The organism is Mycobacteriales bacterium (assembly GCA_035995165.1).
GTDB lineage: Bacteria > Actinomycetota > Actinomycetes > Mycobacteriales > CADCTP01 > CADCTP01.
The window spans coordinates 1-47,925 of record DASYKU010000089.1 but is presented as its reverse complement, the minus strand read 5'-3'; the positions used below and the strand labels follow the sequence as shown (position 1 = coordinate 47,925).

Here is a 47,925-nt window from a genome sequence, read left to right as displayed (position 1 = left end):
ACACCGCCAGCGACGCGGCCCGCGTCATCACCCTCGCACCGTAGCCATCACTGAACCCGTCGACGCCGGGGGGCACAACCGCCCCCTGGCGTCTCGGCTCGTCGCCCGAGCCGGAACGCGAGACCGTGACCGATCATCCCGTGGCGATGTCCAAGCTGAGGCATCAATCGGTCGGACGAGCACGCCGACGGGTGAACTGAGACCAGCAGCTGCGGGCGACGGCTGGCTGCGCGCATCGGTGCTGGTGGGACCGAGCCGCCTGTCGGGATCGAACCGACGACCTGCCGCTTACAAGGCGGCTGCTCTTCCGACTGAGCTAAGGCGGCGTCGGTGGCGATGGTACGGGGGTTCACGCGGTCGGGGGATCGGGGCTTGAAGGCGGCCGCGGAGCGGGTAGGACATCGGTGCACGGGGACGGCGGTGGAGGGCGTACGTGCGTCGGATGGTGGGGATCGTCGCGATCGCGGTGGCGCTGGGGACGGCGACCGGCTGCGAGGGCTTCGAGCTGCCCGCGGGCGGCGCGACGGCGGGTGCCGGTGGGCCGACCGCGACGGGAAGTGCGCCGGTGGCGAAGGTGCCGGCCCGGGACGTCGCCTCGGCCAAGGTCCAGCTGGCCCGCCTCGGCGTCGCGAACCCGAGGGAGGGCGGCTACGAGCGGACCCGCGACTTCGGCCCGGCCTGGTCGGTCGACGTGAACCACAACGGCTGCGGCACCAGGGACGACATCCTGCGGCGGGACCTGGCGAAGGTGCAGCTTCGCGGGCGGTGCACGGTCGTCGCCGGCGTGCTCGCCGACCCGTACACCGGGACGACGGTGAGCTTCACGAAGGCCAAGGCGACCGCGGTGCAGATCGACCACGTGGTGCCGCTGGGCGCGGCGTGGACCCGCGGGGCCCGGGACTGGCCGCAGGACGAGCGCGAGCGCTTCGCCAACGACCCGCTGAACCTGCTCGCCACCTCGGCCAGCGCCAACGAGAGCAAGAGCGACCGGGGGCCGGCGGAGTGGCTGCCCCGCACGGCCTACCGCTGTGCGTACGCGGTCCAGTGGATCCGAGTGTCCACAAGCTACAAGCTCGCGCTCACCCCACCGGACAAGTCCAGCCTGACGACCCTGCTGGGACGGTGTTGAGTCGGGCGTCCACAGTGGACGCCCGACCCGAACAGCTCAGCGGATGATCGTGCCGGCCGTACTGATCCTCGCCTTGATCGCGTTGGAGAACGCCTGCACCTCGCCGTAGACGCCGGGGAAACCGGGCCGGGCGCAGCCGTTGCCGTAGGAGACGATGCCGACCTCGCGGATCGCCCCGGTGGACAGCGTCTTGATCATCGGACCACCGGAGTCGCCCTGGCAGGTGTCGACGCCGCCCTGGGCCAGGCCGGCGCAGATCTCCGTCGCCGGCGCCAGCTCACCCGGGTACGAGGTCGCGCAGGAGGCGTCGGTGACGAACGGCACCGTGGCTTTCCGCAGCGTCGCCGACTGCGGACCGCCCTCGCGCGTCGCACCCCAGCCCATGACCGTGAAGTTGCCGGTGTTGAGGGAGGTGTCGCCCTGGGTGGCGAGCGTCAGCGGCGCCGTGGCCGGCGCGGAGGCGAGCTCGATGAGGGCCCAGTCGAACGTCCCGGTCGTCGCGTACTGCGGGCTGCGGAAGACGTACGTCGAGCGGATGGTCTGACCGACGGCCGTGTTGTTCAGGTTGGCCCGGCCGATCGTGGCCGTGATGCTCGTGTTGACGCCGGTCCGGGTCACGCAGTGGGCCGCGGTGAGCACGATCCGCGCGGCGACGACCGCGCCGCCGCAGCCCATCGAGAGCCGCGCCATCCAGGGGAACTCGCCCTGCGCCGCGTTCGTGCCGCCGACCACCGAGGGACTCGGTCCGATCGGCGCCGCGTCCGCCGCCGGTGCCGTGGCCACCGCCACCGAGACCGCCAGGGCGGCGCCGACCAGCGCGGCACCCCACCTCCGAGCGTTCATCCCGTACCTCCCCTTGAGGGCCTGATTGGTTCCGCTTGACCGGAACCGTACGGGCATTCGGCTGATCGAAATCAGAGCCGTTTGGGTGAGGTGTAGTCGGTCGATCACTGACGGGGGGAGCCGGTGCTGTTCCGCACGACCAGCTCGGTCGGCAGCAGCACGTGCCGGGCCGCGGGCCGCGCGCTCTCGTCCAGCAGCAGCCGCCCGGCGACGCGGCCCTTCTCCAGCATCGGCTGGCGGACCGTGGTCAGCGAGCTCGCCGACGCCGCGGGGACGTCGTCGAAGCCCGTCACCGACAGCTCCCGCGGCACCCGCATCCCACGCCGGCCGGCCACCGCCAGCGTCGCCAGCGCGAACACGTCGGTGGTGCACGCGAGCGCGGTGAGATCCGGGTGCCGGTCCAGCAGCGCGGCCGCGCCGTCCTCGCCGGCCCAGGAGGTGTTGTCGAACCGCTCCTCGACCGGCACCGTCGCCCAGTCCACTCCGGACTCGGCGAGCCCGGCGGCCAGCCCGGCCAGCCGGGCCTTGACCACCGCGTACGGACAGCGGCTCTGCCGGTCGGCGTCGGCCGGGCCGTCGCTGCGGTCGGTGCCGAGGCGGTTCGCGACCACGCCGACCCGGCGGTGGCCGAGCGCGCCCAGGTGCCGCCCGAGCTGGGCCGCGGCCGCGTGGTCGTCCAGCCCGACGAAGTCCACTCCGGACAGTCCCACCGGCTGGTCGACGACGACGCTGGCGATGGGCCGCTCCAGCACCGCCGTGACGTACGGGTCGCCGGCCGGCATCGAGTAGACGACGAAACCGTCGACCGCGGCGCCGTAGACGAGCTTGGGGTCGGCGGTGTCGGCGGGCGCGGCCGGCACCAGCAGCAGGCCGGTGCCCTTCTCCTCGCAGGCGAGCCCGAGTCCCTCCAGGAACGCGACCGCGGCCGGGTCCCGGAACGCATAGGACAGACCCTCGGTGAAGATCAGTCCGATCGCGCCGGCCTTGCGGGTGCGCAGGCTGCGCGCCACCGGGTCCGGCCCGGGGTAGCCGAGCCGCCGCGCCGCCTCGAGGATCCGCTGCCGCAGCTGGGGGGAGAGCTGGTCGGGTCGGTTGTAGGCGTTGGAGACGGTGGTCCGGGAGATGCCGAGCTCCGCGGCCAGGGAGGCGAGCGTCGCGGGACGGCGGGCCCGCCCACGTCGTATAGATGCCGCCACCGGCACACCGTATCCGCCGGATCTGCCGAGGTGGGCGGGCGTGCCGATACCGTTATGCAGGCAAGTCTGCCGTTGCGGGGAGCGATCGCGTGCACCGGCTCGCACCGGGACGGGGACGCGTCGGGTACGTTCCCGATCGGGGCGTTCCGGGCATCGCTGTGACGTTGTTTGACACCGGCGTCCGCGGACCGCAAGCTGACCGACGACAACCGAATCATGCACGTCCGTGGGGGAAGTCCGGTCCGAATCCGGCGCTGACCCGCAACGGTGGGCCGATCCTCGCGGATCGGCGAGCCCGATCACCCATGGCCGTGCCGTCTCCCCCATCCCGTCGAGGTCTGCGGGACGGAGCCCGGGACGTCGGCGCACGGTGAGCTGACGAGCTCGCGGGCGCGGGGCGGACCAGGCGCCGCCGCGCGGACCGCCCCGAAAGGCGGCCCGAAGAGTGGCCCGGTCCCGACTGCTCGCTGTGCTCGCCTTCCTCTGCTCGTTCCTCGTGATCGCCGCCCCGGCCGCGCAGGCGGCGCCGACGACCGACCCGGCCGACGCGGCCGCGGGCTGGCTGGCCGGGCGGCTGACCGACGGCAGCCACTTCGTCCAGGACTTCGGCGACGCGGGCGTGTTCCCCGACCAGGGCCTGACGCTGGACGCGGTCCTCGCCTTCGCGGCCGCCGGATCGGGCGGGACCAACGCCACCGCCGGCATGGCCTGGCTGGCCCAGGGGACGACCCTGGTCGACTACGTCGGCGACGGGACCACGTTCTCCGACATCGGCGCGCTGGCCAAGGTCGCGTACGCGGCCGAGGTCACCGGTGGCGACGGGCACTCCGTGGCCGGGATCGACGTGCTCGGCCGGTTGTCCGCGCAGCTGACCGCGAGCGGCCGGTTCTCCAACGTGCCCGCGGAGGCGGACAACAGCAACGCGTTCGGGCAGGCCCTCGCGCAGCTGGCGCTGGCCCGGACGCCGGACGGGGTGCCGGCCGCCGCGGTGACGTTCCTGGCCGGCTCGCAGTGCCCGGGCGGCGGCTTCCCGCTCGACTACGGCCAGGCGACCTGCGTACCGGACCCTGACGCGACCGCGATGGTCGTGCAGGCGCTGGCGTTGCCGGGCGGGAACGCGGCCGCGGCCGGGCGCGGGCTGGACTGGCTCGTGTCGCGGCAGGCCGCGGACGGGTCGCTCGACGGCAGCGGTCCGACCGAGGGGGTCCAGAACGCCAACTCCACCGGGCTCGCGGCCGAGGCGTTCCGGGCCGGCGGCCGTACGGGCCCGGCCGACGCGGCTGTCGGCTGGTTGCGGTCCCAGCAGCTGGGCTGCACCGGGCCGGTCGCCCAGCAGGGCGCGATCGCGTACGACGGGACCGGCTTCGACCCCGGCAACGCCGACCGCGCGACCGCGCAGGCGATCCTGGGCCTGTCCGGGATCGGGCTGGCCGACCTGAGCCTGGACGGGGCGACGCCGGACGCGCCCACGCTGGACTGTGCGGGATCCCCGCCGCCCACCGCCACTCCGACAGCGATCCCGACGTCCTCGGCACCCTCGACGCCGGCACCGTCCACCGTGGCCCCGACCCACCGTCCCACGGCCGCGCCGACGACCCCGGTGGCCCCGGTGCTGCCGGTGACGCCGCCGCCGACCGAGCCGGCCGCCGCGGTCGGCTCGCTGCCGAACACCGGCGCGCCCGTGCTGCCGGTGGTGTGGACCGGCGTGGGGCTGGTGCTCGTGGGCGTGCTCGCCGTGGTCGCCGGCCGCCGCCGTCGCGAGGCGCCGTGAGCCGCCGTGCCCTCGGCGCCGTCCTCGCCCTCGGCGCCGCGCTGGTCCTCACCGGGCCCGCACCCCCGGCCGCCGCCGCCGCCTGCTCCGGATCGTCCGGGGTGACCGTCGTGGTCGACTTCGGCTCGCAGGGCGGGATCCAGGTCGGCTGCGCCGCCGGCGACCCGAGCTCGGGCCTGTCCGCCCTGCACAGCGCCGGCTTCAGCGCCACCGGGACGCAGAAGGACGGGCCGGCGTTCGTCTGCCGCATCAACGGGGCCCCGGCGGCGGACAGGTGCATCGTGACGTCGCCGGCCAACGCGTACTGGTCGTACTGGCACGGGAGCCGGGGCGGCTCGTGGACGTACAGCACGCTCGGGGCGGCGAGATACAACCCGCCGTCCGGGTCGGTCGAGGGGTGGTCCTTCGGGGCCGGGGCGCGGCCGGGGATCGCTCCGCCCGCGGCGCCGGCACCGCCGGCGCCGAAGCCGGCGCCGAAGCCGACGGTGGCCCCGCCGGTGGCGCCACGGCCGTCGACTCCGGGTGGCGCCCCCGGGCCGACCCGGACGTCCGGCGCGCCGGCTCCCGGACCGGGCGCGCCGGCTGCCGGCAGCACGCGATCGTCGACGGGCGCGACCGCGTCCCGGTCCGGTGCGGCACCGTCCACATCGGACAGTTCGTCCGCGGGCGCCACGTCGTCGGGACCGTCGGCCGTCGCGGGGGTGGCGACCGAGGATCCGGGTCCGCCCGGCAGCGTCGCCTCCGATCCCGCGCCGGCCCCGTCGTCGCGCAGGACGGTCGGCGCGCTCGCCCTCGGCGGCGCGCTGGTGCTCGGCCTCGGCACGGCCGGCATCCTCGTCGCCCGCCGCCGCCGAACCTTCGGCTAGCCCGGACGCTCGGCTAGATCAGGAAGTCGAGTAGGGCGCGGTTCACGTCCGCGGCCGGGTCGAGCGGCAGCGAGTGGTGGCTGGCGCCGTCGATCACCGCGGTCCGGACGCTCGGCAGCAGCGTCCGGGCCCGCTCGGCGACGGTGCCGACGTCGTGCACCCGGCTCTGCCCGGCCAGCAGCACCAGCGTCGGCACGTCGAGCCCGCGCAGCCGGTCCGCCTCCGGTCGCGGCCGGACCACCAGCTTCCCGGTCGAGGGCAGCTCGGTGCCGAGCCCGTAGAGCGTGGTCCAGGCCGGGTCGAGCTCGCGGCCGCCGGTCTCCCAGCGCAGCAGGGATGCCGCGTGCGTGCGGTTGGGCCGGACCAGCACCGGCAGCGCGTGCCGGAGGTAGCCCGGCCGGAAGCCGGCGAAGCACTGGGTCGGATCGAGCAGCGCCAGCCGGTGCACCCGGCCCGGCGACGACAGCGCGTAGGTGAGCGCGACCCAGCCGCCGTACGAGTGCCCGACGAGCCCGACCGGACCGCCGCCGAGGCCCGCGAGCACGCCGTCCAGCCAGTCGCAGAGCGTCGCGGCGTCCCGGGTGGACACCACGGTGTAGCCGGGGTTGCCGGGCAGATCGAGCGCGTGTACCCGGAAGTCGGCGGCCAGCGCGCCGGCGTTCGCGAACCAGACCGTCGCGGTCGCGCCGCCGCCGGGCAGCAGCACCACCGGCGGCGCCCCGGCCGGGCCGCAGGACACCACCCGCGTCGTCCCGTACGGCGAGGAGAGGTTCGTCACCTCCGCCGCCGGCCACTGCCCGAGCACGGACTCGTACGCGGCGGCGAAGTCCTCGACGATCGTCACCCGGCCACGGTATCGGCGTGGGACGGGGAAGCGGGGACGAAGTCCACGGGAGCGTCGAACGCGGCCCGCCGCGCGGCCCGCCGCAGCGCCAGCAGCACGGCCGGCCCGAGCAGCAGGATCGCGGCCAGGTTGGTCAGCGCCCGGCCGGTGTCCCAGCCCAGTGTCGAGGTGACGATCGTGAACCCCAGGAACCGCCGCAGGTTCTCCGCCACCGGCCCACCGGCCACATAGGACAGATCCGTTCCCGAGCCGGTCGCGTACGGCCAGAAGGACAGGTTCATCAGCAGCCCGAACGCGTACGCGGCCAGCACCCCGTACGCGCCGAGCATCGCGATCTCCCACCTGCCGCGGACCCGGCGGGGCAGCAGCCCGGCGCCGAGGCCGACCCAGGACGCGGCCAGCATCTGGAACGGCAGCCAGGGCCCGACGCCCGCGGTGAGCAACGCCGACGCGAACAGCGAGGTGGACCCGAGCAGGAACCCGAACCCCGGCCCGAACACCCGCCCGGCCAGCACCAGCAGGAAGAACACGGTCTCGATCCCGGCGGTGCCGGCGCCGAGCGGCCGCAGCGCCGCGTTCACCGCGGACAGCACCCCGAGCAGCGCCAGCGCCTTGGCGTCGATGCCGCCGGAGGACACCTCGGCCAGCACGACGACGACCAGCACCGGCAGGGTCAGCAGGAAGACCAGCGGGGCGTCGGCGCTCTGCCCGCCGACCCCGGCGCCGGGCTTGATGACCAGCGGCCAGCAGAAGACAGCCAGCCCGGCCAGCGACGCCAGCGCGAGCACCAGCCGGGACCGGGCCCGGACCGGCAGCGCGGTCGTCACGACGCCCCCGCCAGCGCCGCCGCGACCTGCCCGACGGTCAGCCACGGCTGCGGAGCCAGGATCTTGGCCACCTGCGGCGCGAACGCGGGCGACGCGACGACCACCTCGGCCGTACGGCCGTCCGCGATCACCTCGCCCTCGGCCATGACCACCACCCGATCCGCCGCCGCCGCGACGAACTCGACGTCGTGCGTGGCCAGCACCACCGATCGTCCCTCCTCCGCCAGCGACCGCACCACCCCGCGCAGCTGGGCCTTGCCCGGGTAGTCCAGCCCCCGGGTCGGCTCGTCGAGCAGCACCACGGCCGGGGCGGCGGCGAGCTGGATCGCCAGCACCAGCGCGAGCCGCTGCCCCTCGGACAGGTCGCGCGGGTGCCGCTCGCCCGGGATCCCCGGGACGAGCCGGTCCAGCAGCGCGCGGCAGGCGCCGGCCGCCGCCGCGGACTCCGCGTCGGCCTGGGCACACTCGGCGTCCACGGTGTCCAGGTAGAGCAGGTCGGCCGGGGTCTGCGGGACCAGCCCGACGTGCCGGCGGGCCTGGTGCGCGGGCAGCGCGCCCGGGTCGACCCCGCCGACCGAGACCGTGCCGCCGTCGCGGGGGCCGGCGCCCTGCAGCGCCCACAACAACGAGGACTTGCCCGAGCCGTTGCGGCCCATCAGCGCGACGACCTCGCCCGCGGTCAGCTCCAGGTCGACCTGGCGGACGGCGATCACCTGTCCGTACCGGACCACGACGGCCTTGGCCGTAAGCGCGGACGGGCCCGCCACCGGAGGGGGGACAGAAGGGACCACCGGCTCGAGGGCGGTCCGCAGCGGGCCGGCCCGCCGACGGGCGTCGCGGACCGACAGTGGCAGCGGGTCCCAGCCGGCCAGCCGACCCAGCTCCACCACCGGGGGCGCGACCGGCGAGTCGGCCAGCACGAGCGCCGGCGACCCGGACACGGCCGCACCGGAGCCGGTCAGCAGCACCAGCCGGTCCGCGTACTGCGCGACCCGCTCCAGCCGGTGCTCGGCGACCACGACGGTGGTGCCGAGATCGTGCACGAGCCGGGTGATCGCGGCCAGCACGTCCTCGGCCGCGGTCGGGTCCAGGGCCGAGGTCGGCTCGTCCAGCACCAGGACGGCCGGGTGCGCGGTCAGCGCCGCCCCGATCGCCACCCGCTGCTGCTGCCCGCCGGACAGTGTCCGCAGTGGACGGCGGCGCAGCTCGGCGATGCCGAGCAGGTCGAGCGTCTCCTCGACCCGCTTGCGCATCGCGGCCGGCGGCACGGCCAGCTGCTCCATCGTGTAGGCGAGCTCGTCCTCGACGGTGTCGGTGACGAACCCGGCCAGCGGGTCCTGCCCGACCACGCCGACCAGGTGGGCCAGCTCCCGCGGCGGCGCGGTCCGGGTGTCCAGGCCGGCCACCGTGACCCGGCCGGCCAGCCGGCCGCCGGTGAAGTGCGGCACCAGCCCGTTGATCGCGCCGAGCACGGTGGACTTGCCGGCCCCGGTCCGCCCGGCGACCAGGCAGAGCTCGCCCTCCTCGACCCGCAGGACGAAGTCCCGCAGGACCGGCTCGGAGGCCCCGTCGTACGTCACGGTCACCGTGTCGAAGTCGATCACGCCGGCACCGCCCGGGCAACGGTGACCACCGAGACCGGCGGCGGCGCCAGCCAGGCCGGCAGCACCGCGACCAGCACCCCGGCGGTGCCGGCCAGCGGCAGCCCGGGCCAGCTCAGCGGATCCAGTGAGGGAAAGAGGTTCGCGGCGTCCACAGTGGACGTCAGCACCAGTACGGCCGCGGCCACCAGCCCGCTGCCGGCGACCAGCGTCTCCGGCAGCCGCCACGGGTCGGGCCGGTAGACGCTGCGCCGGACGCGCCGGCCGGCCAGCGGCAGCCCGACCCCGGCCACGATCAGCCCGAGCAGCAGCATCGGCAGCCCGAGCCAGCCGGGGCTGGTCCCGTCGAGCAGGCCGTACACGCCGACGCAGATGCCGAGCAGGCCGGCCACGACCAGGGCGCCGGTGAGCCGGCGCGGACCGCTGCCGCCGCGGCCGTACCCGCGGGAGTCCATCGCGGCGGCCAGCGCCAGCGACCGGTCCAGCGCGTCGACGAGCACCGGCATCGCGATACCGCGCAGCGCCCGCAGCCCGCGTTGCCGGCCGCCGCGCAGCCGCCGGGCTCGCCGCACCCGCAGCACGCTCTCGACCAGCTGCGGCGCGACCGAGAGCGCGACCACGACGGCGGTGCCGACCTCGTAGAGGGCGCCGGGGACGGCCTTGAGCATCCGCTTCGGGTCGGCCAGCGCGTTCGCCGCGCCGAGGCAGATCAGCATGGTCGCCAGCCGCGCGCCGTCGTAGAGGCCGCCCAGGACGTACTCGGCCGAGACCGGGCCGAGCAGGTGGATGCCGGCCGCGGGGCCGGGCAGCGGGATCTCCGGCAGTCGCAGCAGGACGTGCCCGGTGTCGCCGCCGCCGAACACGATCCGGAACGCGACCCGGGACAGCACGATGAACAGCCCGGCCCAGAGGTAGAACTTGAACGCGAACGCCCACGGGGCGTCGCCGCGCCGGCTGGCGACGACCAGACCGGCGACGGCGACGACCAGGGCGAGCAGCAGCGGGTTCGTGGTGCGACTCGCCGCCGTCGCGAGGCCCAGTGCCCACAGCCACCACGCCCCTGGATGCAGGGCGCGCGGGAGCCGGGACACGGGATCCAGTCTGCTACGGCGCGGCGATCGAGGGCTTCCTGGTCGCACCGAACGACCAGCCCTCGACCGTGTTCGGCTTCGGGTTGTACGACCCCGCGCCGGTCGTCGAGTACGTCCAGGCCCCGTGCCGCGGCGCGTGGTAGTACGCCCAGTACGCACTGGTGGGCGCACCGTTGCAGGGGTTCGGCTTCACGGTGATCTGGCAGACGAAGCCGGGGAACCGCGGCACGAACGCGAACGTGAAGCCGGCGGCGGTGAGCGCGGCCAGCCCGCTGGCCGGGTCGCCGGGAGCGCACTTGGTGACCACGCCGCCGCCGAGGGCGCCGAAGTCGACCACGACCGTGACACCGGTCGTGCCGGTGCAGGCGGCCGCGGCGGCATCGGGTGCGGTGGCCACGGCGAGGCCGCCGACGGCCGCGGTGGAGACCGCGACCGCGACGACAGCTCGGCGGAGGCGGGAGGGGAGTCGCATGGTCTGTCCTTCCTCGGGGGAATCAGCAGGCGAGTACGGGGTTGCCCGGCGCGGAGCCGGTCAGGGACAGCCGGACCAGGCCGGTCCCGGTCAGGCCGAGCACGCCCTGGGCGGTCGCCCGGACCGCGGTGGCCGGGTCGAAGCCGCTGCTGTCGAACGGGATCGCGCCGCGGTTGGCGACGGCGGCCGGGCAACGCAGCTGCAGCCGGCCCAGGAACGCTCCGGCCTTCGCCGCCGGCGCGACCCGGCCCGCGTCCGCGAACGCCTGCCCGGCCAGCCCGGTGCTGTTCGCGTTCGGGGTGCCGACGCCGTCCAGCGCGGCCACGCCACCGGTCGCCTGCTGCTTCGAGACCAGCCAGGCGACGCCGCGGTTCGCGGCCGCGATCCGGCCGGTGGCCCGCAGCGCCTGGACGACCAGCGCGGTCGAGTCGACGTCCGAGGCGCACGGCTGGGCCGCGCCGAAGTCGAGCGGGAACCCGCCGTCCCGGCACTGGGTCCCGGCCAGGAAGGAGATCGCCTGCTGCGGCGCGCCCCCGGCCCGGTTCAGCGCGAGCACCGCGTACGCCTGCCCGAACGCGTTGCTGAAGTCGCCGAACGCGGACCGGTCGGCGAACCGGCCGGACGGCGTGAGCAGGTCCAGCAGCCGCAGCCGCAGGTTCGCCCCGCCGAACGTGCGCGGGTCCTTCCCGGCCACCTCGGCCAGCAGCATCAGCTTCGCGGTCGGGCCGGCGTACGACTCGCTGCCGCCGCCCCCGGTGTAGCCGGTGATGTTGTCCGGCAGCGCCAGCCAGGCGACGGCCTTCGCGGCGGACGTACCGGACACGTGCGCGGCGGCGAAGGCGAAGACGCCGTCGATGGTGAGGCCCTGGTCCGGGAAGCTGGTCCCGCCGAAGTCGGTCTCCAGGTGGTCGCCGCCGACGAGCTGCCGGGCCAGCCAGCCGGCCGCGGCGTCGTCGGGAAGGATCGTGCGGGGGGCGGCGGCCGGGGCGGCCGGAGCCGCGCCGGCCGGGGCCGCGGTTCCGGCGAGCGGGACGAGCGCGACCGTGACGCCCGCGGCGAGGGCGAGCAGCCGGTTGCGGAGGGATGCCATCCGGGTGGGCCTTTCCGGGCCGGTGCGACGGTGACCGCGCACCGGATGCGACCTGCGCCCGGCGACCGGACTCCGTCCCGCGGGCCACGACGGGAGAGGGAGAACGACGCGGCGGCGGGCATTCGGGCTCGCCGCCGGGGCGGCATCACCGTTGCGGGTCAGCGCCGGATTCGTACCGGACTTCCCCCGCTGTCGCGCGGAATGGAGTTGTGGTCGGAGTGTTTCCCTCCGGGCCCACGGTGTCAATCGGGTGCAGTGTCGGCCCCCCACGTTGCTCCGACCTTGGGGTTTCCTTTAGACTCTGGCACGGCGAGGGGAGTACTCCCACCGCGCCGACCCGGCCAGTACGGACCATCCCGGTCCCCGGGCGGCGGCTCGACCCGGTCCACGGGTGCGGGTGGAGGAGACCTCGGCAGGTGAGATCCGTACCTGACCGAGGAGGACCCGCATCATGACCGTCGGAACGCCCACGCTCTGGGCGAGCACCCTGGCCGCCGTACTGGGCCTGATCGCCGTGGACTTCCTGTTGACCCGCCGGCCGCACGAGGTCTCGCTGCGCGAGGCGTCGCTCTGGTCCGCGTTCTACATCGCGCTCCCGCTGAGCTTCGGCGGCTGGGTCTGGTGGCGCTACGGCGGCGAGCGCGGCACCGAGTTCCTGGCCGGCTACCTGGTCGAGAAGTCGCTGTCGGTCGACAACCTCTTCGTCTTCATGCTGCTGCTGGCGGCCTTCGCGGTCCCGGCGGCGTTGCAGCAGCGGGTCCTGCTCTACGGGATCGTCGGCGCGCTGGTGCTGCGGGGCGTGTTCATCGCGGTCGGAGCCGCGGCGCTGGAGGCGTTCACCGCGACGTTCCTCCTCTTCGGACTGATCCTCGCCGCCACCGCGGTCAAGGTCTTCCGGGACGCGCGCAGCGGCCACGGCCAGGAGGTCGACGTCGCCCACCTGCGCTCGGTCCGCCTGCTGCGCAAGGTCTTCCCGGTCACCGACGACTACGTCGGTCCCCGGCTGACCGTGAAGCAGGGCGCCCGCCGGGCGCTGACCCCGCTGGCCGTCGTGGTCGTCGCCGTGTTCGCCACCGACGTCGTGTTCGCCGTCGACTCCGTCCCGGCCGTGTACGGGATCACCGACGACCCGTACCTGGTCTTCGCCACCAACGCCTTCGCCCTGCTGGGCCTCCGCGCGCTCTACTTCCTGCTCGCCGGCGCGCTGTCCCGGCTGGTCCACCTCGGCTACGGGCTGGCCGCGATCCTCGCGATCATCGGGGTCAAGCTGGTGCTGCACTGGGCCCACACCGTCTGGCCGTCGGTCCCGACCATCCCGACACTGTTGTCGCTGGCCCTGATCGTCGGCATCCTGGCCCTGGTGACCGTGACCAGCCTGCTCGCCACCCACGGGCGCACCGACAGCGAAGCGATCGCTTCCTAACCGGCTCTTACCGCGCTCACAGGACCGGCACAGGGTCAGCCGAGAAGGTTCGTCCGCGTCGGCGGGTGCGGCGCGTCCCGGGTCGGGCCGGGATCGGTGCAGGACGGGAGCGCACGTGGTCCGAGTTCGAGGCGGTCGGCGAACGGTGCTGATCGCGGGAATCGCCGTGCTGGTCGTGGTGCTGGGGACGGGCGCCTGGGCGGTCTTCTTCCGGACGTCGTCCTCGGCCGCGGCCGGGGTGACCTACCGGGCCACCGCGGTGACCTCGGGGACCCTGCGCCAGACGGTGTCCGCGTCCGGGACGGTCGACGCGACCGACACCGAGGACCTCGCGTTCCCGGCCTCCGGTCAGGTCACCGGGGTGTGGGTCGCCGCCGGGCAGAAGGTGACCAAGGGCCAGCGGCTCGCCGCGATCGACTCGGCCCAGCTGTCCAGCGCGCTGGCGGCGGCCCGGGCGACGCTGGCCACCGCCAAGGCGAAGCTCGCGAGCGACTCCGGTGCGTCGAGCACGCAGGTCTCGGCCGACAACGCCTCGATCACCGTCGCGCAGAACCAGGTGACCGCGGCGACCGCGGACCTGGACGGGGCCACGCTCACCGCGCCGTTCGCCGGCACGGTCACCACGGTCGGGTACACGGTCGGCCAGCAGGTCGGCTCGGGCTCGTCCTCGGGCACCGGCTCGTCGTCGCCCTCGGAAACCGGCTCGGACACCGGTTCCCAGGGCGGCGGCGGGACCGGGTCCACGTCCGCGTCGTCCGCGGCATCGTCCACGTCGGCGTCGGCGTCCATCCACCTGGTGAGCACCGGCTCGTACGAGATCGACGCGACCGTCGACGCCACCGACGTCGGGAAGATCGCCAGGAACAACCAGGTGACGATCACCGTCGGCAACTCGACCCAGGCCGTGTTCGGCACCGTCTCCTCGGTGGGCATCGTCGCCACCACCACCTCCGGGGTCGCGTCGTTCCCGGTCGTGGTCGCGGTGACCGGCAGCCCGACCGGCATCTATCCCGGGGCGACCGCGAGCCTGCAGATCGTCTACAAGCAACTGGCCGACGTGCTGCTGGTGCCGACGCTGGCGATCAACCGGTCCGGCGGCGCCACCACGGTGCTGGTGCAGAACGGATCCGAGCAGGAGCGGCGGACCGTCCGGACCGGACTGACTTCGGGTGCGGAGACCCAGATCACCAGCGGGCTGAGCGCGGGGCAGCAGGTGCTCGTGGCGATCCCGACCGGGCTCGGCACCGGGACGGGCACCGGCACGCGCACCGGTCGTACCGGGACCGGCGGGACCGGCGGGTTCCCGGGCGGCGGCACGGGCGGGTTCCCGGGCGGCGGCACCGGAGGCTTCCCCCGCGGTGGTACCGGCACCGGCGGAGGGAACGGCGGATGATCCCGATCCCCTCGCCGGTGCCGCCGGTCATCGACCTGGCCGGCGTGACCAAGACCTACCGCAGTGGCAGCCTCGAGGTGCACGCGCTGCGCGGCATCACCCTGCGGATCGAGCCGGGCGAGTATGTCGCGATCATGGGCCCGTCCGGGTCCGGCAAGTCCACGCTGATGAACATCCTCGGCTGCCTCGACGTGCCCTCCACCGGCTCCTACCACCTGGCCGGCGAGGACGTCAGCGAGATGTCGGAGGACCAGCTCGCGGACGTCCGCAACCGCCGGATCGGCTTCGTCTTCCAGCAGTTCAACCTGCTGCCGTCGCTGCCGGCCTGGCGCAACGTGGAGATCCCGCTGATGTACGCGGGGGTGCAGCGGGCCGAGCGGCGGGACCGGGCGCTCGGCGCCCTGGAGCGCGTCGGGCTCGCCGACCGGGCGGCGCACCGGCCGGGCGAGCTGTCCGGCGGCCAGCAGCAGCGGGTCGCCGTCGCCCGGGCGCTGGTCGGCAGCCCCGACCTGCTCCTGGCCGACGAGCCGACCGGCAACCTCGACTCGGTCTCCACCGCCGACGTGCTCCGGCTGCTGGCCGAGCTGCACACCGCCGGCCGCACGATCGTGCTCATCACCCACGAGGCCGAGGTCGCCTCGCAGGCCGGCCGGGTGATCCGCATGTTCGACGGCCACGCCAGCGAAGCTGTGGGGGTGTATCGGTGAGCCGACGAAGGAGCGAGCATCGCCGCCCGCCCCATGCGGTTGCCCGCGGAGCGGAACGACCGACGAGGCGAACCAGGGCAGCACAGTGAGCTGGATGGACACGCTGCGGACGGGGCTGGAGGCCATCCGTACGCACCGGTTGCGTTCCGGGCTGACCATGCTGGGGATCCTCATCGGCATCGCCGCGGTCATCCTCACCGTTGGGCTCGGCATCGGCGCACAGCGCCAGGTCACCGCGCAGGTCCAGGCACTGGGCACCAACCTGCTCATCGTCTCGCCGGGCAGCACGACCACCGGCGGCGTCCGGGGCGGGTTCGGCTCGGCCTCCACGCTCACCTCCGCCGACGCCGCCGCGCTCGGGAACCGCACCGCCGCGCCGGACGTCGAGGCGGTCGCCGCGACCACGTCGGCCTCGGAGACCCTGCAGAACGGCTCGGCCAACTGGACCACCAGCGTCGTCGGCACCTCCCCGTCCTGGATGCCCGTACGGGCCCGGAAGCTCCAGTCGGGCCGGTTCCTGTCCACAGTGGACGAGACGTCGATCGCGGCGGTGACGGTGCTCGGGTCCAGCACCGCGACCGAGCTGTTCGGCCCGCTGAACCCGGTCGGGCAGTCGGTGACGATCGACGGCAAGCCGTTCGAGGTGATCGGCGTGCTGGCCTCGACCGGATCGACCGGCTCCACCAACGACGACGACCAGGCCATCGTGCCGATGAGCACGGCCCAGCAGCGGGTGATCGGCGGCACCACCCGGACCTCGGTCCAGACCATCTACGTCCAGGCGGCGTCGTCCACGGTGATGTCGGCCGCATACCAGGAGACGCAGAGCCTGCTGCTCGCGCTGCACGGCATCGAGAACACCGCCTCGGCCGACTTCACCGTCACCAGCCAGTCGTCGCTGGTGTCCGCGGCGTCCTCTGTGGACAAGACGCTGACCATCCTGCTCGGCGGCATCGCGGCGATCTCGCTGCTGGTCGGCGGCATCGGCGTCATGAACATCATGCTCGTCTCCGTGACCGAGCGGATCCGCGAGATCGGCCTGCGCAAGGCGCTCGGCGCCCGGCCGCGGCTGATCCGGCGGCAGTTCCTGGTCGAGGCGTCCGTGCTCGGCCTGGCCGGCGGCTTGATCGGCGCGATCGTCGGCATCGTCGGCGCGCACGTGCTGCCGCCGCTGATCTCCAACCCCATCGCGGTGTCCGTACCCGCGGTCGTCGGCTCGATCGTGGTCGCGCTGGCGATCGGGCTCGGGTTCGGCGTCTATCCCGCCGGTCGCGCCGCCCGGCTGGCCCCGATCGACGCCCTGCGCAGCGAATGAGCATCATCCGTCCACTTTGGAGACTGTCGTGAACCGTCGTCCTACGGTCCTGGCGCTGGCGGCCGGCGTGCCGGCCGCGGTCCTGCTGCTCGTGGCGTGCGGGGGCGGGGGCTCGTCCACGTCGGCCGCCGCTCCGGTCGCGGCCGCCTCCTCGGCGGCGCCGGCCGCCGGCGGTGGTGGCGGGAACCGAGGCCCGGCCGCGTCCGGGGAGATCGCGGCGGTGTCCGGGACCACGATGCAGGTCCAGGACACGTCGTCGCAGACCGCGGTGACCTGGTCGTCCTCGACCAGGTTCACCAAGTCGGAGAGGACCGCGCTGGCCGCCGGCTACTGCGTGACCGCGACCGGCACGCCCGGATCGGGCGCCGACGCGCTCACCGCCACGACCGTACGGGTGGTGGCGACGAGCGGGAGCTGCACCGTGACCCGGCCCGGCGGGGCGAACGGCACGCCGTTCCCGCGGCCCTCGGGCGGCGCCCGTCCCTCCGGGCGCACGCGACCGTCCGGCGGTGCGCGGCCGTCCGGTGCGCCGGGCGGCGGCAACTTCGCCACCGCGTTCGGCACCGTGAAGTCGGTGTCCGGCTCGACCGTCACGCTGTCCGGCACGGTGCGGACCGGCGGGCAGTTCGGCCGGTCGCCGGGCGCGACGCCGTCGGCGACCCCCGCCGCGACGACCGTGACGCTGACGCTCGCCTCGTCCGCCACGGTGGAGCGGACGGTCGCCGGCACCGGTGCCGACGCCAAGGTCGGCCTCTGCGCGACCGCGATCGGCAAGGCCGACTCGACCGGCACGGTCGCGGCGACCACGATCTCGCTCACGCCCAAGGGCGCGAACGGCTGCACCGGCGGCTTCGGGCGCTTCCCGGGCGGCGGTTTCGGTGGCTAGCCGCCGGGTGGTCCTCCCGGTCACCGTCGCGGGCGTGCTGGTCGTCGCGGCCGGCGGCGTCGGGGCGTACGCGGCGGTGGGCGGGTCGGGTGGGGACTACCGGACCGCGGTGGCCGGGTTGCGCTCGGTCAGCGCGACGCTGCCGGCGACCGGGACGGTGCTGCCGTCCTCCTCCGCGACGGTGTCGTTCCCGATCACCGGCACGGTCGCGACCGTGCCGGTGTCGGTGGGTTCGGCGGTGTCGGCGGGGTCCGTACTGGCCACTGTGGACGGATCGGCGCTCAGCTCGACACTGGCGCAGGCGAAATCCGCGCTGGCACAGGCGAAGCTGACCCTGGAGCAGGACCGCGACGGCGGCTCGCCGTCGTCCGGGTCGACCGCGAACCTCACCGCGGTCGTGCTGTTCGCGGCGACCTCGCCGCCGCCCGGTGGGTCGGTGGCGGCGGCGCAGCGCGCGGTCGAGCAGGCCCAGCAGAAGGCGGACGCGGCACTGTCCACTTCGGACCACGACCTCGCCGCCGCGGCCGCGGCCTGCTCGGCGACGCAGGGCTGGTCCGGCGCGCTCGGGTTCGTGGAGACGTCGCCGACGGCCACTCCGAGCTCGGCTCCGACGCCGACCGCCACTCCGACCGCGCCGGGGGTGGACGTCACCGCGTGCCTGGCCGCGCTGAAGAAGGTGCAGTCGGACCAGGCGGCGACGCAGACCGCGCAGCGGGCGGTGTCGACGGCGCAGGCCGCGCTGAGCAAGGCGATCGCGGCGTCCGCCGGGTCGGGCGGCTCCGCCGGGTCGGGTGGTTCCGCCGGGTCGGGCGGGTCGGGTGGGTCCGGCGGTTCGGCGTCCGGCGGTTCGACCTCCGGCCGTCCCTCGTCGGGTGCGTCCCCGTCCGCCGGCGCGTCCTCGGGGTCCTCGACCGGGTCGTCGCGATCCGGCGGCGCGTCCTCGACCGGGTCGTCGCGCTCGGGCGCCGCGTCCTCGGGCACCGGGAGCGGGTCGAGCGCAGGCGGATCCCGGTCGGGCAGTGGCGCGGGCTCGGGCAGCACCTCCTCGGGCACCGGCCGGACGATCACCCCGGAGCAGATCGCCGCCGACCAGGCGGCCATCACCGCGGCCGCGGCGCAGGTCAGGGTCGCGCAGCAGAACCTGGCCCAGGCCACGCTGCGCAGCCCGATCGCCGGGACCGTCGCCGCGGTGGCCGTCAAGGCCGGCGACACCGTCAGCGCGAACTCCACCACCGCGACGGTCCAGGTCGTCGGCGCCGGGGCCCACCAGCTGACCGTCGGCGTCGACGTCACGAAGGTCCCGTCGGTGCAGGTGGGCCAGGCCGCGAGCGTGCGGCCGGACGGCGGCACCGCGGCCCTGCCGGCGAAGGTCACCGCGGTCGGGGTCGCCCCGACGACCAGCGGCGGGACGACCTACCCGGTCACGCTGGCCTTCACCGGCACGCCGCAGGGCCTGCGCGACGGGATCAGCGCCGCGGTCACGATCATCACGGCGCAGGCGTCCTCGGCGCTGGCCGTGCCGACGTCCGCGGTCAGCCGCACGGCGGTCGGCGCGTTCGTCACGGTCCTCGCCGACGAGAAGACCACCACCACCCGGGTGCAGCTGGGCGCCGTCGGTCCCGACTACACGCAGATCACGTCCGGCATCAGGGCCGGCACCGTGGTCGTCCTGGCCGACCTGTCCCGGGCGGTCCCGTCCAGCTCGACCACCAGCACCCGGTTCGGCACCGGCACCGGCACCGGCCGCTTCGGCGGGACCGGCGGGTTCGGCGGCACACCCCCACGCTGAATTCCTCAAGCGACGCCGGACACCACGGTGTCCGGCGTCGCGCCCAACTCAGGCCGGGACGACGACCTCGACGCGGCCGGTGTGCACGTCGTACAGGCCGCCGAGGACGAGGAGGTCCTGCGGCAGGTAGGGCCAGCTGCGGATGCGCTGCACGTCCCGGGCCAGCGTGCCGCGCTGGTCGGTGATCGTGTGGAACTCCAGGCTGCGGGTGTCCAGGCCGCTGTCGGCCGCGATCGTGGCGTGCACGTCGGCGTCGGTGACCTTGGTCATCCGGCAGTCGGTGTGCGCGAGCAGCAGCACCCGGTCGACCCCGAGCAGGTGCACGGCCAGCACCAGCGTGCGCAGCACGTCGTCGGTGACCCGGGCGCCGGCGTTGCGCAGGATCTTGGCGTCGCCGTCGGTCAGCCCGAGCATCCGCAGCGGCGAGATGCGGGAGTCCATGCACGTGACCACGGCCAGCCCCCGCGCGGCCCGCCCGGCCAGCCCCTTGTCGACGAACCGCGCCGCGTAGTCGGCGTTCGCCTCGAGCACATCGTCGAACCCACCCATCCCGCCATTCCAGCACCTCCCACTCGCCTCCCGCTGATCTCCAACCGAGATCACACCCTCAGGAGGCCGCGACCAGTTCCAGCGCTGACACCTGAGCCAGACGGTCGAAGTCGGCGTCGTGGTGCAGCAGCGGCCGCCCCGTCCGAATGCAGACCGCGGCGATGAGGCAGTCGGTCGTCCGCCTGATCGTCAGCCCCTGGCGCCGGGCCGCCCGGTAGAGCAGAGCAGCGGCCCGGAAGTCGTCCAGACCCTCCAGCGGAAGGATGTCCATCGCCAGTAGCTGCCGCTCGACTGTGAGCAGATCGCCGTCGTTCCGGATGCCCTGCAGGATCTCGGTGTAGACCACGTCGGTCAGCCCCACCGGCTGCTCGTCGTCGAGTTCCTGGGAGACGACCGCGACCTGCCAGGTGTCCCGGCCGGCGAAGAAGTCGATCCAGACACTGGTGTCGACGATCACCCGGTTCGGCCGCCGCGGGTCAGGTCCAGATCGAGGTCGAACTCGACCCGGCCGCGAAGCGCCAGCATTCCCTTGGCTTTGCGTCGCCGGATCAGCTCGGCCAGCGCGTACTCCACGGTTGCCTTCTTGGTCCTCGTGCCGGCCAGACCCTGCGCCTCGGCGAGCAGCGCGTCGTCGATGTCGATGTTGGTCCGCACCTCCCCCATCGTACACACGAATTGGTCCAACGATGTGTACGGATTCGGTGTGCGACGTCAGGTGCGGGGACGGAGTGCGGCGAGGAGGGGCCAGAGTGCTTGGGTGCCGGCGGCGGCTCGTTCGGCGAGGCCGACGTGGGCGCCGTCGGTGGCGAGCTCGGCCGCGAACCAGGCGACGAGAGCCAGCAGGGCGGCCGCGGCGACGCGGTCGGCCGGGCGGCGGACGATGGCCGGCCACGCGGCCAGCGCCCCGAACGCGACCGTGGCCGCCGCCGTGTGCGCGGCCGAGTTGCCGTCGCCGGCCGGCAGCGGGAACGCCGCGACCAGCACGGTCGCCGCCCCGCCGACGCCGTACAGGACCCGGGCCGGTCGGCCCGCCGAGCGCAGGGCGGCCGCGGTCGTCAGGTGACAGACCCCGACCGCCGCCAGCGCCGCCGTCATCACCTCCCGGTGATCGGCGTCCCGCGCCGCCAGCGCGCTGATCGTCCCGGTGACCTGGTCGAACCCGCCCCGCTGCACCGCCGCGGCGAGCGTCCAGCCGCCGATCAGCAGCACCGGCGCGGCCGCCGACGACACGACCCCCCACCACGGCGCCGACCTCACAGGCCGGTGTTGAGGAGGGTGGCGAGGCGCGCGGTGGTGGGGGAGGCGAGGAAGGCTTCGAGCGGGACCTCGGTGCCGCTGCCGTCGGCCAGCGGCAGCCGCCAGTTGGGGTACTCGTCCAGCGTGCCCGGGAGGTTGGGCTGGCGGATGTCGCCGACCGCGTCCGCCGGCATCGCCAGCACGACCCGGCACGGCGTCTTGATCAGCGTCCGGTACATGTCCAGCACCAGCTCCTCGTCCGAGGCTCCGGAGCGGGCCAGGCCCTCGGCCCGCATCATCGCCAGCAGCCGGTCCTTCTCCTCGCCGACCCGCTTGCGTTCCTCGTCCTCCGGCCGGTCCAGCTGGCCGAGCGAGGCCCGGATCCGGACCTGCTCGTCGGCCAGCAGCCCGTACGCGGTGGGCAGGTCGTGGGTGGACACGCTCGCCACCGCCCGCTCCCGGTAGTCCGCCGGCCGCAACGGCGTGATCTCGTCCTCCTCCCGGGAGAACCAGAGCACGGCCGAGCCGAGCACCCCGGCCTTGTCCAGCGCGACCCGGCTGGAGGGCAGGACGGTGCCGAGGTCCTCGCCGACGACGAGCGCGCCGGCCCGGGTCGCCTCCAGCACGACCGCCGCGATCATCGCCGCCGCGTCGTAGGAGACGTACGTCCCGCCGGCCGCCCCGCGCCCGGCCGGCACCCACCAGAGCCGGAACAGTCCCATCACGTGGTCGACCCGCAGCCCGCCGCCGTGCTGCAACGCCGCCCGGACCACCTGCCGGAACGGCTCGTACGAGGTCTCGGCCAGCCGTGCGGGCAGGAACGGCGGGAAGCCCCAGTCCTGCCCGCGCTGGTTGAACGCGTCCGGCGGCGCCCCGACGGTCGCTCCCGAGGCCAGCTCGCCCGGCTGCAGCCAGGCGTCGGCGCCGGCCGGGTCCACCCCGACGGCCAGGTCGTGCACGATGCCGACCGCCATGCCGCCGTCGCGGGCCTCCTGCTGGGCCGCGTCCAGCTGCTCGACCGCGCGCCGCTGGATCCAGCGGTGCAGCCGGACCAGCTCGGGGTCGGCCGCCATCAGCGCGGCCGGTCCCGGCGTCCGCAGGTCCTCCGGCCAGGTCCGCCAGTCCGCGCTGTACTGCTCGGCCAGGGCGCAGAAGACCGCGAACCCCTCCGGCCCGGACCAGTCGTGGTCGGTCTCGGCGGGCGCGTCCGGCGGGACCAGCAGGGCCAACGCCACCCGCTTGGCCCGCCAGACCGCGTCCCGGTCGATCAGCTCGGCGTTCGGCGGCCGCAGCGTGTCGACCTGGTCCCGCAGCTCGGCCGGCGCCGAGCCGTACTCCGGCAGCGCGTCCACCGCGACCGCGAGCTGGTCGGCGAACCGCCGGGAGGAGGGAAAGTACGGCGAGGTCTGGATCGGCAGCACCGGCGTCACCGCGTGCATCGGGTTGACCAGCAGCACGCCGGCGCCCTGGGCCGCGGTCTCCCGGGCCAGGGTGCGCAGGTCGGCGTAGTCCCCGATGCCCCAGGACCGGGCCGAGCGCAGCTGGTAGAGCTGCACCTGCCAGCCCCAGAGCCGGCCGCCGTCGGCCGGGTCGGGCAGCGCCGACGGCGCGACCACGACCGGGGTCCCGTCCGGCAGCTGGTGCACGCCGTCCGGCAGGGCGTCGCCGGACGCGACCGTGGTGGTCCGGCCGCCTTCCAGCTGAACAGGACCGCCGACCGGCGCCGGCCCGGTGGTCACCAACGCCCGCTTCGGCGGCGGCCCGACCAGATCGAGGGTGGCCTCGATCGCCTCGGGGGCGACGGCGCGCTGTTTCCGCTCCCAGTCCAGGTACGACGTCGCCACGCCGGCCTCAGCGGCCCGCTGCTCCAGATCCACGCAGTCGCCCTACCCGCTCGGTCCGTCACTCACCATGCAGCGGCACCGGCAGGTCCGGCGGCGGGGCGATCTTCGCCCACCGCTCGACCGTGTCGTCGGTCGCCACCGCGGCCGACCCGGCGAACGTCGTCACCGCGGCCCGGTCGAGCACGTCGTCCGGGAACGCCCCGCGGGAGGCCGCCTTGCGGACTCCGTCCAGCGGCAGCGGCGCGGAAGAGGCAAGGAACACCACGTTGCCCGCGTCCCGCTCGCGCAGCAGGTCCCGCTCGGCCACCAGCCCGACGTGCGCGAACGCTCGCAGCAGGGTCGCGGCCTCGGCCCGGGACACCCGCAGCGGCGGGCAGTCGATGACGTTGAGGAGGTAGACGCCGTCCGGGCGCAGCACCCGGCGTACCTCCCGGGCGAACTCGACGGTGGCCAGGTGGGCCGGCACCACGACGCCGGAGAACGCGTCGCCGATGACGACGTCCGCGCTGGCGTCGGGCCGCTCGGCCAGCCGGGCCCGGGCGTCGCCGACCCGGACGCGCAGCCCGGGTGAGGCCGCCAGCCCGAGGTGCTCGCGGGCGATCCGGACCAGCTCGCCGTCGTACTCGAAGACGATCTGGCGGGAGCGGGGCCGCGTCGCCGCGACGTACCGGGGCAGGGTGAAGCCGCCGCCGCCCACGTGCAGCACCTCGATCGGCTGCCGCGGCGGCCGCAGCAGGTCCAGGACGTCCCCGATACGCCGTACGTAGGAGAACTCGAGATGGGTCGGGTCGGCCAGGTCCACGTACGAGCTCTCGTGGCCGTCGAGGAAGATCATCCGGCCCGACGGCCGGGACGGGTCGCCCTCGATGCTCACGACGGTATGCGTGGCCTGCAGGTCGTACGGCGGGACGGGCGGGAGTGCGGGGGAGGGACGCCGCCCGGCGTCCCGCACGGAGCTGCGGCGGTGCATGATCCCAGGGTGGCACGCGCGGGAACCTGCACGTTCTGCCGGATCATCTCGGGCGAGCTGCCGGCGGTCACGGTGCTGGACACCCCCGACCTGCTGGCCTTCCTGGACACCAAGCCGGTCTTCCACGGCCACGTGCTGCTGGTCCCGAAGGTGCACGTCACCACGTACAAGGAGCTGCCGGCCGAGCTGGTGCCGGAGTTCGCGCTGACCGCGCAGCGGCTGGAGGTCGCGGTCGAGCAGGGCCTGGACGTGCCCGGGTCGATGGTGCTGGTCAACAACGTCGTGAGCCAGTCCGTACCCCATCTGCACCTGCACGTCATCCCGCGCAAGCCCAAGGACGGGCTGCGCTTCTGGCTCGGGCCGCGCCATCCGTACACGGACGAAGATCCACCAGAAGGGTACGCGGAGCGCATCCGCGCGTTTCTGCTGAGCAACTAGTGACTTCAGGTGTGTCGGCCGGGACTGTCGGTGAGATCTGGGTAAGGTCCCTCAGCCGAGCCCGGGGGACCGCGCCGGCACCGTCTGCTTCACTACCTGGGGTCTCTCGCAGGTCCACTCGTCGCCGGGTGGCGGTGTCGTTGGTGGCCGCAGCCGCGGTCGCCGGCGCACTCCCGCTGTTCGTCGGCTCCGGCACATCCGGGGCGGCACCTGCTTCAACTGCGCTCCGTTCGGTGTCGACACCAGCGCGAAGTCGGCGTCGGCGAAGACGAAGCTGGCGCCGGGTGCCGGCAAGCTCAGCGACATGCCGTCGACCAAGAAGGTCCTCGGCTAGTCACAGCACCAACCTGCACGGTCGGGTGCCGGTGTCCGAAGTGGACGCCGGCCTTCCGGCATGTCCGGGTACAGTCGTATCGGTCCGGCGGTCAACGGCGATCGCCGGTGAGCGTTCGCACAGGGGTGTTCTTGTGGCACGGATGTCGGCTTGGCAGTCAGCCCAGCACCAGCTCGCCGAGGCGGTACGAGAGCTCGGCCTCGACGACGGATTCCACGAGCTGCTGCGGACACCGCGCCGCGAGCTCACCGTGGCCGTGCCCCTGCGGCACGACGACGGGCACGTCGAGGTCCTGACGGGCTACCGCGTCCAGCACAACCTGACCCGGGGGCCGGCCAAGGGCGGTGTCCGCTTCCACCCGGCCACGGACATCGACGAGGTCCGGGCGCTGGCGATGTGGATGACCTGGAAGTGCGCCCTCATCGGGGTGCCGTACGGCGGGGCCAAGGGCGGTGTCGCCGTCGACCCCAAGGTGCTCTCCCGCAACGAGCTGGAGCGGGTCACCCGGCGGTACGCGTCGGAGATCATCCCGATCATCGGCCCCGAGCGCGACATCCCGGCGCCGGACGTCGGCACCGACGAGCAGACCATGGCCTGGATGATGGACACCTACTCCATCCACTCCGGCTACACGGTCACCGGCGTCGTCACCGGCAAGCCCGTCTCGGTCGGCGGCTCCGAGGGCCGCGGCGGCGCCACCAGCCGCGGGGTGATGTACGCGGCCTTCAGCGCGCTGAAGGACGCCGGCGTCGACGCGCGCGGGGCGACCGTCGCCGTCCAGGGCTTCGGCAAGGTCGGCGGCCTGGCGGCGCAGTTCCTGCACGACGCCGGCTGCACGGTCGTCGCGGTCTCCGACGTCGGCGGCGGCGTGTACGACGCCTCCGGCCTGGACACCGCGGGCCTGCTGCGGCACGTGCGCGGTGGCGCCGGCACGGTGGTCGGCTACCCCGGCACCGACCGGATCTCCAACGAGGAGCTGCTCGAGCTCGACGTGGACATCCTGGTCCCGGCCGCGCTCGAGGGCGTCCTGCACGAGGACAACGCGGCCAAGGTCCGGGCCCGGTTCGTGGTCGAGGGCGCGAACGGGCCGACCACCCCGGACGCGGACGCGATCCTGGCCGAGAACGGCGTGCTGGTGGTGCCGGACGTGCTGGCCAACTCCGGCGGCGTCGCGGTGTCGTACTTCGAGTGGGTCCAGGACCTGCAGGCGTACTTCTGGAGCGAGGACGAGGTCAACGACCGGCTCAAGGCCCTGATGGAACGGGCGTACGGGCAGGTCGCGGCGCTGGCGGCCGAGCGGAAGGTGTCGATGCGGACCGCGGCGCAGATGATCGGCGTCGGCCGGGTCGCGGAGGCCCACCGGACCCGGGGGCTCTACCCCTGACCGGACCCCTGACCGGGCTGCGGCGCGCCGGGCCGGTCTTGTCGTCGCCGCATGCTTGAATGGCCCCCAGCCAATCGCCCTGTACTGCGTCGGAGGAAGCGAGACCGTGGACGCCGCCGAAGCACTGAACCCGCCGGCAGACCCGGCCGACGGCGCGGAGCCGGCTGACGGGTTGACCCGGCGCGAGCGCGAGATCCTCGCGTTCGAGCGGCAGTGGTGGAAGTACGCGGGCGCCAAGGAGCAGGCCATCAAGGACCTGTTCGACATGTCCGCGACGCGGTATTACCAGGTGCTCAACGCGCTGATCGACCGACCCGAGTCCCTCGCGGCCGATCCGATGCTGGTCAAGAGGCTGCGCAGACTGCGCGCCAGCCGGCAGCGTGCGCGTTCGGCCCGGCGCCTGGGCATCGAAAGCCCCTAGAGGCTCCGATAGCCCGCTTCACGTTCGACGACCTCAACGGCGGTTCGGGGGACCCGCCGGAAGAGGAAATCCTGGGACTATCGATGGCGGCACCGCCACCATCGACCGGAGGGAGACCACCCGTGGCCCGGCTGCGGTCCGCGCTGGCCGCGCCCGGCGGCGCCCGGCTGGTCGGCGTGCTCGTGGCGCTGGTCGGAGTGGCCCTGCTGATCGTCGGCGTCGTCGCGCTCGGCGGAGGGTCGCCGGGCACGTCCGGAGCCGCGCCCGCGCCGGCGTCCTCGTCTGCGCCGTCTACGTCCGCGCCGTCGACGTCCGCGCCCACCCCGACCGCCGCTTCCGCCACCGAGCCGTCGACCGAGCCGTCCGCGAGTCCGACGCCGCGGCCGACCACTCCGACGCCGACGCCGGCGCCGCCCGCCCGGACCTCCGCGGCCCGCGCACCGGTCACCGTGCTGAACAACTCGGTGATCAAGGGCCTGGCCGACCGGGCCGCGGCCCAGGTCCAGGCCCAGGGCTGGCAGGTCGCCCAGGTCGGCAACTTCGCCGGCCGGCTCGAGGTGACCACGGTCTACTACACCCCTGGGAACGCGGCCCAGGAGGCGGCGGCCCGCGAGCTGGCCCGCGAGTTCTCCCAGGTCAACCAAGTCCTCCCGCGCTACGCCGGCCTCCCGCCCACCCCCGCCGGCATAGTCCTCGTCATCACCAAGGACTGGTGAGCCGACCGCCCCGGCCTTGCCCGCAGCGAGGATCAACGCCCATACTGAATCCGCCGGATCCCAGGGGTTCGGAAGTGGAGCCGGGACCTCCCGCCGGACGGCGGGCGCCCGGCTCTCGCGCTGTCAGCCGAGCTCCACGAGCAGCACTCGGAGCGAGTGGTCCAGCGGCTTTCGATACCTGGAATCCCCGCGGAGGTCAGCCAGAATGGCTCCGGCCACGGTGTCCGGCAACCAGAGACATCGGTCCTGCGCCGGGAGGCCGTGTTCAAAGCGCATGCCGGCCGGCATCACGTTCTTGCGCCGGAAGCCGGCGAGAGCGGTGGTGTCGGCCCGGTCGCGCTCCGGCCCGCGCGACTCGGCCCGAACGAGGCCGACCGATCGTGTACGCAGGTCCCAGAGCAACCGTTCGAGGCACTGCCGGCGAGCCCGGTCCTGCCGACGTGGATCGACCGGCGTGCCCACGATCACCACCGAGTCACAATTCAGGTCCGCGACCGCCAGCGCCAATTCGGCGCGCCGGACGGGCGACTCGCGGTGCCAGTGCACTCGCACCTGACTGCCGAGGACAAGGCTTCCCAAGCCCGATCTGATCTCCGGCTCCTCGGCCGGCCCGACGATCGTGGCGACGAGGACGTAGTGTCCGTCGCCGCCGCCGCGCGGCGGGGTCCGGCGGCGGGTCCGGGGAGTGCTCGGGGGCGATCCCGACGGCGAAGGCCGCGCTGAGCGGGATGTCCGTGACCGAGGTCTCCCTCCCCGAGGGCTGCACGGTCGTCTGGGTCAAGACGCCGTCGACCGACCCCCAGGTGGGCAAGGACATCTGCGACAAGGTCGCGGGCGAGGTCTTCCAGCTCGGGATCGTCGGCGTCGCGGTGGAGAGCGACAGCGGCAAATCCCTCGCCGTCGGCGCCCCCTTCCAACCCTGCACGACGCTCTGACCCGGCCGCGGGCGGCGTCGCTTGATCGGCTCCGCCCGCGCGGGCACCCTGTGGTTGTGTCCACACCGCATCCGGGTCGACGCTGGTCGGCGCCGGTGGCCGTGCCGGCGGACCTGTCCTGCCTGCGCGGCCCGACGACGGGCCGGATCACCCTGCCGCACCGGCTCTACTGGTCCGGCACCGGCGCCCCCCGCACCCTCGACCTCACCGACCCCGCCGAGCGGGACCTGCTCTACAGCATCGTGCTCACCGAGGGTCTCGAGGAGGACGTCTGCACGCTTCTCGACGCCGAGATCCTCGCCGGGCTCTGGCCGACGCTCTGGCTCTCTCCGCACGTACGCGACGCCTGGGCTCCCTTGTTGAACCGGGCCGTCTGAGTGCTAGACCCGCTCAGGCGGGTTGGCGGCGGGAGGCGAACGCGGCGAGGGCGGCTACCTGGGTGGGATCCAGGGACGGGCGGACGTTGCGGCGGGCCGCGGTCATGTCCGCGGCGGTGACCTCGGGCGCGTCCAGGTCGCGGCGCATCGCGGCGAGCGCCGCTTCCCGGACCAGCGCGGTCAGGTCGGCCCCGCTGTACCCCTCGGTGTCGGCGGCGACCGCGTCCAGGTCGATCCCCTCGCCGAGCGGGGTCCGCTTCACCGTGGCCCGCAGGATGTCGCCCCGCGCGGCCGCGTCCGGCGGTGGCACGAAGACCAGCCGGCCCATCCGCCCGGGCCGCAGCAGCGCCGGGTCGACCAGGTCGGGCCGGTTGGTGGCGCCGACCACGACGACGTCCTGCAGCCCCTCGATCCCGTCCAGCTCGGTGAGCAGGGCCGCCACCACCCGATCGGCGACGCCACTGTCGGTCGACTGGCCCCGTACGGGGGCGAGCGCGTCGACCTCGTCCAGGAACACCAGTGCCGGCGCTGCCTCCCGGGCCCGCCGGAACAGCTCCCGGACGGCCCGCTCCGACTCGCCGACCCACTTCGACAGCAGCTCGGCGCCCTTCACCGAGAGCACGTTCGCCTGCCCGGTCCCGGCCATCGCCCGGACCAGGAACGTCTTGCCACAGCCGGGTGGCCCGTACAGCAGCACGCCGCGGGCCGGCTGGACACCCAGCCGCGCAAAGGTGTCCGGATAGGACAGTGGCCAGAGGACGGTCTCGGTGAGCGCCTGCTTCACCTCGGTCATGTCGCCCACGTCGTCCAGCGTCAGGTCGGGGATGTCCAAAGTGGACTCGGACATCGCCGTCGGCCGGACCACCTCCAGCGCGCCGAGCAGGTCGTCGGCGAAGATCATCGGGTTGGCGACGTCCTTCTGCCGCAGCGCGGCCCGGATCGCCGCCTCCCGGCGCAACGCCAGCAGGTCGGCGGCCACGAATCCCGGCGTCTTCTCCGCGATCTCGTCCAGGTGCACGTCCGAGGCCAGCGGGGAGGACCGCAGCAGCACGTCCAGCAGGGCGCGGCGCCCGGCCCGGTCCGGCAGTGGTACGGACAGCTCGTGGTCCAGCCGCCCCGGCCGCCGCAGCTCCGGCGACACCCCTTCCGGCCGGGCGCTGGTGCAGATCACCGCGACCCCGGGCGCGGTCACCGCCCGGGAGACCACGTCCAGCAGCACGGTCGCGACCGGCTTGGCGTCCTCCCGCGGCGCCAGCGCCTCGACGTCCTCGATCAGCAGCACCGCCGGCGTACGCCGGGAGGCCTCGGCCACCGCCTCGCGCAGCGCCGACGCGGCCGCGGACGCCTCCAGCGCGGCGATCCCGGGCGCCCACCGCCGTACGACGGAGGCGCCGACGGCGGCCGCGACCGACCGGACCAGCGTGGTCTTGCCCGACCCGGCCGGGCCGGTGACGAGGATGCCGAGCTGCGGGGTCGTCCCGAGCCGGGCCAGCACGTCGGTGTGGTGGAAGCCGAGGTCCAGCCACTCCCGCAGCTGCCCGGCCTGGGACTGCAGCCCGGGCAGGTCCTCGATCGCGGGCGCCGGGTCGTCCTCGGCCGGGCCGCCGCCGGCGGTCGCGCCGGCCAGCGCCGGGGTCGCGCTGCCGGTGGTCGAGGCGCCGTCCCGCCAGCCGACGACGGTGCCCATGGTCACCAGCGCCGGCCCTTCCGGCTCCGTCCCGGTCACGGTGAGCAACGTCGTGGTCCAGGCCATGCCCATCGCGGTCGACAGGCTGCGGCGGGCGGAGGCGGCACCGCGCAACGCACCCGGGGCGGCGTCCTGGGGGAGCAGCGAGACGTTGTCACCGGCGGTGACGACCTTGCCGAGCAGCGCCTCTCGCAGCATCGTCGGCCGGACCGCGGTCATCGCGTCGGCGGCGCCGGCGACCACGACCCGGCGGGCCTCGTTCAGGTTGGCCGGCGCGACCGTGACCGGGTCGCCGTCGCGGACGCCGAGATTGCCCAGCAGCAGGTCGTCGCAGAGCAGCTCGCCGCGGGCCCCGTCGGAGACGGCGGCGACCGCGCCGGTGGTCCGGGCGCCGGTCAGCCGGACCGCGTCCCAGGGCGCGAGGCCGAGCGCGGCCAGCACCTCCCGGTGCAGCCGGACCACGCCGCGCCGGGCGTCGAGCCGGGCGGTGGTGAGCCGTGCGGTCAGCGTCAACGCGCGCCGGTCGGACGCCGGATTTGTCACCCGGGGAGTCTAGGCTGGAAACAGATCACGGCATGGCAACCGAACGGGCACGAGTGACGTCAGCCAGGAGAGGAACTGGTACGCGAGTCACAGCGTTCGCGTTACCGTCGGGATGCGCGGTTCGGCAACGGAGCCGCCGCGGAGTTGGCTGTGCAGGGAGCAGGAGCACATGGACAGCAGTGGGTACCGCAGTGACGGCGTCGGGCTGGCCGTGGCCATCGTCAACGCTGTGTACGGAGCCGAGCCCGACGTCGACGACGGCGACCTGCTCGAGACCTCACTGCGCGAGTTCGGCGTGATGAACCGCACGCTGTCCGTCCGCGAGAAGGCGGGGCTGCGGGGCTGGGCCGGCCACCTCCACAACGTGTTCGCGGCCGACGACGCCGACGACGCGGCGCACCTGCTCAACCAGCTCCTCGACGTGGTCGTCACCCATCCGTACCTGACCGGACACGGTGGCCGGCTGCACCTGCACTACGCGCCGGCCGAGGCCGACCCGCTGCACCGGGTGCAGGCCAGCACGGCGATGGGCCTGGCGATCGTGCTCTGCGACTACGGCATGGCCCGGCTGGGCGTCTGCCGGGCCTCCGACTGCGAATGCGTGTACGTCGACGTCTCCCGCAACGCTCAGCGCCGGTTCTGCTCGGAGAGCTGCGCCAACCGGACGAACGTCGCTGCCTTCCGCGCCCGGGCCAAGAACACCTCGGCGACCGCCAGCGTCTCCGGCTGAGCCTTCGACCCTCGTCGAAGGGTTCCGGGCCTCGCGTCGTCCGGATGAGCGTTCCCGACGACCCGGGCTGGGTGCTCGACGGCATCCCGTTCGGTGAAGGCCCACGCCGCTGGCCCGGCGAGCAGCACGCGCCGGGCTCTCGCCGAGGGCGTCCTGGACGGCCTCAGGCCAGGATGACCTCCACCGCCGGCGGCTCGGCGGTCGGCTCCAGCTCCAGGTGGGTCGCGCCCGCGGCCAGCGCGAGGTCGACGGCCGCGGCCCGCAGGATCACCACCTGACCCTCGTCGGCCGACACCGCCAGCGTCGAGACCGCCGCGCGCACCGAGACGTGCGCACCGCTCTTGGCCCGGCGGACCTCGCCCAGCACCCAGGAAGCCAGCTCCGGCAGTCGCGGGTCGACCGTCCCGGCAGCGGCCCGCAGCGAGGACGCCGCCGGCCAGGCCGCGGCGTGGATCGAGCCGTCGTGCCACCAGGACCAGACCTCGTCGGTGCTGAACGGCAGCGTCGGCGCGAGCAGCCGCAGCAGCACGTCCAGCGCGGCCCGCAGCCCGGCCACCGCGGAGGCGGCACCGGCCGGGTCGGTCGCCCCGTACGCGCGGGACTTCACCAGCTCCACGTGGTCGTCGCAGAACCACCACGCGTACGCCTCGGCCGCGGCCAGCGCCCCGGCGTGGTCGTAGGAGTCGAAGGCCTCGGTGGCGGTGGCGACCGTGTCGGCCAGCCGGGCCAGCGCGGCCCGGTCGACGGCCGCGGTGGGCGCGCCGCCGGAGTACGGGAGCCCGAGCACGAACCGGGCCACGTTGAGCAGCTTCACCGCCAGCCGCCGCCCGACCCGCAGCTGCCCGGGGTCGTACGCGGTGTCCACCCCGAGCCGGGCCGACGCCGCCCAGTACCGCACCGCGTCCGCCCCGAATCGCTCCAGCGGCTCGGCCGGCGTCGTCACGTTGCCGCGCGACTTCGACATCTTCTTGCGGTCCGGGTCCAGCACCCAGCCCGAGATCGCGGCGTCCGACCAGGGCAGCCGGTCCAGCGCGAGGTGCGAGCGCAGCACCTCGGTGAACAGCCAGGTCCGGATGATCTCGTGCGCCTGCGGGTGCAGGTCGTACGGGAAGACGCGCTCGAACAGGTCCGGGTCGCCGTACCGGTCGCCGGCGATCCAGGGGGTCAGCGACGAGGTCGCCCAGGTGTCGAGCACGTCCCGCTCGCCGGTGAACCCGCCCGGCTGATCCCGCTGCGACGCGGTGTACCCGGGCGGCGCGTGGACGGCCGGGTCGACCGGCAGCGAGGCCGGCAGCAGGATCGTCCCGTGGTCCGCCGACCCGTCGGCGGAGATCCCGTACCAGAGCGGGATCGGCACGCCGAAGAACCGCTGCCGACTGACCAGCCAGTCGCCGGCCAGGCCGCGGACCCAGTCCTCGTAGCGGGTCCGCATGAAGTCCGGGTGCCAGTGCAGCTCGCGGCCGCGGGCCAGCAGCGCCGCCCGCAGCTCCGGGTCCCGGGAGCCGTTGCGCAGGTACCACTGTCCACTCGCGACGATCTCCAGGGGGCGGCGGCCGTTCTCGTAGAAGGAGACCGTGTGCCGCACCGGCCGCGGCTCCCCGCGCAACGCGCCGGCCGAGCGCAGCAGCTCCACCGTCCGCTTGCGGGCCGAGAACACGGTCAGCCCGGCCAGCTCCTCGTACGGCGGGCCGACACCGTCCGGCGGCGCGGCCAGGAAGCGACCGTCCCGGCCGAGCACCGGGCGGGTCGGGAGCCCGAGCTCCCGCCACCAGGTCACGTCGGTGAGGTCGCCGAACGTGCAGACCATCACCAGCCCGGTGCCCTTGTCCGGCTCCGCCAGCCGGTGCGCGAGCACCGGCACCTCCACGCCGAACACCGGCGTCCGGAGGGTGGTCCCGACCAGCGCGGCGTACCGGGGGTCGGTGGGGTGCACGACGACGGCCACACAGGCCGGCAGCAGCTCGGGCCTGGTGGTGTCCACTGTGTACTGTCCGAACGCGAGCGAGTGCCAGGCCCCGTCGACCTCGCGGTCCTCCAGCTCGGCCTGGGCCACCGCGGTGCCGAAGTCGGCGTCCCACAGCGTCGGCCCGTCCGCCCGGTACGCGTCGCCGCGGCCGAGGTCGTCCAGGAACGCCTGCTGCGCCGTCCGGCGGGACCGCGCGTCGATGGACGAGTACGCCAGCGACCAGTCCACCGAGAGCCCCAGCCGGCGCCAGGCCGCGGCGAACACGGTCTCGTCCTCGGCCGCCAGCTGCTCGCAGAGCTCCACGAAACCCTGCCGGCTCACCGGCACCGGGCGGCGGGAGTCCGGAGTGGACGGTGGCCGGAAGTCCGGGTCGTACGGCAGGGTCGGCTCGCAGCGCACCCCGAACACGGTCTGCACCCGGCGCTCGGTCGGCAGCCCGTTGTCGTCCCAGGCCACCGGGTAGAACACGGCCCGGCCGCGCATCCGCTGGTAGCGGGCGACGAGGTCGGTGTGGGTGTAGGACAGGACGTGCCCGATGTGCAGCGAGCCGCTGACGGTCAGCGGCGGCGAGTCGACCGAGAAGACCTCGGAGCGGGAGCGGGAGCGGTCGAAGCGGTACGTGCCGGCGGCGTCCCAGCGCGCGGCCCACTTCTCTTCCAGGCCGTCCAGCGACGGCCGATCCGGGAGCGCGTCCATGCCGGAACCGTACGTCGCAGGGCAAGGCGAAAAGGTCAGCCCAGGCCGGAGAGGCGGTCCAGCAGGGACGCCTTGATCCGCGGGCGGGAGCCGAAGACGAGCAGGAACAACGCCTCCCGGCTCAGCCGCTCGGCGTGGCTGCCGGCCAGCGCGGCCGCGCTGCCCGTGGACACCGCCAGCGCGGCCGCGGCCCGGACCGCCAGCTCGGACGCGGCCGCCCGGGCGGAGGGCATCGCGTCCTCGTCGGGCGAGGTGATCGCGTCGTCCAGGGCCCGCCGGCAGGCGGCGATCTCGGCCCCGAGCTCGTCGGCGGCGCTGCCGGTGAGGAACGAGACGCACCGGCCGGCGACCCCGAGCGGGAGCGAGCCGTTGCTGCGCAGCGGCGGCCCGGTGAACCCGGCAGCCCCGTAGGGGACGACGGCCCGTTCCCGCGACGCCGGCACCGGCAGCCCGGCGAACTCCAGCCGTACGGTCGAGGCGGCGTCGGCGGCGACCGTCCGCTGCCGTTGCGCGGTCAGGCCCGGTCGTTCGACCGCGTCCACGATCAGCCAGACCACGGTGTCCTCGGGTCCGCGGGCGGCCACGTGCAGCACGTCGACCAGCCCCCAGCCGGTGACCCAGGGTGACTCGCCGGACAGCAGCCAGCCGCCGGCCGGGTTCGGGGTCGCCCGCAACCGCGGCGGCCCCGGCAGCAGCCCGCCGTACGCGGCCCCGGCCCGGGCCGAGCCGGCCGCCAGGGCGGGCAGCCAGTCCGCCCGCAGCACCGCCGGGGCGTCCGGCTCGGCCAGCGCCCGGACCAGCCCGTGGTGCTGGGTCCAGACGAACGTGGTGGCCAGGCTGCCGCTCGCCAGCGCCTCCACCACCTGCCCGAACGCCGGCAGGTCGAGGTCGGCGCCGCCGACCGACGCCGGCGCGGCCGCCCCGTACAGCCCGGCGGAGGCGAGCAGCTCCAGCTGCAGCACCGGGACCTGGTCGGCCCGGTCGACCGCCGCCGCCGCCGGGAACAGCACGTCGTCCGCGATCCGCCGTGCCGTCTCCAGGAGCGTCACGACGGAAGAAGCTACTGCACCACCGGATAGCGCAGCGTCGCGCCGAGGCCGTCGGTCAGGTCGAGCTGCCCCGGCGCGAGCGTGACGATAGAGGCGTCGGTCCCGGCGACCGCGCGGACCAGCGCGGCGTCCAGCCGCTCCCGCACCGGCTCCCGGACGCCGAGCTCGGTCAGCTCTTCCTCGGTCAGCGCCAGGTGGGTCGGCTCCGGCCCGATCCAGGCCGTCGCGTCCGTGCCCGGGTCGTCGACGACGAGCAGCGTCTCCACCTGGGCCTGACGCAGCGCGGCGACCGTGCCGGCCAGCCCGGAGGTGGCGAGCACGTCGCCGACGCCGGAGCCGGCCCGGCCGGCGGCCTCCGCGTACCGGTCGGTGACGGCCTTGTCCCGGTCGGCGGCGACCCGGGCCACCGCCTCCTCGACCGCCGCGGTGAGCTTGGGTTCGTCGCCGCCGTCGGCCCGGCCGCCGTGCTCGAGCTGCACGACCAGCGAGCGGGCGTGCTCGCCGAGCGCGTCCAGCAGCGCGCCGCGAGCGCGGACGTCACCGGCGACGACGACCACCTCCGCGGCCACCCGCCGGACAGCGGACTCGACGGTCTCGGCGACCTGCCGCGCGTTGGCCTCCCAGAGGTTCTCGGCCCGGTGCTGGTAGCGGTTCTGGGCCCAGCCGCCGACCGCGGTCTTGTGCACCTCGGAGTCGTCGCCCTCGACGGTGGCGGTCCGCTTGCCGCCCGGCCCGTGCACGGTCACGTCCGCGCCGACCCGATCGACCAGCACGAACACGTGCGGGACGGTCGGGCCGAGCTGCGCGACCAGCGGCATGAGATGCGGCAGCGGGCCGAAGCGGGCGGTCTCCCGGCGCGGCGGCCCGGGCAGCACGCCGTCCATCCGCAGCGTGCCGCCGGAGGCGACCAGCAGCTGCCCGTGCGCGCCGGAGACGTCGGCGTGCCCGCCGACCGCGGCCTCCATCGCGTCGAGCGTGGCCGCGTCGGCGCCCTGCGTCGCCAGCTCGGACCGCAGCGCCCGCCAGCGGCCGGCTACTTCCTGCGGGCCGAGCTCCTTGGCCCGGGACGCGTCCAGGTACGCCGTCGCGTACGGACCGGGTGTGGCGAGCAGGTCGGACCAGGTGTCGAGACGGGTCATGCCGGTTGCCTACCCCTGAACCGCCGGTCGATCACGCCGCCCGGCGGAACGTGCGGCGGTACCGTTGCGGGGACGTACCGACCCGGCCGGAGAAGTGGTGCCGGAGGGTGGCCGCGCCGCCGAAGCCGACCCGGCGGGCGATCTGGTCCACGTCCAGGTCGGTGGTCTCCAGCAGCCGCTGCGCGAGCAGCACCCGCTGCCACGTCAGCCAGTGGTGCGGGGTGGTCCCGGTCTCGGCCCGGAACCGGCGGGCGAAGGTCCGCTCGGACAGGTGCTCCCGCCGGGCCAGCCCGGACACCGTCAGGTCGTCGGCGAGGTGGTCGGCCATCCAGGCCAGCAGGTCGGCCAGGTCGTGGTCGCCGTCGGGCGGCAGCGGGTGCTCGACGAACTGGGCCTGCCCGCCGTCCCGGTGCGGCGGCACCACCATCCGCCGGGCCACCGCGTTGGCCACCTCGGGGCCGTCGATCTCGCGCAGCACCTGCAGCGAGAGGTCGACCGCGGCGGACGTGCCGGCGCTGGTCATGACCGCCGTCTCGGCCACGTAGAGCACGTCCGCGTCCAGCTCGACGGCCGGGAACAGGGCCCGGAAGCGGTCCGCGTAGAACCAGTGCGTGGTCGCCCGCCGTCCCTCCAGCAGCCCCGCGTACGCCAGCGCGAACGTGCCCGAGCAGAAGCCGAGGGCCCAGGCGCCGCGGTCCAGGGCCGCATGCAGCGCGTCGATCACCGCCGGCGGCGGAGCCACGTCCAGGCGCGGCCAGCTCGACACGATCACGAGGTCGGCGCCGGCCAGCCGCTCCAGCCCGTACGGGCTGTCGACGGTGAAGCCGGACCGGGTCCGGACCGGTCCGGGCTGGTCCAGGCAGACCGCGAAGTCCCAGTTCGGGATGCCGCGGTCGGACCGGTCGGTGCCGAAGACCTCGCAGGCGACGCCCAGTTCGAAGGCGGACAGGCCGGCCGTACCGAGGACAGCGACGGACCGGCCGGGCGGCGTACGGAGCATGGCAGGATCTTAACGAAGATCAGTGCTTCTGCCACTCGTACGGTGGTCCAGACCAGAGGATTATGGTCGACATGGAACCCGTCGTCCTGCTTCTCGTCTTCCTGTCCCTCGCCGTCGCCTCCCTGCTCTGGGGCGTCGACTCCCGCGAATCCCACAACAACTGGAACCGCAGCTGACCGGGATCGGGCGCCGGGTCACAGCGAGCTGAGCACGGCCTCGGCCCAGCCGACACCGACCGGCTCCGCGGTGACCCGGACGTCCTGGCCGGTCGCGCGTGCTGCCTCGATCGGCGGTGTCATGTGCGGCGCGGCGGCACCGTTCGCGGTGACCCACATCGTGCCGACGGCCGCGCCCATGCCAAGGTCGCTGGCGCTGTCCCCGATCGCGACCGCGTCCTGCGGCGAGAGCCCGCGCCGCTGCAGGTCCCAGGCGACCGCGCCGCCCTTGGACAGCCCGTCCGGCATCAGGTGGTAGATGTGTGGCGGGTGCGCCTGCGGCACCAGCTCCGGCCAGGTCCGCCCGGCCAGCACCCCGTTGTCCCGCAGCCGCAGCCAGCCCAGGCCCTGCTGGGCCAGCCAGGCCTCGGCCTCGGCGACGTCCACCAGCCCGCGGATCATCGCGTCGGCCTCGTGCCCGGCGTGCCAGGGCGCGTGCCACTGCAGCCGGCCCGGATACCGGGCGAACAGCGCGTCCGGCAGCCCGGCGGCGGCCATCACCTCGATGGGCAGCCGTCCCGCGTACTCGGCCGGCATCGCGCCCGGCAGCGCCTCCGACGACCGCCCGCGGTCCCAGCCGACCAGCGCGCCGAGCTCGGCCACGAACCCGTCCGCGCCGAAGATCCGGGCCGCCTCGACCAGCTGGGCGCGGGTGCGCCCGGACACCAGCACGAGCGCGACGCCGGCCCGGTGCAGCTCCAGCAGCGCCCGGGCCGGCGCCAGCGTCGGGGAACGGTCGTCCGCGGCGAAGAAGTTGCCGTACGGACCGACCATCGTGCCGTCCAGGTCGGTGTAGAGGACCTTCACGGAGCCAGCTAACCGGCGGAACGACCAAGAAGCTAGCTAGCCTTGCGATAGCGGGTCATGTACTCCGGCACGGTCCGCAGCGGCGGCCGTTCCGAGGGCACCATGTCCAGCGTCAGCAGCACGTAGTCGTCCTCCGCGCGTTCGAACTGGGTGAGCTCGGTCGCCACCGGCGGCATCTCCAGCCGGCCCTCCCGGCGCAGTCGCTCGAACGCGACCTGCAGGATCTCGCTCGACATCCGGCCGAGCTTGCCGATCTCCTGGTTGCGGTGCTTGCGCCGGGACAGGTCGACCTGGGCCAGCCCGTCCAGCCCGACCAGCCGCAGCGCGTCGACCAGCAGGCCGATCTCCACGCCGTACCCGGTGGGGAAGGGGAGCTGCTCCAGCAGCTCGCGGCGGGCCGCGTACTCCCCCGAGAGGGGCTGGACGAAGCCGGCCAGCTCGGGCCAGTGCATGTTCAGCACGGGCCGGGCGACGAGCTCGGTGACGCGGCCGCCGCCGGCCGGCATCACGGTCTCGCCGTGGCTGAGGTGCCGGTCGTAGGTGGCCTTGACCAGCTGCACCGACGGGTTCGTCAGCAGCGGGCCGAGCAGTCCGGTGACGAAGTTCGGGGTGAAGTCGTGCAGGTCGGAGTCGACGAAGACGAGGACGTCGCCGGTCGTCGCGGCGAGTGACCTCCACAACACCTCGCCCTTGCCGGGCAGCGGCTCGAACTCGCCGAGCACCTCCTCGCGCCGGACGACCTTGGCCCCGGCCTCGACCGCGGCGTCGTACGTCCCGTCGGTGGAGCCGGAGTCCATCACGACCAGCTCGTCGACCAGCCCGTGCCGCTCGACCAGCCTGGTACGGATCGTGGAGACGATCGCGCCGACCGTCTCCTGCTCGTTCAGGGCCGGAAGCACCACGCTGATGCGGGTGTCACCCTTGACGTCCACGAGTCTGGACGCCTGCCAGTCCGCGGCACGTGAGGTCCGCGTCTCGAACCAGCGCCTGACGTCTTCCTGCATGCACCATCCCCTTCCGTGGGGCCCCCAGCTCGGCCACTCGTGCTTGAATGGCAAGTACAACTGAACGCACGCCTCATCCAGAGGGGCAGAGGGACACGGCCCGATGAAGCCCCGGCAACCACCGCCTGAACAACCGCGGCAGGTGCCAACTCCGTCCCGGGATTCACTTGCCCGGGGAAGATGAGAGGACTGTAAGTGACCCTGACTGCCGACGCCTCGACCTCCTCTGCCGCCGACTCGCTTCGTTGCCGCAACTGTGGAGCCCGCTTCCCTCTCGGTCCGCAGCACGCGTGTTTCGAGTGCTTCGGCCCGCTCGAGGTCGGCTACGACCATGATGCGCTGACCGGGTTAACGCGATCCAGCATCGAGGCCGGGCCGCACTCGATCTGGCGCTACTCGGCCCTCCTCCCGGTGGGACAGGATGCCCGGGCCCGGGTGACTCTGAACCCCGGGATGACTCCGCTGGTGCGGGCCGACCGGCTGGCGGCCGAGCTGGGCATGCGCTCGCTCTGGGTGAAGGACGACAGCGCCAATCCGACCCACTCGTTCAAGGACCGGGTCGTCTCGGTCGCGCTGACCGCGGCCAAGCAGCTCGGCTTCACCCGGGTCGCCTGCGCCTCTACCGGCAACCTGGCCAACTCGGTGGCGGCCCACGCCGCCCGGTCCGGGCTCGACTCGATCGTGCTCGTCCCGGCCGACCTGGAGCCGGCCAAGATCGTCCAGACGGCCGTGTACGGCGGCACCCTGGTCGCGGTCGAGGGCTCGTACGACGACGTCAACCGGCTCTGCTCGGAGCTGCAGGAGACCGACGAGTTCGAGGCGACGGCGTTCGTGAACGTCAACGTCCGGCCGTACTACGCCGAGGGGTCCAAGACGCTCGGCTACGAGGTGGCCGAGCAGCTCGGCTGGCGGCTGCCGCAGCAGGTCGTGATCCCGATGGCGTCGGGATCGCTGCTGACCAAGGTGGACAAGGCGTTCGGGGAGCTGGTGTCGCTGGGGCTGGTGGACTCCTCGCCCTGGCGGGTGTTCGGGGCCCAGTCCTCGGGGTGCGCGCCGATCTCGACCGCGTTCGCGCTCGGGCGGGACGTGGTCGAGCCGGTCAAGCCGACCGGGATCGCGAAGTCGCTCAACATCGGCAACCCGGCCGACGGGCCGTACGCGCTGGACGCGGTCCGGCGGTCCGGCGGGGCCATCGCGGACGTCGGCGACGAGGAGATCCGCGACGGCATCCAGCTGCTGGCCCGCACGACCGGGATCTTCGCCGAGACCGCGGGCGGGGTCGTGGTGGCGACGCTGCGCCGGCTGCTCGCGGCCGGCGCGCTCGACCCCGCGGCCGAGACCGTCATCTACAACACCGGTGACGGGCTCAAGACGCTCGACGCGGTCGCCGGCCGGCTGGGCCCGACCATGACGGTCAAGCCCACGCTCCGCTCCGCCCGCGAAGCCGGGCTCATCGGCTGATGGACTCCTCGCTGGACCTGCTGCGGCCGTCCGACCCGGGGTACGGCGCGGTGACCTCGCCGTGGACGGCGTCGGCGGTGCAGCGGCCGGCGCTCGTCGCGCGGGTCCGGTCGTACGAGGGCGTGGTCGACGCGGTCCGGCTGGCCGAGCGGTCCGGGCTGACGGTGGCGGTGCAGTGCAGCGGGCACGGTGCCGCGGGCGAGCTGGACGAGCGGACGCTGCTGGTCGACACCTCCCGGCTGGTGTCCGTCAGCGTGGACCGGGCCGCCCGGACCGCGGTCGTCGGCGCCGGGACCACCTGGGGCGACGTGGCCGCGGTGACCGGGTCCTCCGGCCTGTCCGGACTGGCCGGGACCTCGGCCGGGGTCGGCGTGGCCGGCTACACCTTCCACGGCGGGATCGGCTGGCTGGCCCGTGCCCATGGGCTGGCCGCCGCCCGCCTCACCGCAGTGTCCTATGTGGACGCTGCCGGAGCTGTCCGGACAACCTCCGAGGCCGTCGACCCCGAGGCGCTCTGGGTCTTCCGCGGTGGCGGCGGGATCGGGGTCGCGACCGAGCTGGAGTTCGGGCTGGTGCCGGCCGGGCCGGTGTGGGCGGGCTACCTGCTCTGGCCGGAGGAGGCGCTGGGCGACGTGGCCGGCGTCTGGGCCGGGCTGGTGGACCGGCTGCCGGAGTCGGTGAGCACGGTGCTCGGGCGGCTCGGGATGGCGCCGGTGGAACCGGTCCGCGGTGCCCCGGTCGCATACCTCGGGGTCTGCGCGACGGATCTCGCGGCGGGACAGGCGTTCTCGGCCGCGGTGGCGGGCGCGCTGCCGGCGCCGGTCGTCGCCGCGGTCGGGGAGATGCCGACGTCCGGGCTGGGCGCGATCCACCTGGACCCGCCCGGTCCGGTGCCGGCGCTGGGCGACAGCCGGTTCCTCACCTCGGCCGCGGCGACCGCGGACATCCTCGCCGCGGCCGGATCCCTCGGCGAGGTCGAGGTCCGGCACGTCGGCACGGTGCCGGGTCCGCACGGCGCGCTGACGTCGGCACCGGCGCCGTTCCTGCTGCACGCGACCGGCGCGGCCGGCGAGCCCGGGACGCTCGACGACCTGGCCGCGGTCCTCGCCGCGGCCGCGCCGGTGGACTCCGGCCGGTCCTTCGCCGCCCTGCGCGACGGGCAGCCGACCGCGCCGGACGCGCTGCTCCCGTCCCACGCGGCCGACCTCGCCCGCATCCGCCGCGAACGCGACCCCGCCGGCCGCGTCACCCCCGCCCGCTCCCTCACCGCCTGACCCCCGGAGGGCGGCCCGCGCGGAGCGGCGCGCGGGCGGGCGGGATGATTCGGGCGTGGGGGAGGATGCGCTGGCGGCGGAGACGCTGTCCGGGTGGGCCCGGCGGGTAGCCGGGGTCCTGCGCCGCAGCGGCCGCCCGCTGCTCGTCCTGCAGCTGGCCGTGCTCCTCCCGGCCGGCGCTGTCGCCTTTGGACTGTCGCACGTGGGCCGAGTCGGCGACGTCCTCGCCGGCCTGCTCGGCGCGGCCGCGATCACGCTGGCCCAGGCCGCGTCGGTCGACCTCACGATCCGGGAGGCTGCCGGCCGCCCGACCGCGGTGTCGGCGGCGCTGACCGCGGGCGTCCGGCGGACCCCGCTGCTGCTGGGCTGGTCGGCGCTGACGGCGGTGCTGACCCTGGCCGGGCTGGCGCTCGCGGTGCTGCCCGGTCTCTACGTCGCCGCGGTCGGCGCGGCCGCCCTGCCGGGCGCGGTCGTCGTCGAGGGCGCCGGCCTGCGCCGGGCCGCCGCGCTGGTGAACCGCCGGCTGGCCGGCACGATCGCCCGCTGCGCGGCCGGCCTGTTCGCCGCCGCCTTCTACGGCGCGCTGGCCGGGGCCGCGGTCCAGGCCCTGCCCAGCGGTCCGTCCCAGGTCGTCCGGGCCCTGGTGGCGCTGCCGTTCTCGGTGCTGGCGACGGCGTTCGCGACCGTCACGTACGCGGGTCTGCGGCGGGCCGCGGACGGCTCCGGAGCCGCCGATCTGGCCGCCGAACTGGACCGCTGAGACGGTGTTTCACGGGACTGGTTTCGTGTACCGTCCCGCTCGGTCGAGGTTCAGGTTTCGGGCGCGAGCATCACGTCCTCGCAAGGCGTGCACACGGCAAGTGCGGGACCGGTGGCTAAGACCCGGGTTCCGTGCGGTGCGGGGTCCGATCGCCCCGAGGTAGGAGTGCACGTGGCACAGGGCACCGTGAAGTGGTTCAACGCCGAGAAGGGCTACGGCTTCATCGCCGTGGACGGCGGGCAGGACGTGTTCGTCCACTACTCGGCCATCCAGATGGACGGCTACAAGTCCCTCGAGGAGGGCCAGCGCGTCGAGTTCGACGTGGCGCAGGGCCAGAAGGGTCCCCAGGCGGACGCCGTCCGTTTCCTCGTCGAGAACTGACCTGACACCGGCGGCCCGGTTCCCCCGGTGGGGACCGGGCTGCCGCGATGCCTCCGGCCGGTCCGGACAGGTTCAGCCGAGCCGCCGCACCATGGGCAGCCGGGACCGGGTCAGCAGCCCGACCGCCAGCACTCCCAGGACCGGTACGCCGACGCCGACCAGCAGCACCGTCGACCACGGCACCACCAGCGGGTAGCCGTTCAGTCCGGACATGATGGTCAGCCCGATCACCGCGCCGAGCAGGACGCCGAGCCCCACTCCCAGCCCGGCGATCAACGCCGCCTGCACCATCGCCAGCCCGCGCCGCCGCCGCGGCGGCGCCCCGATCGCCGCCAGCGTGGCCAGGTCGGCCCGGCCCTCCGCGGCCGACAGCGTCACCGAGATCGCGACGCCGGCCAGGGTCACCAGCCCGGCCCCGCCGATCAGCGCGATGAACCCGGGCAGGTACGGCCGGCCGTAGCCGCGCTCGACCTGCAGCGAGGACCCCACCGGCCCGAGCGCCGTCTGGGCCCGGTCCTCCTCGGCGCTGGTCGGCATCCGGCTGTTCTCCAGCACCACCAGGGTGGTCTGCGGCGCGGCCCCGAGCGACCGCGCGGTCGCGTCGCTGATCACCGCCAGCGGAATCCCGTAGAAGCTGGGGTTCTCCAGCAGCACGGCCGGCAGCGTGACCGTCTTCTCCGCCGGCGGCGCCGCGTCCTCGGCCGACGAGGCCGGGCCGGTGATCTGCAGCCGCGTCGTCCCGTCCCGGATCAGGCAGGGCAGGGTGACGACCACCCGGCCCGCCGCCAGCGCGGCGGTCGCCGCCCCCGCCGACCGCGCGCCGGCCACCAGCCCGGCGTCGCCCGATCCCACGGCCACGTCGGAGGTCGACTGCGCGTTCCCGCAGCCCTCCGGGCCGGCCGGCAGCACCTGGACCAGCCCGGGGTAGTCGCCCTTGTCGCCCGGCAGCTGGGCCGCCCGGACCGGGACGATCGCCGCGGTCGGCAGCTCGGTCGCGGCCGACCGGACCGCGGCCAGCTGGTCGGCCTGGCTGCCGGACCCGGACGAGGACGCGGTCCCGTCGTCCGGGCTCAGGTAGACCGAGGCCCAGCCGGCCGGCAGCGCGGGCTGGTACGCATCCCGGTCCCGCTGGTCGTAGCTCGCCACCGCGAACGCCACCGCGACCGAGCCCGCCACCGCGACCATGACCGCCCCGACCGCCGGACCCGTACGGTGCCGGTGCCGGGCGGCGTCCCGCAGCGCGAGCCGCCCGGTCAGCGACAGCCGCCCGCCGAACCGGCCGGCCAGCCCGACCAGCGTCGGTGCCAGCACGGTCAGCGCGACCATCGTCAGCCCGAAGCCGAGCACCAGGCCCAGCGGATAGACCAGGCCGTCGGCGCCGGCGCGGCGGGCCGCGGCCCAGCGCCAGGCGACCAGCCCGGCGATCACCAGCCCCGCGACCGCGGCGACCGTGGCCGCGGCGGCCAGCTGGTGCCGGGCCCGGCCCGGTCGTCCCTGCCGGCCGGCCAGCGCGGCCACCACCGGGACCCGGGACGCGCTCGAGGCCGGGACGACCGCGGCGGCCAGCCCGGCCAGGACGCCGGCCACCGCGGCTATGCCCAGGTCCCGCGGCGAGACCACCAGCCGGCCGAACTCCTGGTCGGTCAGCCGTTCCAGCGGTCGCCGGGCGGCCAGCACCGCCAGCACGCCGAGCACCAGCCCGGCGGCCGCGCCGATCCCGCCGAGCACGGCCCCCTGCGCCAGCAGCATCCGGCGGACGTCCGCGCGCCGGCCGCCGTTGGCGAGCACCAGCGCGGAGTCCCGCACCTGCCGCCGGGCCGCGACCGCGAACGCCGTCCCGGCCAGCAGCACGACCTCCAGCAGGCCGAGCCCCGCGACCAGCACGATCACCGCGAGAAGGGTCGGGTCGCCGCCGCCACCGCCGTCCGGGGCGGCCCAGCGCCCGGGGTGCAGCACGGCGTCGCGCGGGGACAGGAACAGCCCGGCGGCGGCCAGCTTCTGCTGCAGCGCGACGTCGGCGCTCGCCCCCGCCGGCAGCGTGACCAGGTAGTCCACCGGCGTCGGGGACTCCTTCCCGGTCCAGCCCGGCAGCCCGGCCGCGAACTGGCAGGACAGGCAGGCCGGGTCGGCGGCCAGCCCGACCACCGTCTGCGCCGGCGTCCCGGCCGGCCGGACGACCTGCCCGACCCGGACCCCGAGCCGGTCGGCCAGCGCGGGGGAGAGGGTCAGCTCGCCCGGCGCCCCGGCCGGCCGCCCGGACCGTACGGACAGCAGGCCGGCGGCGGCCGGGTCGGTCCAGGCCAGCTCGGTGGTGCGGGCCAGCGTGGTCCGGTCGCCGGTGACGAAGGCGACCGTGCCGTCCGGCGGCCGCGGCAGCAGTCGCGTCCCGGCCGGCAGGTACGTCGCCGGGTCGACCGTCGCGGCGTCGCGCTGCGGTGTCCCGTCGGAGGCCTGGTACGTGGTCCCGGTGACCTGGATGCGGGCGTAGTCGCTGACCGAGAGCGTCCCGTCGGCGGCGCCCATGGTGCGGGTCGCCTGCGTACCGGGGTCGAGGTTCTGGGTCCGGAACGCGGTGTCCAGGAACGCGGTGCCCAGCACCGGCGCGGCCACCAGCGCCGCGACCAGCACGGTCCGGCCCGGGTGCCGCCGGGCCGTCCGCCGGGCCACCCGCAGCACCGGCCGCCAGCGCGCGAGGATCACCGCAGCAGGCTCTCGGCCGGCTCCAGCGGGCGGGTCTCGTCGACCACCACCCCGTCCCGGAGGAAGACGATCCGGTCGGCCCAGCCGGCCAGCCGGGCCTCGTGGGTGACCAGCACGCCGGCCACCCCGTCGTCGCAGCGGGCCCGGATCAGCCGCAGCACCGCCTCGCCGGTCTCGGAGTCCAGCGCGCCGGTCGGCTCGTCGGCCAGCAGCAGCGTGCGCTCGCCGACGATGGCCCGGGCGATCGCGACCCGCTGCTGCTGCCCGCCGGACATGTCGTCCGGGAACCGGTCGGCCAGCTCGGCCAGGCCGAGCCGGTCCAGCGCGGCGATCGCCTGCTTGCGGGCCCGCCGCGCGCTCACGCCGTCCAGCTCCCGCGGCAGCGCCACGTTCTCGGCCGCGGTGAGCGCGGGGATGAGGTTGAGGTCCTGGAAGACGTACCCGACCGAGCGGCGGCGCAGCGCCGCGATCCCGGCCGCGCCGAGCGTGCCGAGATCCTGGCCGCGGACCAGGATCCGGCCCGAGCTCGGGCTGTCCAGGCCGCCGGCCAGGGTCAGCAGCGTCGACTTGCCCGACCCGGACGGCCCCATCACCGCGACCAGCTCGCCGGCCCGGACCGACAGCGAGACGCCGCGCAGCGCGTGCACCGCGGTCGCGCCCTCGCCGTGCACCCGGCTGACGTCGTCGAGCTCCAGCACGGTCTCGGGCTCCGCCCGCTCCGCGGGCCCACTCATCGGGCCGCCTCCGTCGCGGGAGCCGGGGTGTCCACGGACGCGGGCCGCTTGGCCCGGGCGACCCGGGCCTCGCAGTGGTCCAGCCAGCGGATCTCGGCCTCGGCCTGGAACACCAGCGCGTCCAGCACGAGCGTCCAGGCCAGGTCGGCGTCCGCGTCGGCGCGGGCCTTGAGCCGGGTCAGCTCCTGCATCGCCCGCATCGTGGCCGAGCGCTGCACCTGTACGACCTGGCGGACGTCGGCCGTCGGCGAGCCGACCGCGAGGGCCAGCTTGATCGCGAGCTCGTCGCGGGCCGGCGCCGAGCGCTCGACCGGGCTGGCGAACCAGTCGGTGACCGTGGCCCGCCCGGCCCCGGTGATCTTGTACGTCGACTGGCCGTCCTCCTCGGCCGCCTCCACCAGCCCGTCCCGCTCCAGCCGGGACAGGGTCGTGTAGACCTGCCCGATGTTCAGCGGCCAGGTCCCGCCGGTGCGGGCCTCCAGCCGGGTGCGCAGCTGGTAGCCGTAGCTCGGCCCCTCGGCCAGCAACGCCAGCAGCCCGTGTCGTACCGACACCGTGTCCTCCTCCGGACCGTACGAATACCGGGTATGCATACCAGGTATACCAAGGCTCGGTCCAGTGTCCCGATCGGCTTGCACTCGACCGCCGAGAGTGCCAAACTCGGGCTTGGCACTCTCGTACGATGAGTGCCAGGTCGGGACGGTGAGGTCCCCCGCCTGACATCCGGGGACCGTCCGTCGCGGGCACCTCTCGGCCGATGCCAATGTCCAGATCTGTGGAGGACATCACCGCATGGCCAAGATGATCGCGTTCGACGAGGAGGCTCGCCGCGGGCTCGAGCGCGGCATGAACCAGCTCGCCGACACCGTCAAGGTGACGCTCGGCCCCAAGGGCCGAAACGTCGTGCTGGACAAGAAGTGGGGCGCTCCCACGATCACCAACGATGGCGTGTCCATCGCCAAGGAGATCGATCTCGAGGACCCCTGGGAGAAGATCGGCGCCGAGCTGGTCAAGGAGGTCGCCAAGAAGACCGACGACGTCGCTGGTGACGGTACGACCACCGCCACCGTGCTGGCCCAGGCTCTCGTCCGCGAGGGTCTGCGCAACGTCGCCGCCGGCGCCAACCCGATGGCCCTCAAGCGGGGCATCGAGTGGGCCGTCGAGCGGGTCTCCGAGGCGCTGTCCAACGCCGCCACGGACGTCGAGACCAAGGAGCAGATCGCCGCGACCGCGTCGATCAGCGCCGCCGACGCCACCGTCGGGGAGATCATCTCCGAGGCGATGGACAAGGTCGGCAAGGAAGGCGTCATCACCGTCGAGGAGAGCAACACC

46 protein-coding genes, 1 tRNA gene and 3 riboswitches are annotated in these 47,925 nt (G+C 74.7%); of the genes, 21 read left to right on the top strand and 26 right to left on the bottom strand.

The window, feature by feature from the left end; genetic code table 11:
* Positions 1-253: 253 nt before the first annotated feature.
* Positions 254-326 (bottom strand) — tRNA-Thr (locus VGP36_14565).
* Between the two features lie 116 nt (positions 327-442).
* Here VGP36_14565 and VGP36_14560 point away from each other — a divergent pair.
* Positions 443-1,129 (top strand): HNH endonuclease family protein, encoded by a 687-nt coding sequence (locus VGP36_14560; GenBank protein ID HEV7655937.1) that lies wholly within the window; start codon positions 443-445, stop codon positions 1,127-1,129.
* A gap of 36 nt (positions 1,130-1,165) precedes the next feature.
* On the opposite strand, the gene VGP36_14555 is transcribed toward VGP36_14560, so the two are convergent.
* Together VGP36_14555 and VGP36_14550 are read right to left on the bottom strand one after the other, a co-directional pair.
* On the bottom strand, positions 1,166-1,972 hold the full coding sequence (locus VGP36_14555; protein ID HEV7655936.1) for a serine protease: 807 nt from the start codon (positions 1,970-1,972) through the stop codon (positions 1,166-1,168).
* 104 nt (positions 1,973-2,076) lie between these two features.
* Positions 2,077-3,168 (bottom strand): LacI family DNA-binding transcriptional regulator, encoded by a 1,092-nt coding sequence (locus VGP36_14550; protein ID HEV7655935.1) that lies wholly within the window; start codon positions 3,166-3,168, stop codon positions 2,077-2,079.
* Between the two features lie 229 nt (positions 3,169-3,397).
* A riboswitch (cobalamin riboswitch) is annotated at positions 3,398-3,473 on the top strand.
* A gap of 140 nt (positions 3,474-3,613) precedes the next feature.
* Between VGP36_14550 and VGP36_14545 the strand changes: the two genes are divergently transcribed.
* Positions 3,614-4,939 (top strand): prenyltransferase/squalene oxidase repeat-containing protein, encoded by a 1,326-nt coding sequence (locus VGP36_14545; GenBank protein ID HEV7655934.1) that lies wholly within the window; start codon positions 3,614-3,616, stop codon positions 4,937-4,939.
* Positions 4,936-5,805, top strand: coding sequence for a hypothetical protein (locus VGP36_14540; GenBank protein ID HEV7655933.1), 870 nt, complete (start codon positions 4,936-4,938; stop codon positions 5,803-5,805). Before VGP36_14545 ends, VGP36_14540 begins: the two co-directional genes overlap by 4 nt.
* Positions 5,806-5,818: 13 nt before the next feature.
* Here VGP36_14540 and VGP36_14535 read toward each other — a convergent pair whose 3' ends face one another.
* Genes VGP36_14535 through VGP36_14510 form a run of 6 tightly spaced genes read right to left on the bottom strand, consistent with a single transcriptional unit; the run spans position 5,819 to position 11,730 of the window.
* The gene (locus tag VGP36_14535) at positions 5,819-6,649 is read right to left on the bottom strand and encodes an alpha/beta fold hydrolase (GenBank protein HEV7655932.1); all 831 of its coding nucleotides are present in this window, start codon (positions 6,647-6,649) and stop codon (positions 5,819-5,821) included.
* Complete coding sequence (locus tag VGP36_14530) at positions 6,646-7,476, bottom strand: ECF transporter S component (protein HEV7655931.1); 831 nt, start codon at positions 7,474-7,476, stop codon at positions 6,646-6,648. The genes VGP36_14535 and VGP36_14530 overlap by 4 nt, the downstream gene beginning before the upstream one ends.
* Positions 7,473-9,080: an ATP-binding cassette domain-containing protein gene (locus tag VGP36_14525; protein HEV7655930.1), complete on the bottom strand. Its 1,608-nt coding sequence runs from the start codon at positions 9,078-9,080 to the stop codon at positions 7,473-7,475. The genes VGP36_14530 and VGP36_14525 overlap by 4 nt, the downstream gene beginning before the upstream one ends.
* Positions 9,077-10,168, bottom strand: coding sequence for a CbiQ family ECF transporter T component (locus VGP36_14520; protein HEV7655929.1), 1,092 nt, complete (start codon positions 10,166-10,168; stop codon positions 9,077-9,079). The genes VGP36_14525 and VGP36_14520 overlap by 4 nt, the downstream gene beginning before the upstream one ends.
* A gap of 13 nt (positions 10,169-10,181) precedes the next feature.
* Positions 10,182-10,640 carry a hypothetical protein gene (locus VGP36_14515; protein HEV7655928.1) on the bottom strand — a complete coding sequence of 153 codons (459 nt, stop codon included), beginning with the start codon at positions 10,638-10,640 and terminating at the stop codon, positions 10,182-10,184.
* Positions 10,641-10,662: 22 nt separating this feature from the next.
* Positions 10,663-11,730, bottom strand: a complete 1,068-nt coding sequence (locus VGP36_14510; GenBank protein ID HEV7655927.1) for a hypothetical protein — start codon at positions 11,728-11,730, stop codon at positions 10,663-10,665.
* Between the two features lie 116 nt (positions 11,731-11,846).
* Positions 11,847-11,917, bottom strand: a riboswitch (cobalamin riboswitch).
* Positions 11,918-12,181: 264 nt separating this feature from the next.
* Here VGP36_14510 and VGP36_14505 point away from each other — a divergent pair.
* The 6 genes from VGP36_14505 (at position 12,182) to VGP36_14480 (ending at position 19,243) form a co-directional block, all read left to right on the top strand.
* A complete protein-coding gene (locus VGP36_14505) occupies positions 12,182-13,153 on the top strand; it encodes a TerC/Alx family metal homeostasis membrane protein (GenBank protein ID HEV7655926.1) in 972 nt (323 codons plus the stop codon).
* Positions 13,154-13,298: 145 nt separating this feature from the next.
* Positions 13,299-14,546 (top strand): biotin/lipoyl-binding protein, encoded by a 1,248-nt coding sequence (locus VGP36_14500; protein ID HEV7655925.1) that lies wholly within the window; start codon positions 13,299-13,301, stop codon positions 14,544-14,546.
* The gene (locus VGP36_14495) at positions 14,543-15,253 is read left to right on the top strand and encodes an ABC transporter ATP-binding protein (protein ID HEV7655924.1); all 711 of its coding nucleotides are present in this window, start codon (positions 14,543-14,545) and stop codon (positions 15,251-15,253) included. Before VGP36_14500 ends, VGP36_14495 begins: the two co-directional genes overlap by 4 nt.
* A gap of 94 nt (positions 15,254-15,347) precedes the next feature.
* Positions 15,348-16,568 (top strand): ABC transporter permease, encoded by a 1,221-nt coding sequence (locus VGP36_14490; protein ID HEV7655923.1) that lies wholly within the window; start codon positions 15,348-15,350, stop codon positions 16,566-16,568.
* Positions 16,569-16,596: 28 nt separating this feature from the next.
* Positions 16,597-17,454, top strand: a complete 858-nt coding sequence (locus VGP36_14485; protein HEV7655922.1) for a hypothetical protein — start codon at positions 16,597-16,599, stop codon at positions 17,452-17,454.
* Positions 17,447-19,243 carry a biotin/lipoyl-binding protein gene (locus VGP36_14480; protein HEV7655921.1) on the top strand — a complete coding sequence of 599 codons (1,797 nt, stop codon included), beginning with the start codon at positions 17,447-17,449 and terminating at the stop codon, positions 19,241-19,243. The genes VGP36_14485 and VGP36_14480 overlap by 8 nt, the downstream gene beginning before the upstream one ends.
* Positions 19,244-19,291: 48 nt before the next feature.
* Here the strand turns inward: VGP36_14480 and VGP36_14475 are convergent, their stop codons facing one another.
* The 6 genes from VGP36_14475 to VGP36_14450 are packed head-to-tail and all read right to left on the bottom strand — an operon-like array spanning position 19,292 to position 23,842.
* Entirely contained in the window at positions 19,292-19,792 is a 501-nt protein-coding gene (locus VGP36_14475; protein ID HEV7655920.1) for a carbonic anhydrase, read from the bottom strand.
* A 58-nt stretch (positions 19,793-19,850) separates the two neighbouring features.
* On the bottom strand, positions 19,851-20,249 hold the full coding sequence (locus VGP36_14470; protein ID HEV7655919.1) for a PIN domain nuclease: 399 nt from the start codon (positions 20,247-20,249) through the stop codon (positions 19,851-19,853).
* On the bottom strand, positions 20,246-20,446 hold the full coding sequence (locus tag VGP36_14465; protein HEV7655918.1) for a type II toxin-antitoxin system VapB family antitoxin: 201 nt from the start codon (positions 20,444-20,446) through the stop codon (positions 20,246-20,248). Before VGP36_14465 ends, VGP36_14470 begins: the two co-directional genes overlap by 4 nt.
* 57 nt (positions 20,447-20,503) lie before the next feature.
* Positions 20,504-21,022 carry a DUF998 domain-containing protein gene (locus VGP36_14460; protein ID HEV7655917.1) on the bottom strand — a complete coding sequence of 173 codons (519 nt, stop codon included), beginning with the start codon at positions 21,020-21,022 and terminating at the stop codon, positions 20,504-20,506.
* Positions 21,023-21,045: 23 nt separating this feature from the next.
* Positions 21,046-22,905: a 4-alpha-glucanotransferase gene (locus VGP36_14455; protein ID HEV7655916.1), complete on the bottom strand. Its 1,860-nt coding sequence runs from the start codon at positions 22,903-22,905 to the stop codon at positions 21,046-21,048.
* A 25-nt stretch (positions 22,906-22,930) separates the two neighbouring features.
* Positions 22,931-23,842 carry a fused MFS/spermidine synthase gene (locus VGP36_14450; GenBank protein HEV7655915.1) on the bottom strand — a complete coding sequence of 304 codons (912 nt, stop codon included), beginning with the start codon at positions 23,840-23,842 and terminating at the stop codon, positions 22,931-22,933.
* A gap of 9 nt (positions 23,843-23,851) precedes the next feature.
* Between VGP36_14450 and VGP36_14445 the strand changes: the two genes are divergently transcribed.
* From VGP36_14445 to VGP36_14430, 4 genes are all read left to right on the top strand, one after another.
* Positions 23,852-24,280: an HIT family protein gene (locus VGP36_14445; GenBank protein ID HEV7655914.1), complete on the top strand. Its 429-nt coding sequence runs from the start codon at positions 23,852-23,854 to the stop codon at positions 24,278-24,280.
* A gap of 476 nt (positions 24,281-24,756) precedes the next feature.
* Complete coding sequence (locus VGP36_14440; GenBank protein ID HEV7655913.1) at positions 24,757-25,998, top strand: Glu/Leu/Phe/Val dehydrogenase; 1,242 nt, start codon at positions 24,757-24,759, stop codon at positions 25,996-25,998.
* 124 nt (positions 25,999-26,122) lie between these two features.
* Complete coding sequence (locus VGP36_14435; protein HEV7655912.1) at positions 26,123-26,419, top strand: DUF3263 domain-containing protein; 297 nt, start codon at positions 26,123-26,125, stop codon at positions 26,417-26,419.
* Between the two features lie 122 nt (positions 26,420-26,541).
* The gene (locus VGP36_14430) at positions 26,542-27,135 is read left to right on the top strand and encodes a LytR C-terminal domain-containing protein (GenBank protein HEV7655911.1); all 594 of its coding nucleotides are present in this window, start codon (positions 26,542-26,544) and stop codon (positions 27,133-27,135) included.
* Between the two features lie 123 nt (positions 27,136-27,258).
* On the opposite strand, the gene VGP36_14425 is transcribed toward VGP36_14430, so the two are convergent.
* Positions 27,259-27,681, bottom strand: coding sequence for a hypothetical protein (locus VGP36_14425; protein HEV7655910.1), 423 nt, complete (start codon positions 27,679-27,681; stop codon positions 27,259-27,261).
* Between the two features lie 182 nt (positions 27,682-27,863).
* Here VGP36_14425 and VGP36_14420 point away from each other — a divergent pair, with 182 nt between their 5' ends.
* Both VGP36_14420 and VGP36_14415 read left to right on the top strand, forming a co-directional pair.
* A complete protein-coding gene (locus tag VGP36_14420) occupies positions 27,864-28,070 on the top strand; it encodes a hypothetical protein (protein ID HEV7655909.1) in 207 nt (68 codons plus the stop codon).
* Positions 28,071-28,126: 56 nt separating this feature from the next.
* Positions 28,127-28,447 carry a hypothetical protein gene (locus tag VGP36_14415; protein HEV7655908.1) on the top strand — a complete coding sequence of 107 codons (321 nt, stop codon included), beginning with the start codon at positions 28,127-28,129 and terminating at the stop codon, positions 28,445-28,447.
* 13 nt (positions 28,448-28,460) lie between these two features.
* On the opposite strand, the gene VGP36_14410 is transcribed toward VGP36_14415, so the two are convergent.
* Entirely contained in the window at positions 28,461-30,677 is a 2,217-nt protein-coding gene (locus tag VGP36_14410; protein ID HEV7655907.1) for an AAA family ATPase, read from the bottom strand.
* Positions 30,678-30,846: 169 nt separating this feature from the next.
* On the opposite strand from VGP36_14410, the gene VGP36_14405 reads away from it, so the two are divergent.
* Positions 30,847-31,407 (top strand): CGNR zinc finger domain-containing protein, encoded by a 561-nt coding sequence (locus VGP36_14405; GenBank protein HEV7655906.1) that lies wholly within the window; start codon positions 30,847-30,849, stop codon positions 31,405-31,407.
* Positions 31,408-31,570: 163 nt separating this feature from the next.
* Here the strand turns inward: VGP36_14405 and valS are convergent, their stop codons facing one another.
* From valS to VGP36_14375, 6 genes are all read right to left on the bottom strand, one after another.
* Positions 31,571-34,069, bottom strand: coding sequence for a valine--tRNA ligase (gene valS, locus VGP36_14400; GenBank protein HEV7655905.1), 2,499 nt, complete (start codon positions 34,067-34,069; stop codon positions 31,571-31,573).
* Positions 34,070-34,104: 35 nt separating this feature from the next.
* Positions 34,105-35,118: an acyl-CoA dehydrogenase family protein gene (locus tag VGP36_14395; GenBank protein HEV7655904.1), complete on the bottom strand. Its 1,014-nt coding sequence runs from the start codon at positions 35,116-35,118 to the stop codon at positions 34,105-34,107.
* Between the two features lie 11 nt (positions 35,119-35,129).
* Positions 35,130-36,257, bottom strand: a complete 1,128-nt coding sequence (locus tag VGP36_14390) for a Vms1/Ankzf1 family peptidyl-tRNA hydrolase (protein ID HEV7655903.1) — start codon at positions 36,255-36,257, stop codon at positions 35,130-35,132.
* A gap of 31 nt (positions 36,258-36,288) precedes the next feature.
* Positions 36,289-37,257, bottom strand: a complete 969-nt coding sequence (locus VGP36_14385) for a helix-turn-helix domain-containing protein (protein HEV7655902.1) — start codon at positions 37,255-37,257, stop codon at positions 36,289-36,291.
* Positions 37,258-37,451: 194 nt separating this feature from the next.
* On the bottom strand, positions 37,452-38,279 hold the full coding sequence (locus tag VGP36_14380) for a hypothetical protein (protein HEV7655901.1): 828 nt from the start codon (positions 38,277-38,279) through the stop codon (positions 37,452-37,454).
* Positions 38,280-38,311: 32 nt separating this feature from the next.
* The gene (locus tag VGP36_14375; protein HEV7655900.1) at positions 38,312-39,283 is read right to left on the bottom strand and encodes a glucosyl-3-phosphoglycerate synthase; all 972 of its coding nucleotides are present in this window, start codon (positions 39,281-39,283) and stop codon (positions 38,312-38,314) included.
* A 70-nt stretch (positions 39,284-39,353) separates the two neighbouring features.
* A riboswitch (SAM riboswitch) is annotated at positions 39,354-39,470 on the top strand.
* A gap of 8 nt (positions 39,471-39,478) precedes the next feature.
* Here VGP36_14375 and thrC point away from each other — a divergent pair.
* The 4 genes from thrC (at position 39,479) to VGP36_14355 (ending at position 43,159) form a co-directional block, all read left to right on the top strand.
* Positions 39,479-40,744: a threonine synthase gene (gene thrC, locus VGP36_14370; protein HEV7655899.1), complete on the top strand. Its 1,266-nt coding sequence runs from the start codon at positions 39,479-39,481 to the stop codon at positions 40,742-40,744.
* Entirely contained in the window at positions 40,744-42,018 is a 1,275-nt protein-coding gene (locus tag VGP36_14365) for an FAD-dependent oxidoreductase (GenBank protein ID HEV7655898.1), read from the top strand. The genes thrC and VGP36_14365 overlap by 1 nt, the downstream gene beginning before the upstream one ends.
* Positions 42,019-42,073: 55 nt before the next feature.
* Complete coding sequence (locus VGP36_14360; GenBank protein HEV7655897.1) at positions 42,074-42,778, top strand: hypothetical protein; 705 nt, start codon at positions 42,074-42,076, stop codon at positions 42,776-42,778.
* A gap of 171 nt (positions 42,779-42,949) precedes the next feature.
* Positions 42,950-43,159, top strand: a complete 210-nt coding sequence (locus VGP36_14355) for a cold-shock protein (GenBank protein ID HEV7655896.1) — start codon at positions 42,950-42,952, stop codon at positions 43,157-43,159.
* 72 nt (positions 43,160-43,231) lie between these two features.
* On the opposite strand, the gene VGP36_14350 is transcribed toward VGP36_14355, so the two are convergent.
* The 3 genes from VGP36_14350 to VGP36_14340 are packed head-to-tail and all read right to left on the bottom strand — an operon-like array spanning position 43,232 to position 47,147.
* Positions 43,232-45,859, bottom strand: coding sequence for an FtsX-like permease family protein (locus tag VGP36_14350; GenBank protein HEV7655895.1), 2,628 nt, complete (start codon positions 45,857-45,859; stop codon positions 43,232-43,234).
* Positions 45,856-46,593: an ABC transporter ATP-binding protein gene (locus tag VGP36_14345; GenBank protein HEV7655894.1), complete on the bottom strand. Its 738-nt coding sequence runs from the start codon at positions 46,591-46,593 to the stop codon at positions 45,856-45,858. Before VGP36_14345 ends, VGP36_14350 begins: the two co-directional genes overlap by 4 nt.
* Positions 46,590-47,147 carry a PadR family transcriptional regulator gene (locus VGP36_14340; protein ID HEV7655893.1) on the bottom strand — a complete coding sequence of 186 codons (558 nt, stop codon included), beginning with the start codon at positions 47,145-47,147 and terminating at the stop codon, positions 46,590-46,592. Before VGP36_14340 ends, VGP36_14345 begins: the two co-directional genes overlap by 4 nt.
* A gap of 238 nt (positions 47,148-47,385) precedes the next feature.
* On the opposite strand from VGP36_14340, the gene VGP36_14335 reads away from it, so the two are divergent.
* The coding region (locus tag VGP36_14335; GenBank protein ID HEV7655892.1) for a TCP-1/cpn60 chaperonin family protein at positions 47,386-47,925 on the top strand (540 nt) is incomplete at its 3' end.

Excerpts from the sequence above, each read along its gene's own strand:
- VGP36_14560 (HEV7655937.1), top strand. The coding sequence starts at position 443 with ATGGTGGGGATCGTCGCGATCGCGGTGGCGCTGGGGACGGCGACCGGC.
- VGP36_14555 (HEV7655936.1), bottom strand. The coding sequence starts at position 1,972 with ATGAACGCTCGGAGGTGGGGTGCCGCGCTGGTCGGCGCCGCCCTGGCG.
- VGP36_14515 (HEV7655928.1), bottom strand. The coding sequence starts at position 10,640 with ATGCGACTCCCCTCCCGCCTCCGCCGAGCTGTCGTCGCGGTCGCGGTC.
- VGP36_14510 (HEV7655927.1), bottom strand. The coding sequence starts at position 11,730 with ATGGCATCCCTCCGCAACCGGCTGCTCGCCCTCGCCGCGGGCGTCACG.
- VGP36_14505 (HEV7655926.1), top strand. The coding sequence starts at position 12,182 with ATGACCGTCGGAACGCCCACGCTCTGGGCGAGCACCCTGGCCGCCGTA.
- VGP36_14495 (HEV7655924.1), top strand. The coding sequence starts at position 14,543 with ATGATCCCGATCCCCTCGCCGGTGCCGCCGGTCATCGACCTGGCCGGC.
- VGP36_14490 (HEV7655923.1), top strand. The coding sequence starts at position 15,348 with ATGGACACGCTGCGGACGGGGCTGGAGGCCATCCGTACGCACCGGTTG.
- VGP36_14475 (HEV7655920.1), bottom strand. The coding sequence starts at position 19,792 with ATGGGTGGGTTCGACGATGTGCTCGAGGCGAACGCCGACTACGCGGCG.
- VGP36_14450 (HEV7655915.1), bottom strand. The coding sequence starts at position 23,842 with ATGCACCGCCGCAGCTCCGTGCGGGACGCCGGGCGGCGTCCCTCCCCC.
- VGP36_14440 (HEV7655913.1), top strand. The coding sequence starts at position 24,757 with ATGTCGGCTTGGCAGTCAGCCCAGCACCAGCTCGCCGAGGCGGTACGA.
- VGP36_14420 (HEV7655909.1), top strand. The coding sequence starts at position 27,864 with ATGTCCGTGACCGAGGTCTCCCTCCCCGAGGGCTGCACGGTCGTCTGG.
- VGP36_14405 (HEV7655906.1), top strand. The coding sequence starts at position 30,847 with ATGGACAGCAGTGGGTACCGCAGTGACGGCGTCGGGCTGGCCGTGGCC.
- valS (HEV7655905.1), bottom strand. The coding sequence starts at position 34,069 with ATGGACGCGCTCCCGGATCGGCCGTCGCTGGACGGCCTGGAAGAGAAG.
- VGP36_14390 (HEV7655903.1), bottom strand. The coding sequence starts at position 36,257 with ATGACCCGTCTCGACACCTGGTCCGACCTGCTCGCCACACCCGGTCCG.
- VGP36_14385 (HEV7655902.1), bottom strand. The coding sequence starts at position 37,257 with ATGCTCCGTACGCCGCCCGGCCGGTCCGTCGCTGTCCTCGGTACGGCC.
- VGP36_14375 (HEV7655900.1), bottom strand. The coding sequence starts at position 39,283 with ATGCAGGAAGACGTCAGGCGCTGGTTCGAGACGCGGACCTCACGTGCC.
- VGP36_14365 (HEV7655898.1), top strand. The coding sequence starts at position 40,744 with ATGGACTCCTCGCTGGACCTGCTGCGGCCGTCCGACCCGGGGTACGGC.
- VGP36_14345 (HEV7655894.1), bottom strand. The coding sequence starts at position 46,593 with ATGAGTGGGCCCGCGGAGCGGGCGGAGCCCGAGACCGTGCTGGAGCTC.